Below are 57,671 nucleotides of genomic sequence, written 5' to 3'. Positions count from 1 at the left end.
TGGGTGACAACCGCGGCGATTTTGCCGGCGGGAATGTCGGAGTAGCCGTCGGGGAGGATCATGGGGCTGACTCGTTCAGTTTAGGCCAAAGCAGCGGCCATACATTCAGTGTCGTCCCGGCGAAAGCCGGGATCCATAACCACGAGTATAAATTGTTTTGCGGTGTTGGAACGACGAGTCCCGTTCACAACATCTTCTGCGGATTATGGGTCCCGGCCTCCGCCGGGACGACAGCGAGTTTGCGGACACGCCGCCGTTCACCTCAGAGTCAGCGTGATCCCTTCCGCCGCCTATTCCCCCTCGTCGCTCGCGAGCACGCCCTTCACCGCGCGTGCCCAGCCGGCGAGTTTCCGATCGCGCGTGGCCTGGCTCATGTTCGGCTTGAAGCGGTGCTCGAGCCGCCAATTGTCGGCGAATTTGGTCGGCTCGGGATAGACGCCGGCCGCAAGACCAGCGAGATAGGCGGCGCCGAGTGCGGTCGTTTCCTGGATGACGGGACGATCGACCGGCGCGTCGAGGAGATCAGCGAGGCGCTGCATGGTCCAGTCCGATGCGGTCATGCCGCCGTCGACGCGCAGCACGACGCTTGCGACCTCCGAGCTCGGCCAGTCGGCGCGCATTGCAGCCCAGAGATCGAACGTCTGGTAGCAGACACTTTCGAGTGCGGCATGCGCAAGCTCGGCAGGGCCGGTGTTGCGGGTGAGGCCGAACAGCGCGCCGCGCACGCGCGGATTCCAATAGGGCGCGCCCATGCCGACGAAGGCGGGGACGAGATAGACGCTCTGCATCGAATCTGACTGGTCAGCAAGAGGTCCGGTCTCTGCGGCGTGCTTGATGATGCCGAGGCCGTCGCGCAGCCATTGCACCGCTGAGCCTGCAACGAAGATCGAGCCTTCGAGCGCGTAGGTGCGTTTGCCATTGAGCTGATAGGCGATGGTGGTGAGCAGCTTGTTCTTGGAGACCACCGGCGTGGTGCCGGTGTTGAGCAGGGCAAAACAGCCGGTGCCGTAGGTCGACTTCATCATGCCCGGACGGAAGCAGGCTTGCCCGATGGTCGCGGCCTGCTGGTCGCCGGCGATGCCGGAGATTGCGATCGCGCCGCCGAACAGGTCGGGCGTGCTTTCGCCGAAATGCGCGGATGAATCTTTCACCTCGGGGAGCATCGAGCGCGGCACGCCGATGATCTCCAGGAGCTCGTCGTCCCACTGGCCGGTGTGGATGTTGAACAGCAGCGTGCGCGAGGCGTTGGTGGCGTCGGTGGCGTGCACCTTGCCGCCGGTGAGACGCCAGAGCAGATAGCAATCGACGGTGCCGAACATCAGCTCGCCGCGGGCGGCGCGTCCGCGCGCGCCGGGGACGTGGTCGAGAATCCAGCCGACCTTGGTGCCGGAAAAATAGGGATCGATGATCAGACCGGTCTTCTCGGAGATCACCGGCTCGCGGCCATCGGCCTTCAGCTTGGCGCAGATATCGGCGGTGCGGCGATCCTGCCAGACGATGGCGCGGTGCACGGCCTGGCCCGTGGCGCGGTCCCATACCACGGTGGTCTCGCGCTGGTTGGTGATGCCGATCGCGGCGATGTCCTTTGCGGTGATGCCGGCCTGCTCGATCGCGTCGCGACACACCATCACGGTCGAGGTCCAGATGTCCTCGGGCTCGTGCTCGACCCAGCCCGAAGCCGGAAAATGCTGCGGAAACTCGGCTTGCGCGCGCGCCGCAATCGAGATGTCGCTGCGAAACACGATGGCGCGCGAGGAGGTGGTGCCCTGGTCGATGGCGAGGACGAAAGACATGGAGGTTTTCCTGGAAGCTACCTTGGCGTTTTCTTGGCGTTGTCCCGTGAAGGATCATTGTGTCGCGCCAAAGGGAGCGGATTAGGGCGGGAAGGTCAAGGTGGCTTGCGGCGCATCGAGGCGGGTCGCAGTGCACATCCAACTCAACCCGGGAGACTAGGAGGGCGGGAGCGAAGATGGTACATGCCGGGTCGGTTCAATCGGGGCGGCATGACATTCACTTCCCTTCAGTTCGGCATCTTCGTCGCGGTCGTGTTCGGCGCCTATTATTTGCTGCCGTTGCGCCGTTTCCAGGTCCAGCTGCTCGTGCTCGCAAGCCTGGTATTCTATGGCTCCGGCCAACCCGCTCTGCTACCGTTGCTGCTCCTCGCCGTGCTCGGGACCTATCTCTGCATGGTGCTAGCCTTCGACAATCGCGCGGTCTGGATGCCGGCCGGCATCGTCTTCAATCTCGCGCTATTGGCGTTCTTCAAATACAAGCTCCTGTTCATCGACCCGGCCGCGGTTCACCCGACCGCCGTCGCGCTGCTGGATGTCCTGCTGCGGCTGCCATTGCCAATCGGCATCTCATTCTTTGTGTTCCACAACATCAGCCTGCTGGTCGACCTGACGCGGGAGAAGCGGCCGCCGCCTCTGCGCCACGTCTTCCTCTACATCATCTTCTTCCCGCAGCTCGTCTCGGGGCCGATCACGCGCGCGGGCCAGTTCATGCCGCAGATCGTGCCCAAGCGGCTCTCCGACGTCGATTTCGTGGAGGCGGCCAAGTGGATACTCACCGGCTTCTTCTTCAAGCTCTACGTCGCGAACAATCTCAACGAGATGACGTCCTATATGGACTATCCGCTCTATGAGACCGTGGCCACACCGGACCGCTGGCTGCTCGTGTTCCTGTACAGCTACCAGATCTATGCCGACTTTTTCGGCTATTCGGCGATCGCGCTCGGCCTGGGGCTGCTGTTCGGCTACCGCCTGCCCGTCAACTTCAATCTGCCCTACATCTCGGTCTCGTTTTCCGAGTTCTGGACACGATGGCACATCTCGTTGTCCACTTGGCTCAGAACCTATCTCTATATCCCGCTCGGCGGCAACAGAAAGGGGTCAGCCAGAACCTGCCTCAATTTGATGATCGTGATGACGCTCGGCGGGCTCTGGCACGGGGCGAGCTTGAGTTACGCGTTGTGGGGTATGCTGCACGGCCTGCTGCTCGTCGTTGAGCGGCCGTTTCTGAAGATGCTGGGCGAGACCGGGTCTTTCGTCCGGGTCGTCCGCATGGGCGTCGTCTTTTTCTGCGTGACGATGCTCTGGATCCTCTTCAAACTGCCTAACTTCGATCACGCGCTCGGTTACCTCGCAGGCATGTTCTCGCCGACGGACAATCCAAACCCGACAAAACTGTATCGCAACATGGCCCTGCTCTACGCCCTGCCCGTCCTCATCCAGCACCTCGGCATCGGTGCGCTCTTCGACGGCAGATTGCGGCGATGGGAGCCGTATCTCTATGGCGCGCTCGCGGCGCTGGCCTATCTCGAGGCCGGGCCCGACACCGCCTTCATCTATTTCCAGTTCTGACGATGCGGCAGGCATCCGGGCTTCCATGGCTGATCAAATGCACCGGCGTCACGGCGGCGCTGCTGCTGGCCTGCGGCCTTGCCACCGCCCGGTTCGGCTCCCCACTCCAGCAGCCGACCGTCACGACCCGCGACGGCACCATCGTCACTCTCAACCGCTATGTCAGAGAGCGCGTGCCTGACCTCGTGCTGGTCGGCAGCTCGGTCACCTGGCGTCTCAAGGAGGAATATTTCTCGCGTCCCGGCGTCCGCAATCTCGCACTGCCTGGCGGTTCGCCGATGACCAGCCTGGACATCGTCGCGAAGCAGAAAAACTTGCCGAAGGTCGTCCTGATCGAGACCAATGTTCTCACGCGTTTGCCCGACGACACTCTGATCGCCAAATTCTCGGGTGGCGCGCGCACCGAGGCGCTGTTCCTGCGCCCGGTGCGAACGGCGATTGCCGCCTACGAGACGTGGAATCATAAGCCGCCGAATCCTGCAGAAGCGCGCGCCGAGCGGGATCGCCTGCTCCGCGAGTTGCCGAGCACGTTCGACAACAAGGTCTATCTCGATCGTGCCGTCGAACAGATGAATGACGACGACCCCACCGCGCCCGCGCGGGTGAATGTGGCCCGCATCAAGGAGCTTATCGACGACATCGAGCGGCGGGGATCACGCGCCTTCCTGCTCGAGCTTCCGTTCGCAGCGGAGATCGAGGATTCGCGCATGGTCAGGATCAGCAAGGCAATCATCCACGCGGCCTTCCCGGATCGCGGGCGTTGGCTGCCGATCAATCCACCGGTGAGCGAACTGCGCTGGGCCGACGGCGTGCATCTCGACGAACGATCCGCCCTGCTCGTCGTGCGCGCCATCGAGAGCGCGCTGGCCGAGCGCGACAGCGAGCGCGGCCGGTAGCTGAGGAGCGACGACTACACCGCTGCCGTCGTCACACCGCCATCGATCACAATCGTCTGCCCCGTCATGAAACTCGACGCATCCGAGGCGAGGTAGGCTACCGCGCCGGCGATTTCGTCGGGCTCGCCGATGCGGCGGAGCGGCGTGGTGGCGGTGCGGCGCTTGAGGTTGGCTTCGTCTTCCCACAAGGCGCGGGCGAAATCGGTTTTGACGAGGCCGGGCGCGATGCAATTGACGCGGACGCCTTTCGGGCCCCATTCGCCGGCGAGCGAGCGGCACAGCGCGAAGTCGGCGGCTTTGGAGATGCCGTAGGCGCCGATCACGGTCGAGCCGCGCAAGCCTCCGATCGAGGAGATGATGACGACGGAGCCGCCTCCGCGCTCCGCCATCTGCGGGATCGCCAGCGCCGAGAGCCAGATGTTGCTCTTGACGTTCGAGCCCATGATCTTGTCGAAGGCCTCGTCGGTGATGTCGAGCAGCGGGCCGTAATACGGGTTCACCGCGGCGTTGCAGACGAGGATGTCGATCTTGCCGTAATGCTTGGTCGTGCCCGAGATCAGCGCCTCGACCTCGGCCTTGCGCGCGATGTTGCAGGGGATGACGATGGCATCGCCGCCGGCTGCATTGATGCCGTCGGCGACTTCCTTGCAGGCGTCAGCCTTGCGCGATGAGACCACGACCTTGGCGCCGAGCTTTGCCAGCAGTTCGGCGGAGGAGCGGCCGATGCCGCGGCTGGAGCCGGTGACCACGGCGACTTTTCCGGTGAGATCGAACGGGGTGTTTTTCATTGTTGTTGCCTCGCTGCGTCTGCTCGTTCGGTGTCATCGCCCGCCTTGTGCGCACTTGCGCACTGGGGCGGGCGATCCAGTATTCCAGAGGCGGCGCGGCTAGAACCGAGGAGCCGCGGCGTACTGGATCCCCCGCTTTCGCGGGGGATGACAGTCATTCGTGTGGCTAAATCAACCCACCACCATCCGCGACGCGGCGCTGGTGGTAGTCGGTGTCGCCAAAGCTGTTCTCGATCATGGTGAGGCGCTTGAAGTAGTGGCCGATCTTCGCCTCCATGGTCATGCCGATGCCGCCGTGGAGCTGGATCGCCTGCTGGCCGACGAACTTCAGCGACTTGCCGATCTGCACCTTGGCCGCGGCGATCGCATTCGAACGCTCCTTGGCGTCCTCAAAATCACCCGCCATAGTCGCGAACATCGACATCGAGCGAGCCTGCTCGGCGGCGACGAACATGTCGGAGGCGCGGTGCTGGAGCGACTGGAACGAACCGATCGCCACACCAAACTGCTTGCGCGTCTTGATGTACTCGACCGTGGTCTTGAGCGACTCGTCCATCAAGCCGACCGCCTCGGCGCAGAGCGCGACGCGGGCTTCGTCCACCACGCGCTCGATCAACGCGAGACCGTCCTCGGGATTGCCGAGCACCGCATCCGCGCCGACCTCGACACCGGTGAAGGTGATGTCGGCGGCGTGCAGGCCGTCCTGGGTCGGGTACGACTTCTTGGTGACGCCTTTGGCGCTCGCCGGCACCAGGAACACGCCGATGCCGCTGGTGTCGCGGCGGTCGCCCCTGGTACGGGCGGTGACGATGAGGGTGTCGGCATTCTCACCGTTGAGCACGACGAATTTTTCGCCGTCGATGATCCAGCCGTCGCCCTTCTTCTTTGCCGTCGTCGAGACGTCGAAGAGATCGTAGCGCGAATTCTTCTCGAGCTGGGCAAACGCCAGCGTCTTGCTGCCGTCGACGATGCCGGGCACGTGCGCCGCCTTCTGCGCATCGGAGCCCGCATGACGCAGGAAGCCGCCGCCGATCACCACCGTTGCCAGATAAGGCTCGAGCACCAGCGCCTTGCCGAGCGCTTCCATGACGATCATGGTCTCGACGCCGCCGCCGCCGAAGCCGCCATCGGCCTCGCTGAACGGAAGTCCGAGCAGGCCCTGCTCCGCGAGCTTGCCCCAGACGGCTTTGCTCCAGCCGCCCTTCTCCTTCATGTACTTCTTGCGGCTCTCGAAATCGTAGGAATCGGTCAGCAGGCCGTCGATGCTGTCCTTGAGAAGCCGCTGCTCCTCGGTCAAATCAAAATCCATGTTTCTCTCCAAATCGGCGGGAATTGCCCTGCCGTCGCCTTACCCCTCAGAAGTCATCCCCGCGAAGGCGGGGATCCAGTAAACGCAGCCGTCTGTGATCATCACGTCCGCCGCGGCGTACTGGGTCCCCCGCCCAGTGCGCAATTGCGCACAAGGCGGAGGACGACACCGTCATTGTTGCGTCACAGCCCCAGCACCGCCTTGGCGATGATGTTGCGCTGGATCTCGTTGGAGCCGCCGTAGATCGAGACCTTGCGGTTGTTGAAATAGCTCGGCGCGATCTGGGCAGTCCACTCCATGGCTTCGTTCGAGCCGTCGTCGCCGTGCACATCGTAGGGTGCTGCGAACGGGCCGATCACTTCCATCAAGAGCTCGGTGGTGGTCTGCTGGATCTCGGAGCCCTTGATCTTCAGCACCGATGACGCCGGATTGGGCTTGCCCTTGCCGTGCTTGCCTTCGTCGGCGACGACGCGGAGCTGCGTCAGCTCGAGCGCCTTCAGCTCGATCTCGCAGGCAGCCAACTTCTCGCGGAACGCCGCGTCCTGAATGATCGGCTTGCCGCCGGACTCGACCTTGGAGGCGAGATCGCGGATGCGACGCAGCCGCTCCTTGGAGACGCCGACGCGCGCAATACCGGTGCGCTCATTGCCGAGCAGGAATTTGGCGTAATCCCAGCCCTTGTTCTCCTCGCCGATCAGGTTCTCGACAGGAACCTCGACGTCGTCAAAGAACACTTCGTTGACCTCGACGCCGCCGTCGATGGTCTGGATCGGACGCACGGTGACGCCCTTCGACTTCATCGAGAACACGATGAAGGAAATGCCCATCTGCTTCTTCGCGCTCGCATCGGTACGGCACAGGCAGAAGATCATGTCGGCGTGCTGCGCCAGCGTCGTCCAGGTCTTCTGGCCATTGATGATCCACTTGTCGCCCTTGCGCTCGGCCTTGGTCTTGAGCGAAGCGAGATCGGAGCCGGAGCCGGGCTCAGAGAAGCCCTGGCACCACCAGTCGTCGACATTGGCGATGCGGGGCAGATACTGCTTCTTCTGCTCTTCGTTGCCGAAGGTGTAAATGACCGGGCCGACCATGCTGACGCCGAAGGCGAGCGGCTGCGGCGCCGGATAGGACTGCAGCTCCTCGTTGAAGATGTAGTGCTGCACGGACGTCCAGCCGGTACCGCCATACTGCGTCGGCCAGTGGCTGGTGCCCCAACCCTTCTTGTTGAGGATGCGCCACCACGTCACCATCTCGTCCTTCGAGAGGTGGCGGCCTTCGACCAGCTTGCGCCGCGTGTCCGGCGGCACATTACCGCGGAAGAATGTCCGCACTTCCTCGCGAAACGCCTGCTCTTCCTTCGTGAATGCGAGATCCATCGGATCCTCCTGTGAATGTGTCGTCCCGGCGAAGGCCGGGACCCATAACCACAAATCTTCATTTTCTTGCACGGGCCATTGTCGCCCGTGCCCCAAACTCCGGCTACGGAGTATGGGTCCCGGCTTTCGCCGGGACGACGGTTACTGCAACACCTCGAACAAACCTGCCGCGCCCATGCCGCCGCCGACGCACATGGTGACGACCGCGTACTTCGCCTTGCGGCGGCGGCCTTCGATCAAAGCGTGGCCGGTCAGGCGCGCGCCCGACATGCCGTAGGGATGGCCGACCGCGATCGCGCCGCCGTCGACGTTGATCTTCTCGGGGTCGATGCCGAGCTTGTCGCGGCAATACAGCACCTGGACCGCGAAGGCTTCGTTCAACTCCCAGAGATCGATGTCGTCGACCTTGAGGCCGTGACGCTTCAGAAGGCGCGGCACGGCGAACACCGGGCCGATGCCCATCTCGTCCGGCTCGCAGCCGGCGGAGACGAAGCCGCGGAAGATACCAAGCGGCTTGAGGCCGCGCTTGGAAGCTTCCTTGTCGCTCATGATGACAGATGCGCTGGCGCCGTCGGAGAGCTGGCTGGCATTGCCGGCGGTGATCGAAAAGCCTTCGCCGCGCACGGCCTTGAGGCCGGCGAGGCCTTCAGCGGTCGTCTCCGGGCGCGGGCCTTCGTCCTGCGACAGCGTCACATCCTTGAACGAGACTTCGCCGGTCGCCTTGTCGGTCACCGCCATCCTGGTGGTGATCGGCGCGAGCTCGTCCTTGAACTTGCCGCCCTGTTGGGCTGCCGCGGTGCGGCGCTGGCTTTCCAGCGAATATTCGTCCTGCTTCTCGCGCGAGATGTTGTAGCGCTTGGCCACGACCTCAGCGGTGTCGATCATGGGCATGTAGACCTCGCCCTTGATCTTGAGCAGCGCCGGATCCTGGGCGTGGAAACCGTTCATCTTGTCGTTCTGCACGAGGCTGATCGACTCGCCGCCGCCGCCGACCGCGATCTCGACACCGTCAAAGATCACCGAACGCGCGGCAAGCGCGATCGCCTGGAGGCCCGAAGCGCATTGCCGGTCGATGGTGGTGCCGGCGACGGTGACGGGCAAACCAGCACGGAGCAGCGCCTTGCGCGCGATGTTGCCGCCGGTCGAACCCTGCTGGAGCGCCGCGCCCATCACGACGTCCTCGACCTCCTTCGGATCGACCTTGGCGCGGGCAACGGCCTCGCCGATGGCGTGGCCGAGCAAGGTCGCGCCTTCGGTGGCGTTGAGCATGCCGCGATAGGCCTTGCCGATCGGGGTGCGGGCGGTGGAAACGATGACGGCGTCGGTCAAGAGCGACCTCCTGATGCGTGTGGAGTGGATTGTGCTGGTTTCTGCTGCTGACGCAATTCGTGACGCGACAGCTTTCCGACCGGCGTGCGCGGCAGATCATCGACGAACTCGACCTCGGCCGGCAATTCGTGCTTGCCGACCTTGCCGGTCAGCTGCGCGCGCAACTCGTCGAGCGAGAACGGCTTTGCGTCCGGCTTGAGCTTGATGAAGGCCTTGGCGGCCTCGCCGCGATACTGGTCGGGAATGCCGAGCACAATCACCTCGTGCACGCCGGGAACGGTGTAGATCGCCTGCTCGATCATCTGCGGATAGACGTTGAAGCCGCCGGAAATGATCATGTCCTTCTTGCGGTCGACCAGGAAGAAATAGCCGTCGGTGTCGACATAGCCGATGTCGCCGGTGAGAAAGCGGCCGTCGGCAAAGGACTCCGCGGATTCCTTCGGCTTGTTCCAATAACCCTTGGTGACGTTCGGTCCCTTGATCCGGATCTCGCCGACTTCGCCTGATGGCAGCACCTTGGTCGGGTCGTCCAGCAAGACCACGTCGAGCTCGATGCCGGGGAGCATCAGGCCGATCGAACCCGGCTTGTCGGGACCGACCGGCGGATGGCCGGTGCCGGGCGAGCAGGTCTCGGTCATGCCCCAACCGCTCTTGAGCTTCTTGCCGATCTTGCGCTCGAAGAATTTTGCCACTTCCACCGGCAACGGCGCGCCGCCGGAGCCGATGGTGACGAGAGACGAGAAGTCGCGCTTGTCGAGATCGGGCAATGCTGCGATCGCGATCCACATCGTCGGCACGCCCGGGAAGTAAGTGGCGCGCTTGACCTCGATGTCGCGCATCACGGCCTCGACGTCGAAGCGCTGATGGATCGAGATCAGATTGCCGCGGCTGAGCGAGGACAGCAGCACGACGGTCAGCGCGTAGATGTGGAACAGCGGCAGCACGCAGATCACGCGCTCGATGGCATCGCCGCGCGTCGCGCGCGACGGCTTGCCCCAGACGTCATAGATCGACACCGCCGAGGTGAGATTGCCGTGTGTCAGCATGGCGCCTTTGGGCAGGCCGGTGGTGCCGCCAGTATATTGCAGCAGCGCGACGTCATCGGCCGTCATCTGCGGCCATTGCGCAGGCAGCGCCGCGCCTTCGACGAAGGTCTTGAAGGTCACGATGCGGGGATCACTCGGGATCGCGGCCTGCGGCGTGCCGACCTTGCCCCAATTGTCGTCCTCGCAGACGACCAGCCGATCGATCAGGCCCTTTTCCAGAAACTTCAGCGCGGTCGGCAACAGCGCTGCGAGGTTCGAGGTGACCAGCACCCGCGAGCCGGAATCGGAAACCTTGTGCGTCAGCGCAATCTCGCCGTCCAGTGGGGACAGATGCGCGACCCGCGCGCCGGCCTTCAGCGCGCCGAAGAAATTGACGGGATGATCGGGCGAGTTGCCGAGGAACAGCGCGACGGAGGTGTTCTTGCCGTAGCCGGCGCGCAGGAAGGCTGCGGCCGCGCGCTCGGCCATCGCGGCGAGCTCGGTGTAGGTGATCGGGCGATCGCGAAACTCCAGCGCGATGCGCGGGCCGTACTCGGCGGCGGCCTTGGACAGCAGGTCAGGCAGCGTGCCCTGGACGATGGTGTCGTCCCAACGCACGCCCTCGGGATAAAACTGTTCGCCGGGATGGGTCATTAACGGTCGATACTCTGCAAAGAGGTCGTGACGGTGTCGTGTGAGGCGGGCACCGGCGGATAGGCTCCCCTCCCCCTTGCGGGGAGGGGTTGGGGAAGGGGGTAGCCACAAACTCGGACCTCGCCCGGGGCTACCNCCCCTCCCTGACCCTCCCCCGCAAGGGGGGAGGGAACGGGGAGAGTGTGCCTCGGAGGAAGAGGTCGCGGCCACTGCCAATCCCGATCAAGCCGCTTTCGACGCCGCAGCCAGCGACGCGAACGTCTTGCCTTCCGCCGCGAGCTTCTTCAGCAGCGGCGCGGGCTCGAGGCTCGGATCGTTGGTTTCCTTGGCATAGAACGACAGACGATCGGCGATGTGCTTGAGGCCGACGGTATCAGCCCAGAACATCGGGCCGCCGCGGTAGATCGGCCAGCCGTAGCCATAGAGCCAGACCACGTCGATGTCGGACGGGCGCGCCGCGATGCCTTCTTCCAAAATTTTCGCGCCCTCGTTGATCATTGGATACATCATGCGCTCGAGGATCTCGTCGTCGCTGACGACGCGCTTCTTGCGCCCCAAGCGCAGCAGCGTCTCGTCGATCAGCTTCTCGACCTCGGGGTCGGGCAGCGCCGAGCGGGAGCCGGCTTCGTACTTGTAGTAGCCCTTGCCGGTCTTCTGGCCGAAGCGGCCGGCTTCGCACAGTGCGTCCGCGATCTCCGACTTGATGCCGCGATCTTTCCGCGAGCGCCAGCCGATGTCGAGGCCGGCGAGATCGCCCATCGCGAACGGACCCATCGGCATGCCGAATTTTGTCACGACAGCGTCGACCTGCTGCGGCAGCGCACCTTCGAACAGCAGCTTTTCGGACTGCTTGCCGCGCTGGGCCAGCATGCGGTTGCCGACAAAGCCGTCGCAGACACCGACCACGGCCGGCACCTTCGCGATCTTGCGCGCGATTGTCACGGCAGTCACCAGCGCGTCCGGCGCGGTCTTGTCGGCGCGGACGATCTCGCACAGCTTCATGACGTTGGCCGGCGAGAAGAAGTGCATGCCGAGCACGTCCTGCGGACGCTTGGTCGCCTTCGCGATCTCGTCGATGTTGAGATAGGACGTGTTCGAGGCGAGCACCGCGCCCGGCTTGACGTATTGGTCGAGCTTGCCGAACACTTCTTTCTTCACCGCCATGGTTTCGAACACGGCTTCGATCACCAGGTCAGCATCACCGACGTTCTCGATGCCGACGACGCCGGTGATCAGCGCCATGCGCTTGGCCGGTGCGTCAGCGGGAATGCCACCGCGCGCGGCAGTTGCTTCCCAGTTCTTCTGCATGATGCCGAGGCCGCGCTTGAGCTGCTCCTCGCCGGTCTCGATCAGGGTGACGGGAACGCCGGCATTGGCAAAAGACATCGCGATGCCGCCGCCCATGGTGCCCGCGCCGAGGATGGCGACGCGGTTGACCGGACGCGACTTGGTGCCCTCAGGTACGCCTGCGATCTTGGCGGCTTCGCGCTCGGCGAAGAAGGCGTAGCGCTGCGCCTTGGACTGGTCGCTGGCGACGAGCTTGAGAAAACCCTCGCGCTCCTTCTTCAGGCCCTCGTCGAACGGAAAATCGATGGCGTAGCCGACCGCGTCGGCGGCCGCGAACGGCGCTTCCAGGCCGCGCGACTTCTTGGTCAGCGCGGCAACCGCATTGGTGAAGATCGAGCGATCGGCCTTCGCAGCTGCGAGCTTGGAATCGTCGTCGCGCAGGCGGCGCAGCGGGCGCTTCTCGGCGAGCAATTTGCGAACAAAGGCTTCCCCGCCGGAGGCCGGACCCTCGACGATCTCCTCGATCAGGCCGTTCTTGAGCGCTTCGGCTGCGCCGATCGGGTCACCACCGACGATCATCTTGACCGCGAGTTCCGGTCCGACCGCGCGCGGCAGGCGCTGGGTGCCGCCGGCGCCCGGCAACAGACCGAGCTTCACCTCGGGCAGACCGAGCTTTGCCTCTTTAACAGCCACGCGGAAATGACAGGCCAGCGTGACCTCGAGGCCGCCGCCGAGCGCGGTCCCGTGGATCGCGGCCACGACCGGCTTCGGCGAGTTCTCGATCTCGGCAAGCACCTCGTTGAGGCCTGGCGACTTCGGCGGCTTGCCGAATTCGGTGATATCGGCACCCGCGATGAAGGTGCGGCCGGCGCAGGTCAGCACGATGCCCTTGATGACGGGATCGGCGATCGCGGCCTTGATGCACTCCAGAATACCGCCGCGCACTGCGGCGCTCAGCGCATTGACCGGAGGGCTGTTGACCGTGACGATCCCGACTTCGTCATGACGCTCTAACTTGACCACTTCGCTCACGGTGTCCCTCCTTGGTGGGGATTGCTTTTATTCGATTTCGCGGTGCGGAATTTAATTCCGCATCTTGACGGCAGGGTTATTTTGAAGCACGTGGCTTGTCAACGACTCCGCGCAAGAGCAGATCAGGGATGAAGCGTACAGGAAAGAAGACTGCGACCGATCGGAATTTCGTCGTCGCGCTTTCCCGCGGACTTGATGTATTGCGCGCATTCCACCCCAACGACGGCCTTCTCGGCAATCAGGAAATCGCGGCCCGCACCAATCTGCCCAAGCCGACCGTGTCGCGGCTGACTTATACGTTGACGAGGCTCGGTTATCTGACGCCGGTTCCCCGCTTCGAGAAGTATCAGCTGGCGCCGGCCGCAATGGCGCTCGGTTACGCGGCGTTAGCCAATCTCGGCGTTCGGCATTTGTCCGAGCCGTTTCGCGAGGACATGATGCGCGCGACCGGTGGCGCCGTCGCGATCGGCGGCCGCGACCGTCACAGCATGATCTATTTCGGGCAGAGCCGCGGCAGCGAGACGGTCGGCGTTCAACTTGACGTCGGCTCTCGCGTGCCGATTGCAACCAGCGCGATGGGCCGCGCCTATTTCTGGGCGCTGGGCGAAGACGATCGCGCCGAATTGTCGCGTGTCCTGCGCGAACATTACGGCAGCCGCTGGCCCAAGATGCGCGATGGGCTGGAACGTTCCGGCGAGACCGTCGCCAAACACGGTTTTGCGATTTCGGTCGGCGACTGGCACGACGACATCGGCGCGGCCGGCGTCGCGCTCAAGCTCAATGACGGAACCGGGCCTTACGCATTCAATTGCGGCGCGCCCGCATTCCGCTTCACGGAAGAGCGATTGATCAACGACATTGGACCGCGTCTGCTTGCGATGGTAAGGAACATCGAAGCGGCACTGGGGGGTCTGATGCCGCTATCCAAAAAAGACGACAGCAAAAAGCTGAAATCAGGAGGAAAAGTTGCGCGTGTGGCCGAGGGGATCAGATAGCCTTAGTCATCATCAGGAGCGGTTCACATCGCCCCTTCGCCCACAAAACGGTGTGGGCGAGACGAGATGACGCAGGCACAGCTCGCGCAGGGGACATCGCCTCTGCTCGCGGTTCGCGACGTCAGCGTCGTGTTCGGCGGCATCGTCGCGCTCAACGGTGTGTCGTTTGACATGCACAAGGGCCAGATCCTCGGTTTGATCGGCCCCAACGGCGCCGGCAAGACCACGCTCTTCAACTGCCTCTCCCGGCTCTACCAGCCGTCCTCCGGCGATATCCTGATGGAGGGCGCGAGCATTTTGAAACGGTCTCCGCACCGGATCGCCGAGATCGGGATCGGCCGTACTTTCCAGAACGTGGCCCTGTTTCCGAACCTCTCGGTGATGGACAACGTGCGGGTCGGCGCCCATTCGAAGACCTCCAGCGACATCATCAGCGACTCCCTCAGGCTCGCCTGGGTCCGGCGCAGCGAGGCCAGCGTCAACAAGAAGGTGCATGAGATCCTCGGCTATCTCAAACTCGAGGAGGTCGCCCACAACGTCGTGTCCGGGCTGCCCTTCGGCACGCAGAAGCGCGTCGAATTGGCGCGTGCGCTCGCAGCCGACCCGAAGATCCTGTTGCTCGACGAGCCTGCCGGCGGCCTCAACCACGAGGAAGTCTATGTGCTCGGCGACCTCATCCGCCGCATCCGCGACGAGCGCAACATGACCGTGCTGCTGGTCGAGCACCACATGGGCCTCGTGATGTCGATTGCCGACCACGTCGTCGCGCTGAATTTCGGCAAGAAGCTCGCGGAAGGCACGCCGGCCCAGGTGCAGGTCGACCCCGACGTCATCAAGGCCTATCTCGGGAGCAAGGACCAATGACGACGCTGCTCAACGTCAAGGACCTGCGTGCCTATTACGGCCAGGTCCAGGCGCTCCATGGCCTGTCCTTCTCGCTCAGCGAGGGCTCGCTGACGACGCTGCTCGGGGCCAACGGCGCCGGCAAGACCACGACGCTGCGCGCGATCTGCAACATGGTGCGCTCCACCGGCGGCATCGAGTTCGACGGCAAGCCGCTCAACAACCGCTCCACCGAAAGCATCGTGCGGTTCGGCATCGCCCATGTGCCGCAGGGCCGCGGCACCTTCACCACGATGACGGTGGAGGAAAATCTCCAGCTCGGTGCCATCACCCGCAAGGACAATGCCGGCATCGTCTCCGACATCGAGCGCATGTACGCGCATTTTCCGGTTTTGAAGCAGCGGCACACCCAGCAGGCCGGCACGCTCTCCGGCGGCGAGCAGCAGATGCTCGCGGTCGCGCGTGCGCTGATGCTGCGGCCGCGCCTGATGCTGCTGGACGAGCCCTCCTTTGGCCTCGCGCCACTCGTCGTGCGCGACCTGTTCGGCATCCTCGGCAAGATCAATCGCGAGGACAAGGTGTCGATCCTGGTGGTCGAGCAGAACGCCCAGCTCGCGCTCGAGCTCGCCGACCAGGCCTATGTGATCGAGACCGGCCGTATCGTGATGTCGGGCAATGCCAAGGACATCGCGAACAACGAAGAAATCCGCAAATCCTATCTGGGTTACTGAGGAGCCGGCACGATGGAGCTTTTCACCAACCAAGTCCTGGCTGGGATTGCCACCGGCGCGATCTATGCCTGCATGGCGCTCGCCGTGGTCATGATCTATCAGGCGATCGACCATCTCAACTTCGCGCAGGGCGAGATGGCGATGTTCTCGACCTTCATCTCCTGGCAGTTGATGCAATGGGGCATCCCCTATTGGGGCGCGTTCATCATCGCGCTGGCGCTCTCCTTTGTCGGCGGCATCGCGATCGAGCGCATCCTGTTCAAGCCGCTCGCCAAGGCGCCGGTGCTGACCAATGTCGCCGGCTTCATCGCGCTCTATGCGATCATCAACTCCTCGGCCGGCCTGATCTGGGACTTCACCATCAAGCAGTATCCGACTCCGTTCGGCTCCTCGCCGTTCCTCGGCAGCCAGCTGATCTCGACCCACCAGGCCGGTATGATCGGCGTCACCGTGCTGCTGCTGATCGCACTCTATTTCTTCTTCCAGTACACGCGGATCGGTCTCGCCATGCGGGCGGCCGCCTCGGTGCCTGAATCGGCCCGCCTGGTCGGCATCAATACGAGCTGGATGATCGCGCTCGGCTGGGGCATGGCGTCCGCCATCGGCGCCATCGCCGGCATGCTGATTGCGCCTGTCGTGTTCCTCGAGCCCAACATGATGGGCGGTGTGCTGATCTACGGCTTTGCCGCCGCGGTGCTCGGCGGACTGACCAGCCCGTTCGGCGCCGTGGTCGGCGGCTTCCTGGTCGGCATCTTCGAGAACCTCGCCGGCACCTACATCCCCGGCGTCGGCAATGAGCTGAAACTCCCGATCGCGCTCGCGCTGATCATCTCCGTCCTGGTCGTCAAACCCGCTGGTCTGTTCGGCCGGCACATCGTCAAGCGAGTTTGATCATGAGCGCAGCAGAAGAAGTCGTCGCCGAAGGCCACGAGGCGGTCGAGGCGGTTCCGAAGCGGGCCATGACGCTGGGCACCGGCACCTCGCTGCTGGTGCTGCTGCTTCTCATCGCCGTGCCGCTGTTTGCGAAGAACTTCGTCATCTTCCAGTTGACCCAGTTGCTGTATCTGGGTCTCGCCGTGCTGGCGCTGAACATCCTGACCGGCGGCTCGGGCCAGTTCTCGCTCGGCCAGAGCGCGTTCTACGGCATCGGCGCCTACGTCACCGCGGTGATGATGGAGCAGTTCAACGTCCCCTATTTCCTCTGCCTGCCGGTCGCGGCCGTGGTCTGCTTCGGCGCGGGCTTCCTGTTCGGCCAGCCGGCGCTGCGATTGTCCGGCGTGTATCTGGCGCTCGCGACCTTCGCACTCGCCACCGCCATGCCGCAGCTGCTGAAGCTGAACTTCCTCGAGCACTGGACCGGCGGCGTGCAGGGCCTCGTCGTCACCAAGCCGGACGCGCCGTTCGGGTTGCCGATGTCGCAGGACATGTGGCTCTACTACTTCACGCTCGTCGTCGTGATCGCGATCTACATCTTCTCGGTCAACCTGCTGCGCTCCCGCTCGGGCCGCGCCTTCATGGCGATCCGCGACAACGAGATCGCGGCCTCCGCCATGGGCGTCAACGTCGCACTCTACAAGACGCTCGCCTTCGGCGTCTCCGCCGCCATCACCGGCATCGCCGGCGGCCTGAGCGCGATCGCGGTGCAGTTCGTCGCGCCCGACAGCTTCACCATCACGCTTGCGATCCAGCTGTTCCTCGGCATGGTCGTCGGCGGCGTGGGCTGGCTGCCCGGCTCGATCGTCGGCGCCGCCTTCATCATCTTCGTGCCGAACATCGCGGAGGGCATCTCGAAGGGCCTCTCCGGCGCCGTGTTCGGCGTGCTCCTGTTCGCCGTCATCTACCTCGTGCCGCATGGCGCAAGGCAAATCGCAATCCTGGGCCAGCAACTCGCCGGAAAGCTCAGAAAGAACTGAAACCTCTTATAAACAAGGAGACCAAATTGTTTCTTGGAAGAATACTGCGAACCACCGCACTTGTAACGGCGGTCGCGACCCTCACCTCCGGCGCAGCACTCGCTCAGAAGACATACGACACCGGCGCGTCCGATACCGAGATCAAGATCGGCAACATCATGCCGTACAGCGGTCCGGCGTCGGCCTATGGCATCATCGGCAAGACCGAAGAAGCCTATTTCAAGATGATCAACGACAAGGGCGGCATCAACGGACGCAAGATCACCTACGTCACCTATGACGACGGCTATTCGCCGCCGAAGGCGGTCGAGCAGGTCCGCAAGCTGGTCGAGAGCGACGAGGTGCTCGCCGTGTTCAACCCGCTCGGCACGCCCTCGAACAGCGCGATCCAGAAATACCTCAACTCCAAGAAGATCCCGCAGCTGTTCGTCGCCACCGGCGCCACCAAGTGGAACGACCCGAAGGCCTTCCCCTGGACCATGGGCTGGCAGCCCTCCTACCAGAGCGAAGCGCAGATCTACGCGAAATGGCTGATCAAGGAGAAGCCGGACGCCAAGGTCGCGATCCTCTACCAGAACGACGATTTCGGCAAAGACTACCTCAAGGGCACCAAGGATGGTTTTGGCGCCAAGGCCTCATCCATGATCATCATGGAGGAGAGCTATGAGGTGTCCGAGCCGTCGATCGACGGCCACATCGTCAAGATCAAGGCCGCCAATCCCGACGTGCTCCTGATCTACACGACGCCGAAGTTCGGCGCCCAGACCATCAAGAAGACCGCCGAGCTCGGCTGGAAGCCGCTCCAGATCATCACCAACGTGTCGGCCTCGGTCGGCAGCGTGATGAAGCCGGCAGGCTTCGAGGCCGCTCAGGGCGTGCTGTCGGCGGCCTATGCCAAGGACGGCGCCGATCCGCGCTGGACCGACGATCCCGCCATGAAGAAGTGGGTGGAGTTCCTCGACAAGTACATGCCTGGCGCTGACAAGACCGATTCCAGCGTCGTCTACGGCTACGGTGCCGCGCAGACGCTGGCCAAGGCGCTCGAGCAGTGCGGCGACGATCTCACCCGCGCCAATCTGATGAAGCAGGCGGCGAGCCTGAAGGACTTCACGCCGGACACGCTGCTGCCCGGCGTCAAGATCAATACCGGCCCAAGCGATTTCGCCCCGATCAGCCAGCTCCAGATGCAGCGCTTCAAGGGCGAGAAATGGGAACAGTTCGGCGAGATCCTGAACGGCGACGTCGCTCCGGAATAATGCGCTGACGTTATAGTCCAAGGTCGAAAAGCCCCCGCGCGCGATCGCGGGGGCTTTTTGTTGACGTCGTGCGTCAATCTTGTTCAATGCGGCGCCGATCCAGCTCGGGGCAGGAGAACAATGACTGGTGTTCGTTTTCAGGTTGCGACCCTTTTGGCCGCATTCGCTTTGTGCACTGCGACAAGCAACCCCGCGCTGGCGCAAAAGAAATACGACAGCGGCGCGACCGATACCGAGATCAGAATCGGCAACATCATGCCCTATAGCGGCCCGGCTTCCGCCTACGCCGTGATCGGCCAGACCGAGGACGCCTATTTCAACAAGGTCAACGCCGAGGGCGGCATCAACGGCCGCAAGGTCAAGTTCATCTCCTATGACGACGCCTATTCGCCGCCGAAGACGGTGGAGCAGGCCCGCAAGCTGGTCGAGAGCGACGGCGTGCTCTTGATCTTCGGATCGCTCGGCACCTCCACCAACGGCGCGATCCGCAAATACATGAACGAGAAGAAGGTGCCGCAACTGTTCGTGGCGAGCGGCGCCTCGAAGTGGAACGATCCGAAGCAATATCCGTGGACCATGGGCTGGCAGCCGAACTACGCGAGCGAGGCGAAAATCTACGCCAAGTACATCATGAAGGAGAAGCCGGACGCGAAGATCGGCGTGCTCTACCAGAACGACGATTTCGGCAAGGACTATCTGAAAGGCTTGCGGGACGGCCTCGGCGCCAAGGCCTCGATGATCGTGCTGGAAGAGAGCTACGACACGTCGGAGCCTGCGGTCGACGAGCACGTCGTGAAGCTGAAGGCCGCGGGCGCCGACGTCTTCATCAGCATCACCACGCCGAAATTCGCGGCGCAAGCGATCAAGAAGGCGGCCGAGATCAACTGGCATCCCATGCACATCATCTCCAACGTCTCGGCCTCGGTCGGCGGCGTGATCGAGCCGGCGGGCTACGAAATCTCGCAAGGCATCCTGTCGGCGAGCTACACCAAGGACGGCTCCGACCCGCAATGGAACGCCGATGATGGCATGAAGAAGTTCTATAACTTCCTCGCGCAATATGCCCCAAAGGCCAACAAGCTCGATGCCGGCGTGGTGTTCGGCTATGCCGCCGCGCAGACGATGGTGAAGGTGCTGCAAATGTGCGGCGACGACCTCACCCGCGACAACATCATGAAACAGGCGGCCAGCCTGAAGGATTTCGCGCCCGATACGCTGCTGCCCGGGATCAAGATCAACACCGCGCCGGACAATTTCGCTCCGATCGAGCAGCTCAAGATGATGCGGTTCAAGGGCCGGACCTGGGAGCTGTTTGGCGACATCATCTCGAGCGAACTGAGCCATTAGGGGCGCGCAACTCAAAATAGTTCGAATATCGAGAAGAAATCCAAGATAGTTCGACCTTCCAGCAGTCGCAGACGACGATCTCGGGCGGTCCTGACTACTAAAGAAGCAGCCCCTGCGACGCCGTCGCAGGGGCTTTCTGTTGAAGCGACCTGCCAAATCGTATTGAATTGCGGCCGCGTCGGCCAAAAACAATCGAGACAAAAAAGGAACGCACACACCAAAAATAGGGAGATAGGAATGCCCGCTGTCACCGGCAAACTTGCGGTCGCGTCACTGGCGCTCGCGCTCATTGCAGCCTCGACCTCCACTGCATCCGCCCAGAAGAAATACGATACCGGCGCGACCGACACCGAGATCAAGGTCGGCAACATCATGCCCTACAGCGGACCGGCCTCCGCCTACGGCATCATCGGGCGGACCGAAGCCGCCTATTTCAAGAAGATCAACGAGGAAGGCGGCATCAACGGCCGCAAGATCAACTTCGTCTCCTACGACGATGCCTATTCGCCGCCGAAGGCCGTGGAGCAGGCCCGCAAGCTGGTCGAGAGCGACGAGGTGTTGTTCATCTTCAACTCGCTCGGCACGCCGTCGAACTCCGCGATCCAGAAATACATGAACTCGAAGAAAGTGCCGCAGATCCTGGTCGCGACCGGCGCCACCAAATGGAACGATCCGCAGAACTTTCCCTGGACCATGGGCTGGCAGCCTTCCTACCAGAGCGAAACGCAGATCTATGCGAAATGGCTCCTCAAGAACAAGCCGGACGCCAAGATCGCCGTGCTGTTCCAGAACGACGATTACGGCAAGGACTATCTCAAGGGCCTGAAGGACGGCTTAGGGACCAAGGCCGCTTCGATGATCGTGATGGAGGAGAGCTACGAGACGTCGGAGCCGACCATCGACAGCCACATCGTCAGGCTGAAGTCGACCGGCGCCGATGTCTTCATGAACATCACGACGCCGAAATTCGCAGCCCAAGCGATCAAGAAGGTCGCGGAGGTCGGCTGGAAGCCGCTGCACTTCCTCAACAACGTCTCGGGCTCGGTCGGCAGCGTGCTCAAGCCCGCAGGCTTCGAGAATGCGCAGGACATCATCTCCGCCGACTATCTGAAGGACGTCTCGGATCCGCAGTGGGTCAACGATCCCGGCATGAAGGACTTCCTCATCTTCATGACCAAATACTTCCCTGAAGGCGACAAGCTCGACCATGGCACCATCGTCGGCTACGGCGTGGCGCAGACTCTGGTCCAGATCCTGAAGCAGTGCGGCGACGATCTCACGCACGAGAACGTCATGAGGCAGGCCGCCAGCCTGAAGAACTTCCGCACCGAGGTGCTGCTGCCGGGTATCCAGATCAACACCTCCCCGACCGACTTTGCGCCGATCAGCCAGCTCCAGCTCGAGCGGTTCAAGGGCGAGAAGTGGGATCTGTTCGGCGACGTGATCAGCGCCGACGTCGGCGGCTAGGCCTGCGAAAACGCGACGACAAAGCGCCCCCTGCGAGATCTTCGCAGGGGGTTTTGCTTGCACGCCGATTATGATCACGCGATTGCACAATCGAATGATGGTAAAGCCCGCTTACGCTTTGGCGCCTGATGCGGTAGGCAGGTGAGCGGCGCGCTTGCCGCCAGTCTCTTCTGTGTGTTGAAGGCCATCGTCATGACCGACCGACGTCCCCTGCTCCGCGCGCTCTACGACGCCGCCGTTGCCGCCGCCCATCCCAACACGATACTGGCGCCGCATCTGCGGCCCGCGCCGAAGGGGCGCGTGATCTGCCTCGCCGCCGGCAAGGGCGCAGGCGCGATGGCCGCGGCCGCCGAGCGATACTATCTCGACACGCCAAAACTCCCGCCGGAGCGTCTCGTCGGCATCGCCACCACCCGCCACGGCTACGGCGTGCCGACGCGCCGCATTCGCGTGGTCGAGGCCGGCCATCCCGTGCCGGATGAGGCTGGCCTCAAGGGCGCGGCCGACACGCTTGAGCTTGCAGCGCAGGCCGGGCCCGACGATCTGCTCCTGGTGCTGCTCACCGGCGGAGGTTCGGCGAACTGGATCGCGCCGGTGGACGGCATCAGTTTTGCGCAGAAGCAGGCAGTCAACAAGGCGCTGCTGCGCTCCGGTGCGCCGATCGGCGAGATGAACATCGTCAGGAAACATCTCTCGCGCATCAAGGGCGGCCGGCTGGCGCGCGCCGGCAAGAATGCCGCCGAGATCGTGACGCTCGCGATCTCCGACGTGCCGCATGACGATCCCTCCGCGATCGCGTCCGGCCCCACGGTGCCCGATCCGACCACGCTTGCGGACGCGCGCGCCATCGTGGCGAAGTACAAGCTCGACATCGACGATTCCGTGCGCCGCGCACTCGACAATCCCGCCAACGAAAGCTGCAAGCCGGGCGACGTCGCGTTTGCGCACGCGCATTTCGAACTGATCGCGCGGCCGAAGCAATCGCTCGACGCCGCGGTGAAGCTTGCAAAAGACGCGGGCTACGAAACCATCGATCTCGGCGCCGATCTCGAAGGCGAAGCGCGCGAGGTCGCCGCCGATCACGCCAAACGCGCGCTCCAGGCGCGCGCGCAAGGAAAGCGCATCGCGATCCTCTCCGGCGGCGAGCTCACGGTCACCGTGCGCGGCAACGGCCGCGGCGGCCCGAACCAGGAATACGCGCTGGCACTCGCTGACCTCTTGAAGGACACGGCCGGCATCTCGGCGCTTGCCGGCGACACCGACGGCGCCGATGGCGGCGCCGGCCATCCCACCGACCCCGCCGGCGCGCTGATCGACGCGGCGACGTTCGCGAAGATGAAGGCGCTTGCGCTTCAGCCGCAGGTCTATCTGGACAACAACGATGCGACGACGTTCTTCGAGGCCACCGGCGATCTGCTGATGCCCGGCCCGACGCTGACCAACGTCAACGATATCAGGGTGATCCTGGTCGACTGAGACAACCACCGCCGCGCGGCGCGTTGGGACTGGAGCGCGAAACGCGCCTCGCCTATCGAACCTGAGGCCCACGACCCTGTATGCTTAACGCAAGGTTTACGCTGGGCGGCTTCGGCCCGGATAGCGTTAGACTTCTTAACGTGAAATTCGTTGCAATTTTGGGAAGCTGCCTGCGCACGAGGCAGATCATGGAGACGATTCACCGGATTCTGTTCTAATGGTGCCGCGCTTGAGGGAGGGCAAGGATTTATGGACGATCGTGACAGGCAGGTCAGCGAGATCGACCCGCTCGTCCTTGGCGGGCTGCTCGAACAGGCCGTCAACAACCTCTGGCTCGGCATCATCCTTTTCAACCAGAGGCGCGAGGTCGTCTACTGCAACCAGCGCTACATGGACATGTACCGCCTTTCGCCGGAGCAGGTGCGGCCGGGCACGCCGGTCGGTGATCTGATCCAGCATCGTCTCGCGCTGGGCCTGGAGATCCGCGGCGAGGCCGATGCCTATATCCGCGCCCGGACCGAGGGCGCGTTCGTGAGCGAACGAACCATCCAGGAATTCGCGGACGGGCGGATCATCGCCTATGCCGCCCACCCGCTACCGGGTGGCGGCGGCATGGCTACACACGAGGACATCACCGAACGCGAGGAGCTCAGCGCGCGGTTGCAGCAACGCAACATGCAGTTCGACATCGCGATCAACAACATGTCGCACGGACTGTGCTTCTTCGATGCCAGTCACCGGCTGATCGTGTGCAACAAGGACTTCATCGACATGTACGGACTGCCGCCCGAGCGCGTCCGTCCCGGTACACCGCTGTCGGAAATCGTCGACATGCGCTTCGAAGCCGGCAGCGTGCCCGCGATGACGCGGGATGAATTCATGAAGTGGCGAACCGGCGTCGTCGGCTCGGCCGAGCCCATCGACAGCATCATGGAGATGCGCAACGGACGCACCTTCAAGGTCCGCCATCGACCGATGCCGGATCTTGGCTGGGTGGCGACCCACGAAGACATCACCGAGCAACGCCGGGCCGAGCTGAAGATCGCGCATATGGCGCATCACGATGCGCTGACCGACCTTGCCAATCGCACCTTGCTCAACCAGCGGCTCGCGCAGGCGTTCGCGTCAAACCAGACGTTCGCCGTGCATCATATCGATCTCGACAAGTTCAAATCGGTGAACGACACGTTGGGACATCACGCCGGCGATGCCCTTCTGAGGGGCGTCAGCGAGCGTCTGCGCCGCCTCGTCCGTCCGAGCGACACGATCGCCCGGATGGGCGGTGACGAATTCGTCGTCCTTCAGATCCCGGTCGGCGACGAAAGCGAAGCGGGCGCGCTTGCACAGCGCATCATCGAACAGATGGCCGCGCCGTTCGAAATCGACGAACAGCAGACGATCGCAGGGGCAAGCGTCGGCATCGCGATGGCGCCGGCCGACGGCACAACACCAGAGCAATTGCTACGCAATGCGGACCTTGCGCTCTACAGGGCGAAGAGCGACGGCAGGGGCACGTACCGCTTGTTCGAACCGGCCATGGACGAAGAGGTGCAAAGCCGCCGCGCATTGGAGCTCGACCTGCGCAAGGCCCTCGCTGGCGGCGAATTCGAGCTTCACTACCAGCCGCTGGTCAAGACAGAGAGCGGCGAGATCAGCGGCTTCGAGGCCCTGATCCGCTGGCAGCATCCGCAGCGCGGGCTGATCGCGCCCAACGACTTCATTCCGCTCGCGGAGGAAATCGGCCTCATCGTACCGATCGGCGAATGGGTCATTCGGCAAGCCTGCAGGACGGCGAGCCGGTGGCCAAAGCACCTCCATGTCGCCGTCAACATCTCTGCGGCGCAGTTCCGTTACGCCGGCCTCGCCGAGGTGATCGTCGGCGCGCTCGCATCTGCCGGGCTGGAAGCAAGCCGGTTGGAGATCGAGATTACGGAGAGCGTCCTGTTGCAGGACAAGGAGGGGACGCTCGCCATACTGCACCAGCTGCGTGCGCTCGGGGTGCGGATCGCCATGGACGATTTCGGCACCGGCTATTCGTCGCTGACCTACCTGCAATGCTTCCCGTTCGACAAGATCAAGATCGACCGTTCCTTCGTGCGCGACATCGCGACCGATGCCGGGTCGCTCAACATCGTGCGGGCGATTGCCGCACTCGCGAACGGGATGGGTATGACGGCGACAGCTGAGGGCGTCGAAACGCGTGAGCAGTTCGAGCGGATCGCCGCGGAGGGGTGCACCGAAATGCAGGGCTATCTGTTCAGCCGTCCTTTGCCCGCGGCCGAAATCGAGCGCCGCTTCCTCTCCCTCGGGGCACCCGCGCTGCGCGACCGGTTCGCCGCGGCCTGATTTCCTGCCGCGCAGAGCGGTTTAAAACTCGTTGGCGATCTTCGACAGCATCTCGAGCAGGGCTTCGCGGTTGGCCTGCCCGAGCAGCTCTTTCAGCCGCGCCTCGTGCTTGGTCGCCACAAGCTTCTTGGCGCGGGCCAGCACGGCCTTGCCCTTGTCGGTCAGCACCAGGATGTGCGAGCGGCGGTCGTTAGTGGAGCGGATCCGGGCGCAGAGGTCACGGCTTTCGAGATTGTCGAGCAAGGCCACGAAATTCGGGCGTAGGATGCCGAGCGTGGAAGCGACCTCGGTCTGGTTACGGCCGGGGTTCTTCTCGACCAGCAGCAGCACCGAGAACTGCGCCGGCGTAAGCTGGAGCGAGGCCATGCAGCGCAGGAAGTTCTCGAACACCTTGAGCTGTGCCCGTTTCAGCACATAGCCAAGCTGCTCAGAGAGCTCGCCGAGCTGGAGGGCTTCGGGCAGGCCCTCGGGCGCATCCTTGCGGCCCTTGGTCGCGTCCGCGGGTTTTTCAGCGGTTTTTGAAACGGTCATCGCCTCGTGCTCGTAATCCCGCTAAATTCGGGACGGGTCGCTCACCACCCTTGAAGTTATATTTGATAATTGTTATGGACTATATCAAATATCGCCAGCGTATTTCAATGGCTGTGAGCGGACCATCCACCACAATCTGGGGACCGGTCCTTAATCTTTGAGGGGGAGCGTCCGGTCTTGAACACCACCATCATGCTGTTCCTGCTGCAGGACGGCATTACCAATGGCGCGATCTATGCGCTGCTCGGCCTGGCGCTGGTGCTGGTGTTTGCCGTCACCCGCGTCATCCTGATCCCCCAGGGCGAGTTCGTCACCTATGGCGCGCTGACCTATGCCTCGCTGGCCTCGGGTCAGATGCCGGGCACGGCCAAGCTTGCACTGGCCATGGGCATCGTCGCCTTCGTGTTCGACCTGTTCGTGGCCCGCAAGGCGCTGCACGGCCGGCTGATCCTACGCAGTGTCCTCGCCAACATCGTGCTGCCGGCCATCGTGCTGGCGGTGACCCTCTATTTCGCTGGCCAGAAGCCGCCGGTCGCGGTCTGCATCGCGCTGTCGCTGCTGATCGTCGCGATGATCGGCCTGTTTCTGTATCGGATTGCGTTCCAGCCGCTGGCCCACACCTCGGTGCTGGTGCTGCTGATCGCCTCGGTCGGCGTCCATCTCGCGCTCCAGGGACTGGGCCTGCTGTTCTTCGGCGCCGAGGGCCAGCGCGGACCGGCGGTGCTGTCCGGCGCGTTCACCGCGGGCTCGCTGCGCTTCACCGGCCAGAGCCTCACCGTCTACGGCATCACCATCGCCTTCATCGTCGGTCTGTGGCTGTTCTTCGGGCTAACGCTCTATGGCAAGGCGCTGCGCGCCACCGCCGTCAACCGGCTTGGCGCGCGGCTTGCCGGCATCCGCACCACCCTGTCGGGACAGATCGCTTTCCTGCTGGCATCCGTCATCGGCGCGCTGTCCGGGATCATGATCGTACCGATCACGACGCTCTACTATGACTCGGGCTTCCTGATCGGCCTGAAGGGCTTTGTCGCCGCGATCATCGGCGGGCTCGTCAGCTACCCCTTGACCGCCGTCGCCGCGCTCGTCGTCGGCATCGTCGAGGCGTTCTCGTCCTTCTATGCCTCCAACTACAAGGAGGTGATCGTTTTCATGCTCTTGATCCCCGTGCTGCTGCTGCGCTCGCTCGCCGCGCCCGCGGTCGAGGAAGAGAAGGACTGAGGCCAAGATGCAGAGCCGGCTTCCCATCCTCATCTTCGCAGCTCTCATGGCGGCGATCCCGTTCGTTCCCGGCATGCCGCCGTTCTGGATCGTGCTGCTCGACAATATCGGCCTCACCGCGCTGGTCGCGATGGGCCTCGTGCTGCTCACCGGTGTCGGCGGCCTCACCTCGTTCGGCCAAGCGGCCTTCGTCGGCTTCGGCGCCTACACCACGGCGGTGCTGACGACGACCTATGGCCTGTCGCCCTGGTTGACCTTGCCGCTGTCGCTTGTGGTCAGTGGATTGCTGGCGGTGCTGCTCGGCCTGGTCACGGTCCGTCTCTCCGGCCACTATCTGCCGCTGGGCACGCTCGCCTGGGGCCTTGGCCTGTTCTACCTCTTCAGCAAGCTGGAATTTCTCGGCCGCAATGACGGCATCTCGGCGATCCCGCCGCTGTCGATCGGCGCGTACAAGATGCTCTCGCCCGGATCGATCTATTACGCGATCTGGGTCGCCGTGATCATCTCGGCCCTGCTCACGATGAACCTGCTGGATTCCCGCACCGGCCGCGCCATTCGCGCGCTGCGGCGCGGGCATGTCGCGGCCGAAGCCTTCGGCGTGCAGACGCCGCGCGCAAAAATGCTGGTGTTCATCCACGCCGCCGTGCTCGCCGGCCTCTCGGGCTGGCTCTATGCCCACCTCCAGCGCGCGGTGAACCCGACGCCGTTCGGCGCGCAGGCCGGCATCGAATATCTCTTCATCGCCGTGGTCGGCGGCGCCGGCTATGTCTGGGGCGGCGTGCTCGGTGCAGCCATCGTCGTGATCCTGAAAGAGGTGCTGCAAAGCTATCTGCCGCTGATCCTGCCCGGCTCCGGCCAGGTCGAGACCATCGTGTTCGGCATCATGCTGGTGGCGCTGCTGCAACTTGCGCCCGGCGGGGTCTGGCCGTGGCTGATGTCGTTCCTGCCCGAGGCTACCGGTGGCAAGAAGCCGGACACCTTGCTGAAACTTGAGCAGCGCCCCCGCGCGGCGGGCCAGTCCAGCGTGCTGCTTCAGGTCGAGAAGGCCCGCAAACAATTCGGCGGCGTGATTGCGGTCAACAACGTCTCCTTCGACGTCCAGGCCCGCGAGATCGTCGCGCTGATCGGGCCGAACGGCGCGGGAAAAAGCACAACGTTCAACCTGATCACCGGCGTGCTGTCGGCGACTTCGGGCTCGATCTCCGTGCTCGGCAAGAAGGTCGACCGGGCGCCGCCGCAGGAGATCGTCAAGCTCGGCATCTCCCGCACCTTCCAGCATGTGAAGCTGGTGCCCGACATGACCGTGCTGGAGAATGTCGCGATCGGCGCGCATCTGCGCGGCCATTCCGGCCCCCTCGCCTCGATGCTGCGGCTCGACCGCGCCGACGAGGCAAAACTGCTCGCGGAAGCCGCCCGCCAGATCGAGCGCGTCGGCTTGGCCGATCAGATGCACCAGCTCGCAGGTTCGCTGTCGCTCGGCCAGCAGCGCATCGTCGAGATCGCGCGCGCGCTGTGCGTCGATCCTATGCTGCTGCTGCTCGACGAACCGGCGGCCGGCCTTCGCCACATGGAGAAGCAGCAGCTCGCAAAACTGCTGCGCGAATTGCGCGACGGCGGCATGAGCGTGCTGCTGGTCGAGCACGACATGGGTTTTGTGATGAACCTGGCCGACCGCATCGTGGTGCTCGATTTCGGCACCAAGATCGCGGAAGGCACGCCCGCGACGATCAAGACAAATCCCGAAGTGATCAAGGCCTATCTCGGAGTGGCGGCATGAGCGCGCTGTTGTCCGTCACCGACGCGCATGTCGCCTATGGCAAGGTCGAGGCGGTCCGTTCCGTTTCGCTCGAAGTGGGGCAGAACGAGATCGTCACCATCGTCGGCGCCAACGGCGCCGGCAAGACCACGCTGCTCTCCGCCATCATGGGCATTCTGCCGCTGAAGGGCCGCGTTGCGTTTGCGGGGCAAGACCTGGCGCGGCTCGACATCGAGGACCGCGTCGCGATGGGCCTGGGCCTCGTGCCGGAGCACCGCGAATTGTTCGTGACCATGAATGTCGAGGACAATCTCGAGCTCGGCGCCTTCCGCATCGAGCGGAGCCGGGCGAAGGCCTCGATAGAGCGGATCTACACCCTGTTTCCACGCCTGAAGGAGCGGCGCAAGCAGCTTGCCGGCACACTCTCCGGCGGCGAGCAGCAGATGCTCGCGATGGGCCGTGCGCTGATGGGCGAGCCGAAACTGTTGATGCTGGACGAGCCAAGCCTCGGTCTTGCCCCGATCATCGTCGCCGACATTTTCCGCATCGTCACCGAGCTTCGCGCCAGCGGCGTCTCGGTGCTGCTGGTCGAGCAGAACGCGCAGGCCGCACTGAAGATCGCCGACCAGGCTTACGTGATGGAGCTCGGCGAGTTCGTGCTGAGCGGCAAGGCCAGCGACGTCGCCGCGAACGAGCAGGTCGCCGCGAGCTATCTCGGCTTCCAGCACGAAGCCGCAAGCGCGCTTTAGCTACCGCCCCTTCGCCGTCCGCACAAAGCCCCATGCGGCGATCGCGGCCATCAGCAGCGAGATCAGCACATTGTAGCCGGCGAGCGAGAGGCCGAGGAAGCGCCACTGCACCTCATCGCAGCGAACGACCTTCACGGTGTCGAGCCGCGACAGCAGATCGCCGGCGCTGCCGAGATTGACGACCGGACCGGTGCAATCGGTCGGCCCCTTCCAGAAGCCCCATTCGACACCAGAATGGTAAGTGCCGAGGCCGGCATTGGCGAGCGCCGCCAGCGCGAGGATCGCCAGGCCTCCGAGCAGCAGCGGCCGCGGCGCGCCGCTTCTCGCCGCCAGCACGGTGAGCGCGCCGAGCGGGATCGCGAGATAATAGGCGTAGCGCTGCTCCAGGCAGAGCGGACAGGGCAGGATCTCCAGCACGAGCTGGAAGAACCAGGCGCCCGCGATTGTCGCCGCCGCGATCAGGGTGACGGCCAGCGAGGCCGTCAGCGCAGGCGCGCTGGCAGCCGGTTTAAACGCAGGTATTGCGGCACTCTGGGTCGTCACGGCAGCCTCTTCGGATGGGTCGTGGCTTCAAGGCTCTAACCCCGCCCTGGGCCCCTGTCGAGAACGGCCGGGATCACTTTGGCGCGGGTTGACCCCGCCTTTTCCATGGCTATAGTCCGCCGGCTTCGCGACGCCCCTTGGGGGCCGACCGAGGGCCCCTGTGGCGGAACTGGTAGACGCGCTCGACTCAAAATCGAGTTCCGCAAGGAGTGCTGGTTCGATTCCGGCCAGGGGCACCAGCCTTCGCTGCTTCGCAGCTACGGCTGGGCGAGCCAAGCTCCGGCCCATCGAAGCGAAGCAGCGAAGGCTGTCCCGCCGAAGCCTTGGCGAAGGCAGACTGGATCAACGGGTCCGGAGCTTTCCCTCCCTAGCAATCGTCACAGACCGGCTGTATAAGCCGTTAGCTTCTTCACATCACCGAAGAGGCTCATATGAACGACCTGCACACGTGGCTTTCCGAACAGCACCACGGTTTGCGAACCTTCCAGATTTTTCAGCAGAAGCTCGACACGCTCGGCCGGGACGACCCCGCCCAGCGCGGCCTGTGCCGTGTCCTCAGCAACCTTGTCGGCAGCTATGTCGAGGCATTTGACGAGGCCCCGCTGCCGGTCGAAGTTGCCGATGGCGCCTATCACCGCCTGCTGACGCTGGTTGCGAGCCTCGATCTCCGTGGCGATGCCGACCGCCGGCTCGCCGACATCAATCGCGTGGCGACATGCGAGCTCTGGCAGTGACCCGCGAACCGTAGGTTCTATGGCGACATCCTCGGCTTCGCCGAACAGTCCTGGCCGGGTGGTCTGGCTTTTCGCCTGGGACATAGCCTCCTTCTTCTGGAGGAAGACCGCGCCTCGACCGTCAATCCGGTTCGTCAAGCACTGGGCTGGCGCTACATCACCCTGCAGATCTCCGACATCGACACTAAATCGGCGTGGCCGTTGCCCAACTCATCGAAGCCGGATCCACGCCTCGTCGCCCTGATCAGGATACTCGCTCGGCAAGCCGCGCGAAACATTATTCACGCCACCTGGGACAGCCAGAAAAGGCCTCGGGACTGACACGGGCAACCAACATTGCTGATGCCGAAATCCTGTCCATCGCCCAGGGACGGCAGGTTTTGGCGATGCTTCCCACTGTCTGCAGCCTAGTCTGTTCCGGACACAATTGCGGCCCTTCGGAAAGTATTCCGGCAGTCCCGCTGCTCGGGATACTGGACCGCTCAATGAAATTAGCCCTCGCCCCGGACCGAGAACGGCTACTCTTTGCTGACGTCTTGTTCCACGTTGTCTTTGCCGGCTACCAATTCTCTCCAAAAGGCCGCAGTTCGACATTGAACGACCACGCACTGCGATGCTGGTGTGCTACATGCCAGATCTCGTCGGCGATCGCCGCGGGCTTGATGAAGAAGTCGTCCGGTCGGTCGGGCCAGCGCTTCCTCGTCCATTCCAGGTCGATCACGGCGTCGACGACGACGTAGGCGACGTGGACGCCTTTCGGGCCCAGATCGCGCGCGATCGCCTCAGCAAGAATCCGTTGTGCTGCTTTGGTCGGCGCAAAACCGGCAAAACCTGGCTTGCCCCGCAATGCCGAGGTATTGCCCGTGGCAACGATCGCACCCTTGCCGGACTCGACCATCGCCGGAGCAAACCGCCGCGCGAGGTACAACAGCCCCATCGTGTTGACCTGAAAGTTGCGGTTGAGAATTTGCGGATCGATTTCGCGGAAGGTGCCGAACGCCCCGCCGACGGCGTTGTGGATGACGACGCCGGGATGGCCGAGCTCGCGCTCCACTGCGGACGCTGCCGCTTCGACCTGCGCGGGATCCGACACGTCGCAGCGATAGCCCTTCGCGCCCGGCAGCTCCTTCTCCAGCGCGGCAAGGCGCTCCTCGTTCCTGGTGAGCAGCGCGACGCGATGACCGCCCTCGGCAAACCGTCTGGCGAGCGCCGAACCCGTGCCAGGTCCAACACCGGTGATGAGGCAAACAGGCGCGGTCATGTAGTCAATCCTCCCCGTTGCGGCCGGCGGCTTTCTTGTTCAGGCGGCGGCCTTCGATAACAGCTTTTCAACGTACGGCCCGAGGTCCTGCCTGAAGTGCTCGTGCGCGACCAGGCGATCAAAGTGACCGAACACCCGCGGGTACTCGTCCCGAATTCCGGCGTGCAGGATCCTGTCCAGCCCGCGCGCGCTCAACTGCTCGGCCCGTGCGTGCTCGTTCATGGACAGCGCAAGCTCGGCGGCAAAGCAGATGTCGGCCAGCGTGATGCCGTCCCCCACCAGCGTATCGCGGCGTGGCGACAGCGCCTGTTCGAGCCCCGAGGCATAGATCGCGAAGGCCGCCTTCGCACGCGCGTGAATGGCTGCATCAACCGAGCCATCCAACAGTGCAAGGAGATAGATTTGCGAATCCCTGGCGAAGACCAGGCTGACATCCAGAAAGCTGTCGATCCTGGATGCTTCATAGGCGTCACACCCGTAGAGCGGAAACCTCGCCTCGCCCAGCCGCGCCACCGCGCGCATGATGCTGTTCGACTCGAATATTCCGGTCCTTCCGTCAGGCCCGAACGCGGCGGGCACGTTGCCGAACGGCTGTGCTTCCAAGAAAGCGTCAGTCTTGAAGAGTTGCGCGCCGGTCAACCCGACCCGCCCGGTTCGTGCAAAGGACGAAAGGGATTCCCGTTCGCCCTGCGCGAGGGGACGCGCGTCATAATCCCACAGCCAGTCCCGCAACTCCTTGCCTGACGCACCCCTGACCTCGACGTCGACGCCGCAGAATCGGGCGGCAATGGTCGCCTTCCAGACGCGCGGGTTGGGCAGGTACGAGAATATGCGCAAGTCAGCCATCATGGTTTGCTCCCGGCGACTCTTTGTACCCACAGGACGACGGGGCCCGCGCTCATCCGAGCCGGATGCCCTACTCCGAGCTCGCGTCGAGAATTTCACCGAACTGCTCCCAGCGTGTGCCGGTCCATCGTTGGAGCTGCAACTGCGTCCATATCATGTTGTTGCTTTCGCTGGTATTGATCCGGATGCCAGGCAGCGCGGTCGGCAGCGCAATGTCCTTCAGCGATTTCGCCTGCTTGATGACGTTGTCGCGCGAAAGATCGTCGCCGCATTGTTTGAGGATCTGCTCCAGTACCAAGCCCTGCTGGTACCCCGTCAGATAGCTGGTGTTGGTGATATCGGAGCCGGCCAGGTATCGATCGAAGAAGACGCGATAACCTTTGATCGCCTCGTCGTCTGTCCATTTCTGGTCATTCGGATCCTTGTTTGGGGTCCCGACGATGACACCGATGGAGTTTTCCAGGCCCGCCGGTCTCAGCGTGCCAGCCACCGAGGACGAAGGGAAGTTGATCAGGATCGTCGCCTTCCATCCGGTCTCCGCTGCGCGACGGATCGCCTGCGCTGCAAACTTCGGCGTGCCCGCGACAAACAGCGCTTGCGCGCCCGAGCTCTTCAGCGAGACCACTTGCGAGTCCACGGTCGGTTCCGTCACCTCGTAACTGGCGGTGACCACGCGCTTGTCGAAATCGGCGCCCAGCACTGCCTTGAAAGCGTTGACGTAGTCGCGGCCGAGATCATCATTCTGGTAGAGGATTGCGTATTTCGCCGCGGGCAGCGCACGCATCAGATACTTTGCGTAGATCTTGCCTTCGGTGTCATAGCTGACGAGGCCGGTGGTCGTCAGCGGATAGTCCTTGACGCTGGTGAACTTGCTCGCTCCCGTGACGATCGCGATCGTCGGCACACGTTTTGCAGTAAGATATTTTGCCACGGCGGAGTTACCCGCCGTGCCGAGCTGGCTGAACATGAAGGCGACCTCGTCGCTCTCCACCAGCCTTCGCGCATGCTCGAAGGCCTTGGGCGGGCTGTACGCATCGTCCATCATGACATAGTCGATCTTGCGCCCGTGGATGCCGCCGCGATCGTTGATCGATTGCACATAGGCCTGCACGCCCTGCCCGACCTGGCCGATCGAAGAAGCTGGGCCGCTCAGCGGGAAAATACCACCGATCTTGATCTTCGTCGGCGTGACACCCGGCGCGTCAGCCGCCCAGCAAGGCGTGGACATCGCAATCACGAGTGCGCAGGCCAGTCGTGTGCCCCAGGACATCGCGCGTTCCTCCATTGTTGTTTTGCGCGCGCCCGGCATGCAGCAAGGCGCGACGGAGATTGAGTGACCGCTTCAGGCGGCCAGTTTGAGTATCTTGACGATGTCGCCGGGCTCACGGATCGGCTGCGGGTTCGCCCGCGTGAAGATCGACAGCATGGCGTTCTTGCCGATCAGCTCAAAACGGTCCTCGGCCACGCCGACGTCGGCAAGCCTGCGCGGCAGGCCGAGCTCAGCGATAAACGCTGCAAAGGCCTCGCTGGCATCGCGCCCCGGCACACCGAGTGCGGCTGCGACCGATTTTTGGGCGACCTCTGTGGCCGGCAGGTTGTATCGCAGCACGCTCGGCATCATCACTGCCGTGCAGAAATAATGCGGTACATCACAGGTCCCGCCAAGAACATGGCCGATGGCATGGCTCGCGCCCATCGGCACCCGCGCCTGCAACCCGAAGGCCGACATCCAGGAACCCAACTGGCAGCTCAGCCGCGCCGCTTCGTCGTTCGGATTGTTCTTGGTGCGCAGGAGCCCATCGTGCAGATAACGCAGCCCCTGCTGACACACGGCATCGACGAGCACATTAGGGCGGCTCGAGCAGATCGCCTCGATGCCGTGATCCATCGCGCGTGTGCCGGATCCCAGCCAGAGCTTCTCGGGCGTGTATTTCGTGATCGCGGGGTCGAGGATGATGCTGCGCGGCATCATCATCGGATGATTGAAAATCTGCTTCAGCTTGCGACCGGTATCGGTGACCAGCGCGCCGGAATTGTACTCACCGCCCGAGAGCGTACTGGGGATCGCGATCATCCTCACCTTCGGCGCGCGAAATGCCCCGAAGCGGCGGTCCGGCGTGGTCTCGAACCCGTCGAGCCCCATCGGTTCGAAGATCTCGTGCTCCATGCACATCAGCACGATCTTGGCCGCATCGACCACCGAACCGCCGCCGATCGCGACGACCAGATCGGCTTGAGCATCCTTGGCCTGTCGCGCAATCTGCGTCACCACGTCCCGGGTGGTGTGCTGCGGCACGCCATCGAAGGTCGCGGCATGGCGGTCACCGAGCGCCGCCCTGATCTTCTCGATCTCGTCGGTGGTGGTGTTGAGCGTGCGGCTGGCGATCAAATAGACGCGCTTGGCGCCCAGCCGTTCGGCCTCCTCCCGTAGCGCCTCTGCCGCTGGCTTGCCGTAGATCACGGATTCCATGGTGGGGTATTGATGGCTACCGGCGACTGGCATGCTCTTCCTCTCTGGCGTTCTTTTTCTCCGGGTGCTGCGGCGTCAGCCTCGTGACGCCGTCAGCTATCCCGGTCTTGACGTGCTCGTATGTCGCGCCTCGTCAGGCGACCGCGCGGGTCCGTGCAGGCTCGATCGTCCCGTCAAGGAATCCAGTCAGCCGCTGGCGGATGATCGCCTCGGCCTCGGCCATGATGCGGTCGATTAGCTCCTTCACCGTCGGAATGTCGTTGATCAAGCCGACCACCATGCCGCAGCTCCAGGCTCCGGCATCCATCTCGCCGTCGATCATCACCTTCGGATAGACGCCCGCGACCCGCTCGTGGATGTCGTCGATCTTCAACGTGGCGCCCTTCTCGCGCTCGATCTCGAGCAGCTCATCGACGCCCTTGTTCTTCAGCACCCGCTCGGTGTTGCGCAACGCACGCATCACGAGGCGCGTATCGAGCTCGGTGGCGTCAAGCAGCGCCTGCTTCACATTGGGATGGACCGGTGCCTCCTTGGTGGCGATGAAGCGCGTACCCATGTTCATGCCGGCGGCGCCCATCGACAGCGCCGCGACCAGGCTGCGCGCATCGGCCATGCCGCCGGAGGCCACGAACGGAATCCTGAGCTCGTCGGCCGCGCGCGGCAGCAGAATCATGTTAGGGATGTCGTCCTCGCCGGGATGGCCGCCGCATTCGAAGCCGTCGACGCTGACGGCGTCGCAGCCGATCTTCTCAGCCTTGAGCGAATGCCGCACCGAAGTGCATTTGTGGATCACCTTGATGCCGGCAGCCTTCAGCGCCGGCATGTATTGCTCAGGGCTGCGACCGGCCGTCTCCACCACCTTGACGCCGCCTTCCCTGATCGCGGCGATATATTCCGGATAGGGCGGTGCGGTGAAGCTCGGCAGGAACGTGAGGTTGACGCCGATCGGCTTGTCGGTCATGTCGCGGCAGCGCGCGATTTCCTTTGCCAATAGCTCAGGCGTCCGCTGCGTCAGGCCGGTGATGATGCCGAGGCCTCCGGCGTTGGACACCGCGGCCGCCATCTCGGCAAAGCCGACATAGTGCATGCCGCCCTGGATGATCGGGTGCTGGATGCCGAACAGTTTAGTGATCGCTGTTTTCACGGATATCTCCTGCGTTTCCGATCAGTGGACGATTTCAAACAGACCCGCCGCGCCCATGCCGCCGCCGATGCACATGGTCACCACGCCGTATTTCGCCTTGCGCCGCCGCCCCTCGATCAGGAGGTGGCCGGTCAGCCGCGACCCGGTCATGCCATAGGGATGGCCGATCGCGATCGAGCCGCCATTGACGTTGAGCTTGTCCGGATCGATGCCGAGCTTGTCGCGGCAATAGATCACCTGCACCGCATAGGCCTCATTGAGCTCCCAGAGATCGATGTCGTCGATCTTCAGATTGTGCCGCTTTAGCAGCCGCGGGATCGCGGCGACCGGGCCGACGCCCATCTCGTCGGGCTCGACGCCGGCGGCGACAAAGCCGCGGAAGATGCCGAGCGGCTTGAGGCCCTTCTGCGCGGCGATCCTGTCGCTCATGATCACGCAGGCCGAGGCGCCATCCGAGAGCTGGCTGGCATTGCCGGCGCTGATGGTCTTGCCCTCGAACACCGGCTTGATCTTGGCGAGCCCATCGGCGGTGGTGTCGGGACGCGGACCCTCGTCCCCGGCCAGCGTCACCTGCTGATAGCTGACCTCCTTGGTGTCCTTGTCGACCACCGCCATCTTCGTCGTGATCGGCACGATCTCGTCGCTGAAGCGGCCGCCCTGCAACGCGGCGCCGACGCGGCGCTGGCATTCGAGGCTGTATTCGTCCTGCTTGTCGCGGCCGATCTTGTAGCGTTCGGCAACGACCTCGGCTGTCTCGAGCATCGACATATACATCTCAGGCTTCATCGCCATGAGATCCTGATCGACCGCGTGGAACATGTTCATATGATCGTTCTGCACCAGGCTGATCGACTCGATGCCGCCACCGATCGCGATCTCGACGCCGTCGAGCATTACCGAGCGCGCTGCCACCGCGATCGCCTGCAGGCCAGAGGCACATTGGCGGTCGATCGTCGTTCCGGCAACGGTCACCGGAAGCCCGGCGCGGATCGCGCCCTTGCGCGCAACGTTCATCACCATGGTGCCCTGCTGCATCGCGCAGCCCATGACCACATCCTCGACCTCACCGGGCGCGATGCCAGCGCGCTTCACCGCCTCGGCCATGACATGGCCGGCGAGCGTCGGTCCGTCGGTGTTGTTGAGCGCGCCGCGATAGGCCTTGCCGACGCCGGTGCGTGCGGTGGAGACGATGACTGCTTCGGGTGACGACATGCTTGCCTCGCTGTCTCAGGCGGCCGCGTCGAGCTGCGCGTAACGCAACACATGGTAGGCGGGATCGCCGAATTGGATATTGATGGAAGAGATCCGCTTGAAGTAATGACCGACATTGAGCTCGTCGGTCATGCCCATGCCGCCGTGCAACTGCACGGCCTGATCGGCCACGAATTTTGCGGCATAGCCGATCTTGGACTTGGCGCCCGAGGCGAGCCGCCAGACGCCGGCCTCATCCTCGCCAAGGCTGAGGCTGAGATGCTGCATCAGGGACAGCGCCTCCTGATGCGCGATGAACATGTCGACCATCCGGTGTTGCAGGACCTGAAAGCTGCCGATCGTGACGCCGAACTGCTTTCGTGTCTTGGAATACTCCAGCGTCGCCGCGTTCAGCTCACCGATCGCACCGACCGCCTCGGCACAGAGCGCGCCGATCGCGCGGTCGCGGCAGGCCTCCAGCGCGGCAACGCCCTCGCCCTCCTTGCCCAACAACTCCCCGCGCACGCCCCTAAGGCTAACCTCGGCTGCCTTGCGGCCATCGATGGTCTTAAAACTCTGCAGATCGAGGTTGGCGGCGCGGCGATCGACCACGAACAGGCTGACGCCGCCGCGATCATGATGATGGCCCGAGGTCCGGGCGGAGACGATGAGATAATCCGCCCAGGGTGCGGCCAGCACCGCGGTCTTCTCGCCAGTGAGAACATAGTCGTTGCCGTCCCGGCGCGCCGTCGTGGTCACGGTGGCGAGATCGAAGCGCGAGCCCTTCTCGGTCCAGGCCAGTGCCCAGAGCTTCGCTCCCGCAATAATGTCGGCGATGTAGGCCTGCTTCTGCGTGTCGGAACCCGCCTGCTCGATCAAGCCACCGGCCACCACGACCGTCTCGACAAAGGGCTCGACGACGAGATGGCGGCCGAACTCCTGCATGATGATCATGGTCGACAACGGCCCGCCCCCGAGCCCGCCGACATCTTCCGAGAACGGCGCGGCGAGCAGGCCGAGTTCGGCGAATTCGGCCCATTGCTTTCGGCTGAACCCTTCCTCGCTCGCGACGATCTTGCGGCGCGCATCGAAATCATACTTGTCGCGCAACAGGCGCTGGACGCTGGACCGCAACAATTCCTGCTCTTCCGTGAACTGGATATCCATCCGATCCTCTTGTGGCGCTATTGCTAGAGACCGAGCACTGCTTTGGCGATGATGTTGCGCTGGATCTCGTTTGATCCGCCGTAGATGGAGAGCTTGCGCGCGTTGAGATATTTCTCCGCCGCGGTGTGGCCGTAGTCCGGACCGGGCATGAAATGGTTGGCGCTGACCGGATGCTCGCGGATCGCCAGGCCGTAATTGCCGATCGCGCGATGAGTCAATTCGGTGATGTTCTGAAAGATCTCGGTGCCACGGATCTTGAACAGCGAAGCCGCCGGCCCCGGATCGATGCCGCGCGCCATCTGCGCCACGACGCGAAGCTCGGTCGCTTCCAGCGCCAACACGTCGAGCTCGACACGGGTGATGTCCCTGATGAATTCCAGATGCGCCGGATCGTCTGCGCGAATCTCCGCCTTCACGATCTTCTTCAGTTTCTCGATATAGCGCGTCGAGCGGCCGATCCCGGCCATGCTGGTGCGCTCATTGCCGAGCAGGAGTTTGGCGTAGGTCCAGCCCTTATTCTCCTCGCCGATCAGGTTTTCGACGGGGACGCGGACGTTTTCGAGGAAGACGTCATTGACCTCATGGGAGCCGTCGATGGTGATGATCGGACGCACGGTGACGCCCGGCGACTTCATGTCGATCAGCAGGAACGAGATGCCGGATTGCGGTCTGGCCGCCGGATCGGTCCGTACCAGGCAGAAGATCCAGTCGGCGTGCTGGGCCAGCGTGGTCCAGGTCTTGTGGCCGTTTACGATGTAGTGATCACCGTCGCGCACCGCCTTGGTGCGGACGGTGGCGAGATCCGAGCCCGAACCCGGCTCGGAATAGCCCTGGCACCACCAGTCCTCGCCCGACAAGATACGCGGCAGGAATTTCTGCTTCTGCGCCTCATTGCCGAAGGTGTAGATCACCGGGCCGACCATGGTGACGCTGAACGCCAGAGGCGGCAGCGTGCCGGCACGGCTGGTCTCCTGCTCGAACACGAAACGGCGGGTGATCGACCAGCCGGGTCCGCCATATTCCTTGGGCCAGAGCGGCGCGATCCAGCCCTTCTTGTGCAGGATGCGATGCCACAGCAGCATCTGCTCCTTGGAGAGGTCGGTCTCCGGGTTGGGAACGCGCATCTCGGCCGGGTAGTTGTCCTTGATGAAGGCGCGGACTTCGCCGCGAAACGCCGCGTCTTCCGGGGATAGCGCGAGCTCCATGGGATGCGCTCCCTACCACTTCTCGCCGAAGGGACGGATCTCGAGCTCGAACGTCCAGGCGCTCTTGGGCTGCTGGTAGAGCTGCCAATAGGACGCGGCCACCGACGCGGGCGGCATCAACAGGTCCGGATTGTCGAGCGCATCGGGGCCGAGCGCTTCGAGCCGGCGCTGCCGCACCCATTCGGTATCGACGCCGGAGTCGATGATGAGGTGCGCGACATGGATGTTCTTCGGTCCGAGTTCGCGCGCCATCGCCTGCGCTACGGCCCGCAGGCCGAACTTGGCGCTGGCGAAGGCGGCGTAGCCGGAACCGCCGCGCAAGGACGCGGTCGCGCCGGTGAAGAAGATGTTGCCGCCGCCGCGCGGCAGCATCAGCCGCGCTGCCTCGCGCCCCGCAAGGAAGCCGGAATAACAGGCCATTTCCCAGACCTTGCGAAACACCCGCTCGGTGGTCTCGAGGATCGGAAAATTGACGTTGGCGCCGATGTTGAAGATGCAGACCTCGAGCGGCGCGTGCTTGTCGGCGTCGTTCAGGAAGGCGGTGATCTCCTCCTCCTTGCGCGCATCGAGCGAGCGGGCGTGGACCTCGCCGCCGGCGGCCTCGATGTCCGCAACCAGGGGCGCGAGCTTGTCGCCATTGCGGCGACCGGCGAAGACCGTAAAGCCTTCCGAGGCAAATTTCTTGGCAATTTCGCCGCCGATGAAGTCACCGGCGCCGATCACCGCAACCGTCCTGTTTCTCTTCTGCATGGGACTTCTCCAGCCTTGTGAGACGTTGAAGCGATCTCGCCCGCTTTAGCTGCGTAGCGATTCCGCCAGCTTGTGCTTCAGGAGCTTGCCGGTCGACGTGGCTGGCAGCGCGTCCATGAGGATGACCTCCGACGGCCGCTTATAGGACGTGAGCTCCGGCGCGACATGCGCCATCACGTCCTGCGCGGTGGCCGAGGAGCCCTTCAGGAGCTGGACAAAGGCCACGATCTCTTCATTGCCCATGACCGGCCGCCCGACCACGGCGCATTGCACCACGTCGGGATGGGTGCTGAGCACCGCCTCGATCTCGGCCGGATAGACGTTGAAGCCCGAACGGATGATCATTTCCTTGGTGCGGCCAACGATGAACATCGCATCGCCCTCGAAGCGCGCGAGATCTCCCGTGTTGAACCACCCGTCCGGGTCGATCGCCTTCGCCGTGAGGTCGGGCGCGCGATAATAGCCGCGCATGACGTTCGGTCCGCGGACATGCAGTTCGCCGATCTCACCGTTCGTCACGACGATGCCATCACGCGCCACGATCCTGGCTTCGATACCCGGCACGAGGACGCCGACCGAATTGTCGCTGCGCGGCGCCTCAGGCCGCACACCGGAAATTCCGGGCGAGCATTCAGTAATACCAAAGGCGTTGCCGAGCGGAAGACCAAGCTCCTTCTCGACCCTTGCCTTTAGCTCGAGGTCGAGCGGGGCGCCGGCGACGCTCATCAGGCGCAGCGCACCACGCTCAAGTTTCGGCAAGCCTGCCATCTGCTTGTATTCCAGCAGCCGTTGATAGGTGGCGGGCACGCCGTTCAGAAGCGTGATGCCTTCCTCGGCCAGCGCCTTGGCCAGCGCAGCGGGATTATATTTGGTGACCAGCCGGGTGACACCACCGACCATCAGCGTCATCGTCAGCAACGAGATACCGACAATATGCGAGATCGGCAGCACACAATACTGCACGTCGTCCGCCGTCATGCTGCGCAAATTCGCCGTGGTCCTCGCCGAAAACAGCAGGTTGCGATGCGAGAGCATGACGCCTTTCGGCGTTCCGGTCGTGCCGGAGGTGTAGATAAGGACCGCTACCTGACGTGTGCCGTCGGCCTCGACCGGCTCCGCCTGCGTGTCCTGGTTCAGGGCAGACACGCCGATGTCGTGGAGCGGCCCAACATCCTGCACCCGAGCCTCGTAACGCATCACGTGCGCGGCCGCCTCCTCGGAGACCTTTGCCGTGAAAAACATGCGCCGGGCGCCGCTGTGATCCCTGATCTGATCGAGCTCACGCGGCGACAGCCGCGGATTGGCGACAATCGCCCAGGCATCGAGGCGGCTTGCTGCGAACAGGAGGCAGGCGAGCGCGATCGAGTTCTCGCTGACGATCATCATGCGATCGCCGGCGCGGATGTCTAGCGCGCGCAGCGCCTCCGCCGTAGCACCAACCGCCCGATCGAGTTCGCGATAGGTCAGGCTGGCATTGTCTTCGATCAGCGCCGTCCGGTCGGGAGTGGCGGCAACATAGGGGTCCATGACCTCATGGATGCGCTGCGGCAACGCGTTCGTGATTTCGGCTGCAGCCTGCTGCCAGTTCGCCAATGACACCTCCCGTTGAAAGGCCCTTTGCGGGCTCGGTTCGTTCCATGCCTCCGCGCGGTCAGGCGCTCTTGCGCTGCGCCGAGCTCAATTGCGCAAGGATTTCGTCCTCGACATCGCGCAGACTGTCCTTGCCAAAGTAGATCTCGTTGCCAACGAAGAACGTTGGAGAGCCGAACGTGCCGCGCGCTACCGCGCTGCCTGTGTTCTCGATCAGCCTCTTCTTGACGTCGTCCTGCTGGGCACGAGCGATGATGCGATCGATGTCCAGCCCGGATGACAGGAACGCCTCGCGGAACACCTGCGGATCGTCCATCTTCTTCGGCTCGACCCACATGTGGTGATAGGCGGCACGGAAGTAGGGCTCGAACATCTCTTCGGACTCGGCCGCGACAACGCCGCGCATCAGCATCAGCGTATTCACCGGAAAGAACGGATTCGTCTTGAATTTGGTGATGCTGTGGCGGCGCAGGAAACGCTCGGTCTCGAGCGCATTATATTCCGGCTTGTTCTTGATGCCGCGCAGCGACTCCGCGGGCGACATGTTGCCGGTCGCCTTGTAGACGCCGCCGAGCAGCACCGGCACGTAGTCGAACCTGACTCCCGTTCGCTGCTCGATGGCAGGCAGCGCAAGCTCGGCGAGGTAGGCGTTGGGACTGCCGAAATCGAAGTGAAATTCGACCTTGAGCGGAGCTGCCATGGAACGCCCTTCCCTTCGATGGCGGCAATCGTTCGCCACCTGATTGATCGTGGCGCGAGTCCTAAAGTTCTATTTTAGAACTGTCAATATGATCATCATCATTCAATGCGCCCGTTTTCCGCGTAGAATGAGGCATCCTATTGAAATGTAGTGAGTTCTGATTTAGAATTTATTTTCTTAGATGCCGCAGATCGACTGGAGACGTTGATGAAATGGGATGCTCTCGAGGAGGAGCCGTGCTCGCTGGCCCGCACCGTGGCGGTCATCGGCGACCGCTGGAGCCTGCTCATCCTACGTGAATGTTTTCTTCGGATCCGCAGATTCGACGAGTTCCAGTCGTCGCTCGGCGTGACCCGGCACCTCTTGGCCGACCGGCTGAAGAAGCTCGTCCGCTTTGGCGTCCTTCGCAAAACTCCCTATCAGGACGCGCCCAAGCGCTACGAGTATATCCTGACGCAGAAGGGTCTCGATCTCTATCCGATCATCATGTCGATCGTGCACTGGGGCAATATCCACATGGTCGATTCGCGCGGACGGCCGTTGCTGCACGAACACAAGAACTGCCACAAGATGTTCGACCCCGTCATGGTCTGCTCCGAATGCGGTGAGCCTCTGACCGCGAAGGAGGTCCATGTTCATCCTGGCCCCGGCGCGCGAAAATCCTCACCTGCGCGTGCGAAGGCCGTCGAGAACGAGGCGAAACGATAGCCGACCGAATAAATGCATAAGCGGCCTGATAGATTTCGATGTAGCGACTGCTCTTCAGCGTGAGCAGGGCAGTGCCACTATTTCCATCAAGAGCACAGTCCTTGACTGCTTTCGCACCTTGTGCCGCTTAGCGTCTTCGTCGCCCTGATCACTCTTGCGGCGAGCACCTGAGGGACACGGCAGTGCCATCGCAGGCCCTCGCGCGATCAGGTGGCGCCCGGCTGGCGGAGCGTGATCCGCGTCAATTCGGAGGGGCGACCGAGTCGCAGCGCGAAGCCGGGCCACAGCGCGGTGCCGTTGTTCACGTAAAGCGTCATCCCGTCGACGTCGTAACGACCCGACACGTAGCCGGCGTTGGCGCGTGCGGCCAGCCGGTCGATGCCCAGAATCAGTCCTCCATGCGTGTGTCCGGACAGTTGCAGAGCCGCGCCGAGCTTCGCGGCGTTCCGTGCGTCGCTCGGCTGATGGTCGAGCAGGATGACAGGGACGCCTTTGGGGGCGCCTTCGAGGACGGCGGCTAGGTCTCGGACGAGATGTCTAGTGCGGCGCGACGCCCGGTCGGTAATGCCGGCGAGGACCAGATTGCTTCCGTCGCGATCGAGAACGATGTGCCTGTTCTCGAGCGAGAGCAGTCCCAATTCGGCGAAGTGCGCCATCCACGTGCTGTAGCCGAAGATGTATTCGTGATTGCCCGAGATCACGTAGACGCCGTCGGTCGCCTTCAAGTCCCGCAACGGCTCGATGTCGGCGCGTCGCGCATCGAGAGTGCCGTCGATCAGATCTCCCGTGATCGCGATCAAGTCGACGCCGAGTTTGTTCGATCGCTCGACGACGGCGCGCGCCCATGAAGCGGGAAACAGCCGGCTGATGTGCAGATCGGTCAGTTGCAGAATGGTGTACCCGTCGAACTGTCGCGGAAGTCCGTGGATACCGACTTCGATGTCCTTCAGCGGCGGAATCCGCATCGCCTGATGGACACCGACAGCGGCCGCGACGGCAGCCAACGCAGCCAATCCATAGCGGACGCCGTCGGGTGCGCTCACGATGTCCCCATGGATCAGAAGTCCGACCAGGAGTCCGACATCGAGCGCCAGTTGCAGCAGCGCCAGCAAGACGATCGCGCCGAACGCCCAGTTGAAGAGGACGACCACCGGGCGCGGAAACTCCGGAGAGAATGCCGAGCCCGACGAGAGCTTGCTCCACCGGTGAAACTGCAATGCGACCAACGCGAGCGCCGCCACCAAGATCTTGATCGAAAGCGGCAACTGCAGCGGCCAGATGAAGCGGGTCAGGATCAGCAGATAGGCCAGGCCGAATATGAGTTGGGGAATTGGTTCGCTCCGGATTTGATCGGTGCGGCTTTCGTACACGAAGCCCAGCGCCATCTCTACTCGAATTAGCTTCGGTCAGACCGCTTCCTCGGCTCGCTCGGGCCCGCAACCTTCCCGCTTGAGGTTCATGAGGTGACCGGTCGCCCGCGCATCGCGCAGCGCACGACTACCGAAAAATCGGATTGCCGCGGACATCGTGCGCATCGCCGACGGTGTCCTCGCTGAGCATTGGGATGTGCTGGAGGACGAAGCGACCCGGGCCGAGTCGCAAAGCGGATTGCCGATGCTCGGCGAGAAATTCCCGGAATGAAGGCGCATCGCCTTGCAGGATGGCGGGCTCCTGATCGACCATAAGATCGGCATCACGGAGCGCGGGCAGTGTGCCCGACGGAGCGTCGTGTCCCAGTTGCGCATCCGTCCGAGCCTGTCGTCGCATTGCCTGAGGTGGCAGGCCGAACACACGCACGAATGCCCGCCGCATTCTTTCTCGATCCGCAAAGCCCGTCTGCCGCGCGATGATCTCGATCGGATGCCGACTGTCCTCCAACATCAATCGGGCGGCCTCGAGACGGAGCTTTTCGATGGCCTTTGCCGGCGACTCGCCGGTCTCCGCCGCGAACGCACGAGTGAATTGACGGGGGCTCAGATGGGCCGCCTCCGCGAGCTTTTCCACCGTAAGCTCGGTATGGAGATTTTTCCTCGCGAATGCGAGTGCGCTTTGAATTCGGTCGGACTTCGGCTCGAGTTGGAGGAGCGCCGAGAACTGCGACTGTCCGCCTGAACGGCGATGATGGATCACCATTTTCTTCGCGACCGCTCGAGCGACGTCCGGACCGATATCGTTCTCGACCATCGCCAGTGCGAGATCCATCGTCGCCGTCATGCCCGCCGACGTCCATACCGATCCGTCGATGACGAATATCCGGTCTTCCTGCACCTTGACCTTCGGATAACGTCGCTGAAGTTCCGCCGTGTAGTCCCAATGCGTCGTCGCCTGCTTGCCGTCCAGAAGTCCTGCTTCGGCCAGCGTGAATGCACCGACGCACGTCGCGGCCACCCTGCGGGAAATCTCGGGAGCCTTTCGTAGGTACGTCAGCACTCCCTCGGACGGACTTAGCGACCGGTCCGTGCCGCCGCCGACAATAAGTGTGTCGAAGAGGGAATTGTCGAACGGCTCGGTCTCTACTACAAGCCCGGCCGTCGTCCTTATTGGTCCTCCGTTCTCCGAGATAAAATGAACGTCGTAGCGGCGTTCGCCAAACTCCGAGTTGGCGACCTCGAAGACCGACATTGCCGCGAAGCTCATCACGTGAAAACCTGGAAAGGTCACTACTCCTATTCGCTGCAAGCAAACCTCCCACTATCCGTGATAAGCATTACGTTGTTCGGGGATCGAGCAACCCGGCCTCTATGTAGGTCCGATCTCGGAATTGGCCACTGGCCAATTCCGGCACCAGACGGCAGCCCAGACGAGTGCCTGTTCCGGGAGAATGGCGTTGATTGGTCGGGCGCGTCTATTGGGCTGCGATTGTCTCCTCGCCTCGCGATATTGCCGGGATTCCTTGCGGCTCACTCAAACGGACTTTCAATGCCGCCCCAGACTTTGGAAGTTTTTAGCTTTGTCGGTTTGCATTCATAGAAAATATCGCTCGGCAATATGGCGTGTTTCGAATTTTTTCTGTCGAAAAGACCCCCTTCCAGGTACTTGCGGTTGCGCCGTCGCCTTGTCGAAACATGGGATGTCCCGAAACGTGGGCAAAACGTCGTTTGGCGCTCAGCTTTGATCGCCTAGCCTTAGCGCTTCTGAACCGCACTCCATCAAGCGTTTTCGGAAACGACGAGAGCACCTGGCGAAATGTTGGAGGTGAATGGCGAAATCGAAAGGATGGTCGAGCTGCTGGGGGCTGCCCGCACTGACATGGTCACCCAACTGGCCGCCGCCATGGCCATCATCCGAGATGCACCGCTTCGGGAACGGCTCGGCAAAATTGCCGGGGTCGATCCGGGTCAGGATTTCCTGATCGGCCAACTCAAGAACCAAAGCTGGCTCAAGGTCGGACGGCATGGGTACACCATCGATCGCAAGCGACAGACCGGATGGTCCGTCGTCGATCTTGATGAAGTGCTTCGGACACTACCGGAATTCGAAAAATCGCTGCAGGATTCGATGCAGCGAACATACGCCACGAGGGATGCGTACGGCATTCTTGAAGCTCTCTTCGAACCGAAGCCCATACAATCGCGATCGAATTTCCACGAGATCTTCGCGTGGGCTCCCCTGTTGGAACAGATGGCCTACAATGCAGCGATGCGCATCCTTCCGGTCCTCGACACGCTTCGATCGGTGGTGAGATTTGAATTGAGCGGGACGTCGGGAATCGGCGCAACGAGCCTGCGCGCATACTGGCAGCTTCTGCATGCACTGGGCCAACTTACCCTGGTCGCGTCAAGTAACGAGGCTCGGCCATGGCTTGCGGATATGGCCAATAGCTTCGTATGGGAAAGCTGGACACCAAGCTTTGTGCTCCTGAGAGAACGTACGTTCTGGCTTGCCGCCATCGCAGCGAGGTCGGCGGCCGCGTTCGGCGAATCCGTCGTGGAGGGCTATTTACGGAGATTGTCGCACGCCAGACACCCCATGATGGTTTTCGACGCACTCTTTGGGCTGACGGCAATAGGTTTGGCAAATCCACCGTCAAAGGCTGGGATCCTGGCCGAACTTGACAGCATGCGGGATGCAAATCTTGCACTTAGCGGGGATCACAGCGTCTATCTCATCTCTTATGAAAGCGCGGTTCGCGTCTTGTCCGGACCGTCAGTCGGACAGCGGGAGTTCCGCGAATTGCACTGGCGTGCAGGCAGCGCCGCGGGGATGGCGACACGCCCTGCCCTTATCGGTGACCCAACCGCGCTTTCCGCGTCCGGAGAGTATCTTGGGTTCTCCATGCTGCCCTTCGTTGCCGACAGCTCCCATGACGAGCATTTCCCGAAATTCCCGGCCCAGTCCGACAGGGAGATATCTCGCGGAAAAATCGCGGCCGCTTTTCGTCGTGCATGGGTCGCGGAGCCGACGTCTCCCACCCGACACCTCCTGAACTGACAGCGCCTCGGTTCCGCTCCCTTCGCACGAAGGCGCTCATGTCCTGGAAGGTGGGATAAATGGCGTTTCCCGCTTCGGCCGAACGATCTACTTGGTTGCCCGGACCAAGAGAGCTCCCGGACAAGCGACGCTCGAAGGCGCGAGTTCTCCGACCAGTTTCACGGAAGCGAGGCACGCAGTGAAGATCGCAATCCTGGATGATTACCAGAACGTCGCACTGAGCAGCGCCGACTGGTCCGCGGTCGCCAAAAGGGCGGACATCACCGTCTTCAACGATCATATCGACCAAGTCGACGCATTGGTCGCGAGACTCTTGCCCTTCGACGTGATTTGCGTCATGCGCGAGCGCACGCCCCTGCGCCGCGACATTATCGAGCGTCTGCCGCGGCTGAGGTTCATTGCCTCGACGGGCCCTCGCAACATTTCCATCGACATGGCCGCCGCACATGAGCGCGGCATTTTAGTCGCCAACACGGGCTACAGATCCACGCCGACAATCGAATTGACCTGGGCGCTGATCCTCGCCAGCGTCCGTCATCTCGTCGGAGAAAGCAACTCGATCCGGGCCGGCGGCTGGCAAACCTCGGTCGGCCATGAACTCGACGGCAGGATCCTTGGAGTATTAGGTCTCGGCAACGTCGGCGGACAGGTCGCGAGGATTGGCCGCGCGTTGGGCATGAAGATCATCGCCTGGAGCCAGAACTTGACCGCAGAAACGGCGGCAGCCGCGGGTGCCGATCTCGTGACCAAAGACGAACTCTTTCGGCGGGCCGATATCGTGACCATCCACCTCATCCTGAGCGAGCGCACCCGCGGTCTCGTCGGCGCTGCCGAGCTGGCGCTCATGAAAGCGACGGCGCGGTTGGTCAACACGTCGCGCGGCCCGATCGTCGACGAGCAAGCGCTCATCGAGGTCTTGCGCGCACGAGCTATCGCGGGGGCGGCGGTCGACGTCTTCGATACCGAGCCCTTGCCGGCCAGGCATCCGTTCCGATCCCTAGAGAACGTGCTGGCGACGCCGCATATCGGATTCGTCGCCGAAGACCTCTACCGGACTTTCTATGGCGACGCGGCGGCGGCGATCGGAGCCTGGATCGAGACGCAGGCGCCAAGCCCGTGAACATCGGAAGGAACGCCAGCAAGGATGCCGCAGGATTCCGTCGGCCTCGCCGTTGAGTCCTGCGTGTGTCCTGGAAGGTGGCAAAAATGGCGTTTCTCGATGCTGAGGGACGATTTACTTGGTTATCGATCCTGGGAGCAACCGCATGTCACGCAGCGTTCGATTTCACGAGTTCGGCGGTCCGGAGGTCCTGAAGATCGAAGATGTGACCATACCAGATCCAGGCCCCAAGGAGGTCCGCTTACAGATAAAGGCCTTCGGCCTGAATCGAAGCGAGGTCCTGACCCGATCCGGTAAAGCCGCAACGAAGGCACCATTGCCCGCGCAACTTGGTTTGGAGGCTGCGGGTCTGATCGAAGCGCTAGGATCGGAAGTGGACGGTCTTGCGGTCGGCGACAGGGTGGCAGTCATTCCCGGCGAGACTGGCCGCGGCTACTATGGCGAGGTTGCCCTCGCGCCCGCCAGGACACTCGTGAAAATACCGGACGATCAGAGTTGGCAGGAGGCGACAGCAACCTGGATGGCGTTCGGCACCGCCTGGACCGGGTTGATCAGTATCGCCGGCATCTCGGCGGGGCGGACAGTATTGATAACGGCAGCATCGAGCAGCACGGGTCTTGCTGCGATCCAAATCGCGCGAAAGGTGGGTGCGATCCCGATTGCACTCACCCGGACCTCCGCGAAGGCGGCGGCACTGCGCGAGGCGGGAGCCGCTCACGTCATCGCAACCGAGGAACAGGACCTCGTTGCGGAGGTGGCTCGGTTGACCGACGGCAAGGGCGCCGAGGTGGTGTTCGATGCAGTGGGTGGGGCAACCTTCGAGAAACTTGTCGAGGCGACGGCGATCGGGGGCTTGCTGGTCGCGTACGGTCGACTCAGTCCCGACGCGACCCCGTTGCCCCTCGCGCAGGTCTTGTGGAAGGATTTGACGGTCCGAGGGTTCGTTCTCCCGACCGCGATTGCGCGCGACGACAAGCTTGCAGCGCTTAAACAGTTCATCGGCGAAGGGCTTACGTCTGGCGCGCTGCGGCCGATCATCGCCAGAACATTCCCCTTTGATGAGATCGTGGCCGCCCATCGCTACGTCGAGACCGGGGCGCAGTTCGGCAAGGTGGTCGTGACCGTCTGAAGGAGCGACGAGAATGGGCAAGTTGCAGGGAAAGGTGGCCGTGGTGACCGGCGGGACCACGGGAATAGGTTTCGCTACAGCGAAGCGGTTCGTTGAAGAGGGCGCCTACGTCTTCATAACGGGCCGCCGCCAAAAGGAGCTCGACGAGGCTGTCAAGGCGATCGGCAGCAACGTTGCAAGCGTTCGCGGCGACGTCTCCAAACTTCCGGACCTCGATCGTCTCTGCGAGACCGTAAAGGCGAAAGGAAAGATCGATGTCCTGGTCGCCAATGCCGGGATCGGCGAATTCGCTCCCTTGGCAACCCTCACCGAGGAGCATTTCGACAAGCTTTTCGATCTCAACGTCAAGGGCACGCTGTTCACGGTGCAAAAGGCCTTGCCCCTGATGAACGACGGAGGATCAATCATTCTCATCGGCTCCGTCGCGAGCATCAAAGGCACAGCTTCCTTCGGTACCTACGGCGCGACCAAGGCGGCGGTTCGCAATTTTGTGCGAACCTGGACCGTGGAGTTGAAGGACCGTCGCATTCGCTCGAACGTGCTAAGCCCCGGTCCGATCAAGACGCCGTTGGTGGATCTACAGCCGCCGGAGGCCATCGCGAGGATACTGACCACCATTCCGATGGGACGCATGGGAGAGCCGGACGAAGTCGCCAAGGCGGCGGTGTTTCTGGCCTCGGACGATTCCAGTTTTGTCACGGGCATCGAACTCTTCGTCGATGGCGGTCGAGGTCAAGTTTGATCAGCGGAAGGGCGCCCGGAGGGGTGGCAAGTCAACACCTCTCAGGAACCCCCATCGCGCACGACATGGCAGGTGGTCGTCCCGTGGGCGAGAAGCCTACCCTTCGCGTCGAGCAATCTGCCCTCGCCGATGGCCATCTGTCGACCGACATGTAGCGTCTTGCCCTCCCCGCGGACGACCCCCGTATCGGCGGACATAGGTCTTGCGAAGTTTATCTTGTATTCGAGCGTGACGGACGAGAGGCCCGGCTCGAGCGATGTAACGATGGCCGCTGCCATGCAGGTATCGAGCAGGACGGCTGCATAACCGCCATGGACAAATCCCAAGGGATTGTAGTGCTCTGCCGTCGGTATCGCGGTTAGCACGACGAACCCAGGCTCAGCCGCTTCGATGTTGATATCGAAAAGCGCGAGCATCGCCGAACGCGCAATGGAGCCGTCCATGAGCGCTCTGAAGTACCTAAGACCAGAGAAAGCGGAAACGCCTTCGTTTGCGGTAGGATTCATATACTTGACCTGCAATTAGTTCGTGCTCATCACTCGCACGGGACCAGCCTGATTAGGGTTTCTTCCGCGGTTTAGAGCGCTGACTCGCACGCTCATCGAGAGACGCGAGCACGTCTCGCCGAGCGTTCTCCAAAATCTCGTTCGAAAACGTTGGCGCAGCCTGTGCGACAGACCGTGACAGGATGAGCGCACCCAGCATTTCGCAGTGCAGATTAATTGCCTGCTCGCGCAACGTCCCGCGCTCGCCTTGCGCAGCCAGAGATCCACTCTCCGCGATCAACCCGGCCAGGATCGTTATCTGATCGTCCAATCCGCCGGCGAAATGAGACTGCGCTGCGGCGCCCAAGCGAGGCGCATCGCCAACAAATCCGGCGACAGGGCACCCGTGGTCGATGTTGTCGCGATGGGCTTGCGACAGATACCAGTCTACGTAGCACCGAAGTGCAGTAGTTGACTCATCGACCGGGCCCCTCACGAATTTGGTGAACTCGGTATTCCCCTCAGCGATTGCCGAAGCAAGCACTTCGGCAACCAGGTCGGCCTTCGACTTGAAGTGGTTGTAGAAGCCACCTTGGGTGAAGCCAGCGTGCTTCATCAGTTCGCTCAGTCCGACAGCCTCCACTCCGCGCTCTCTGAATAGCAGCGTGGCCGCCGCGACAATCGCGCGGCGGTTTTCCGCAGCCTGTTCTCTCGACACGCCCAAAAGCTTGCTCCTCGATTCCTTGCCGCCACGCCCATTGACCTAATACATCACGATTGTGTTTACAATCGATTCTTACGGTCAGGACTCTGCCAGGTTGACGTGCATGGTAGAGCCACCCGCTCCCTTTGACGCTTAAATTCTGGAGTCTTCTGGAAATAAGGCATCATGCCCGTCTCTGAAATGATCGAAGCCGACGATCTTTAGGTTGACAAAGACAATTGCGATCGACATTGTCTTTGCATCGCGCATCGTCGCTTCCGCGCTGACACGCAGCGCCTTCAATCTGGAGACAGACATGATCAATCCCCCGACGATCCTGACGCGTCGCAGTGTATTTCGTGCCGGCACCGGGCTGGCCATTGCCGCTATGGGAACGCCGTTGCTCACCCCCGCGACGGGGCAGGCTGAGGGCGTTCGTCCAGCCGGCGCGGAGCCGCTAAACGGCGGCGGCTTCTACCGCTTCAAGATCGGAGACTTCCAGGCAACCGTGATCTCGGATGGCTCTGGGCAGATACCGATCCGGCCGATCCTCGTCATGAATGTCTCTGAAGCTGAACTTGCTCCGGTGTTGAAGGCAAACTTCATGCAGCCGGTGATCCAAGTCACCAACAACATCCTGGTGGTCGACACGGGACACGAGCGCATCCTCGTCGATTCCGGCTTTGGTGAGAAACTCGGCCCGTCCTTCGGTAGCTTTCCCGGACTCGAGGCGAATCTGGGCCGGGCCGGAATTTCGCCGGAGAGCATCGATCTGGTCGTGACGTCGCACGGTCATCTCGACCATATCGGCGGCTTGGTGACGAAATCGGGCGCGTTGGCGTTTCCGAAGGCTCAGTTCATCTTTGTCGATACGGAGTGGAATTACTGGACCGGCAGCCGTTACGAAAGTGAGGTCAACAGTTCGCCGATGCCCGACCCGTTCAAGAAGGGCACGATTGGGGCGGCACGAGATAATCTGCCACCGGTCGCCAACCGTTCCCGGTTCATCAAGCATGGCGGCGAAATCACAAGCGGCGTGCACTATGTTGCGGCGCCCGGACATTCGCCGTCCCATGCCGCAATCCTGTTCACCTCAGGCAAGGACCAGTTCATGCACATGGGTGACATCGCCCATAACCCGGTGACCAGCCTACAGCATCCGGACTGGTCGCCCATCTTCGACTACGACCCCGCGCAGGCGATCAAGTCACGCAAAACCATTCTGGACCGCGTCGCGACCGACCGGATCATGGTGATGGGCTATCATTTTCCGTTCCCGGCCATTGGACATGTCGCCCGACGCGACGCGGCATACCACTGGGAAGCCGCCCAGTGGATCTGGTAGCGAGCCGATGACAACAATAAAGGCGATGCAGCTGGCTTCGCTCGTCACTGCAATCAATGTCCTGGTCGCGAGCGGCTTTTCCATCGCGGCAATCTTCCGTCCGGAAGCCGTGGTGCCTGCCGGCTCCATCCCAACAGAGGCGTCGTTACTACTAGCCATGTACGCGGCGGCGCGCACAATTCCACTGGCTTTGTTTGCATTGGCGGCAATCTACAAACGAGCGACGTCTGCGTTGCTGATCCTGGGCCCGCTCGCGGGCGCCATGCAATTGCTGGATGCCGGAATCGGTCTGTTTCAGCATGATCTGGGGAAATTCGCTGGGCCGCTCTTTATTGCCGTCCTCCAATTCCTCGTCGTCTATCTGCTTCACAGATCCGTACGGATTTCGTCACAAACCTAGCTTGGATGAATCGCGCTACGGCCCGGTACTTCCAAGTCAGCCCCAGTTGCGCGGTGATGCTAAACAAGGGACAAGAGAAATGCAGTCGAGCCACTCCCGTCTTCAGCGCTTGTCGCAAGCCGCTCTATCCCGTTCTCAGTTTCTCCAGCTCGCTGCGGGCGCGCTAGTCCCATTCGTCGGCTTGCCCTCGTCGGCTGCCGCCGTCAAAAGCCCTGAGCTGGCGCAGAACGGTGACGCGCGCGAGACCAAGGATACGGCGGCATCGGGCCGCATGGGGGCCATTCTCGTAAGCCAGTTCGGCCCCGTCAAAATTCATTCCTACCTTAGTCCCCCTGACGGCTTTCGCGTCAATACGCAGATGATCGAGGGGCCAACGGCAGTCGTCATCTTCGATGGTCAGCTTCTGCTGCCCTATGCCGACGAAGTCGCGTCATACGTGCAGACGCTGGGCAAGCCCGTCGACCGGATCATTCTCTCGCATGCACACACGGATCACTGGTCCGGTCTTCAGGTTCTGACCGAGCGTTTCCCCGACGCCCGTGTGTTCGCCCTGGACGGGATCGCCGACCAGCTCCGCGCAAGAGGTCAAGCCAGACTCGCTAGTTTCCAACCGGTATACGGTGACAGGATCGCGACCAAGGTCACCGTCCCGACGGAGACAATCGCTGAAGGCGTGCAACGGATCGACGGCATCACCTATGACTTCAAGCGGTTCGTCGACGCTGAATCGGATTTGCAGCTCGCCGCTCTGCTGCCCGAGCAAAAAGTGTTGATGGCGTTCGACCTGGTGTTCTCGCCGAACGAACACGCCTTCACCGTTGTGGATCATTTTGATCACTGGATGATCGTTCTCGAGCAGCTCAAGGCGATTCAAGGCTACGACACCCTCATCATCGGGCATGACACGCCAGTCAGCCACTCCGCAATCGACAGCACGATCACCTACGTCAAGCGCGCCAACGAGATCCATGCGGCCTCCGCCGACGCGAAAGCCTACAGCGAGAGCCTGAAAGCCGCTTTCCCCGACCGGCAGCAAGCCGACTGGGTCGATTTCTCCGCCAAGCTTCTTTACGCACCGCGCCCCGTCAAGAAGGCCCATCTCTGATCAAAGCGCAACTTGAAGGAAGCCTCACCGATGAAAGCCATTCAGTATCGCGCCTACGGCGATTATGCGGAGAACAAGGTCGTTGATCTTCCGGCACCAGCTGCGAACGACGGTCAGGTGCTCGTGCGGATGCGCACGGTCGGGATCAATCCGCTGGATAACACCTTTCGGTCCGGCCACCATTATGCTGCGACGCCGGAAAATTTGCCGCGTGTCGGTGGGCAGATGGGGGCCGGCGTGCAGATTCCCCGTGTGCCCTCCTCACCATAGGGCTCCATGACGGTTCGAGGCCGATCGACATCGATGGTGACCTTCGTATGCTGATGTTCCGGGAAACCCTTCACCTCGAGCAGTTGGCCGGAAATGATCAGCGATACATCGATCGACCTGATACGCTTCCACCTGTCGAGCCCTCCATGAGCGGACACGGCGAGCTCAAGTAGTTCGTTCATTTGATGGTCCCCTGTGCGTAGCCCGTACCAATCGCTCGTTCATCAGATCGCCGGACCACGCGCTGCGCGGCGGCTCTAGCGGCCAGTGACCGCAAGAGATCCATCCAGGAAGATCCGCCCATGGGTTACAAAGAGTTCCGGAAACTGAAACAACGAACCGTGCCCGGAGTCCGGATAGACGATCAATTGAGCGTTTGGGATAGTCTGGGAGAGCGTGAACGAATTGACGGTCGGAACCATGATGTCGCTATGGCCGTTCACGACAAGTGTCGGTTGCGTGATGGCCTTGAGCTCCGCGAACCTCTCGCCGCGGGTCTGACGCCATTCGGTGATTGCTGCCCGCTGCGCCGCCATCGTTTGTGCCGATGTCGGTACGTCGACATCTTCCTTCCGCGCGTGCCGGCGCGCCCAGAACGCCTTGCCGGCGAACTGGCTCGTCTGCGAAGGCCGGAAGAATAGATAAAGGAACGTCTCTATTGGGCTTTGCCCGGTTTTCGGATCAGTCAGACCGCCGTACTCGGCGTATTTCGGGTCTTGCGGCGGTTCGCCCGCTCGCGGCCCGGTGCCGGCGAGAATAAGACGGCGGATCAGTTCGGGATGACGTAACGTAAGTGTCTGCGCCACATATCCTCCGATCGAGAAGCCCAGCAAATCAATCTGCGAGAGTCCGAGCGCCCCGACGAAATCGGCGGCGTGCTCCGCCATCGTATCGATCGTGTCCGGCGTCTCGCCACTCGACGAGGCGACCCCCGCATTGTCGAACAGAATGACCGGACGATTTTCCGCAAAGCCGTCGGTGACCGCGGGATCCCAATGATCCATTCCGCCCCGAAAATGTTGCATGAAAAGAAGCGGCGTGCCGCGTTCCTGTCCGAACCGGCGGTAGGCGAAGCGAATTCCGTGGGCTTCAACGAACTGGGTGGGGGCCGTGACATGTCGGTATGTCATGCTTGGTTCGTCCCGTTCTGCGCTCACACGCTCCAACTCGGCGGTCCGCCGGAAGCCACACTCGGAGAGGCGCTACGCACCTGTTACGGTCCAGTTGTTTTAGCTAGAGATGCTGCGTGTCGTGAGGACGAAAACCCATCAAAAACGGACGCGCTGAAGTGGGTATCCTCCTGCCCGACAGGACCTCAATTCGGTAACCCTCAATGCTCTACGGCTTCGACCAAACCGGCCGCGACGTCGCGTGCGCATTCTTCGAGGTCCTGTATCACACGCCGACGGTCAGCTCGGCGCCTCACGAGAGCGGTACTGACGGGAGCAACGCCGATCTCGACAAACCTGATGCGGGGGTTGGAATAATAGAGCTCCGCTCGCGCTCCCACGATGACGACGGCCTCGCCGGATTCGACGGCCGCAAGAGATTCGCGGATCGTCGTGACGACCGGCCCTCGCGCGATCGGCCGTCCCGAAGGCGTGTGATCCGGGAAATGGATCGCCGCCCAAGCGCCCAAATGATGATTGTCGGGCAATGTCGGCAAGGTCTCGAGCGCGAGCTCCTCAGGATCGATCCAGTCTCGGTTCGAGAGCCTGTGATCGGCCGGCACCACCAGCTTCTTCTTCTCCACGAGCAGCACCGTGCATTGCACCAAACCGTCATGCGAGAGCGGAAGCCGACAGAACGCAGCATCGACTTTGCCTGCTGCGATCGCCTCAAACTGGTCTAGCAGCGAAAGCTCCACCCACTCAACATCGATATGAAACTTGCTCCTGAGATGCCTGACGAACGGCAGGGTCAGCTCATAGAGTCCGCCACCGAGGAAA

At 62.8% G+C, this 57,671-nt stretch carries 52 protein-coding genes, 1 tRNA gene and 1 pseudogene (2 of these 54 cut by a window edge); 26 read left to right on the top strand and 28 right to left on the bottom strand.

The window, feature by feature from the left end:
• Both UP06_RS10565 and glpK read right to left on the bottom strand, forming a co-directional pair.
• Positions 1–62, bottom strand: the start of a protein-coding gene (locus UP06_RS10565; RefSeq protein WP_045002478.1) for a GNAT family N-acetyltransferase. Its footprint begins 532 nt before the window's first position; 62 of the gene's 594 nt are visible here — the first part of the coding sequence; its start codon is at positions 60–62; its stop codon lies beyond the left edge, outside the window.
• Between the two features lie 228 nt (positions 63–290).
• Positions 291–1,793, bottom strand: coding sequence for a glycerol kinase GlpK (gene glpK, locus UP06_RS10560; RefSeq protein WP_045002477.1), 1,503 nt, complete (start codon positions 1,791–1,793; stop codon positions 291–293).
• 210 nt (positions 1,794–2,003) lie between these two features.
• Between glpK and UP06_RS10555 the strand changes: the two genes are divergently transcribed.
• Together UP06_RS10555 and UP06_RS10550 are read left to right on the top strand one after the other, a co-directional pair.
• On the top strand, positions 2,004–3,362 hold the full coding sequence (locus UP06_RS10555) for an MBOAT family O-acyltransferase (protein WP_045002618.1): 1,359 nt from the start codon (positions 2,004–2,006) through the stop codon (positions 3,360–3,362).
• Between the two features lie 2 nt (positions 3,363–3,364).
• Complete coding sequence (locus UP06_RS10550; protein WP_045002476.1) at positions 3,365–4,258, top strand: hypothetical protein; 894 nt, start codon at positions 3,365–3,367, stop codon at positions 4,256–4,258.
• A 14-nt stretch (positions 4,259–4,272) separates the two neighbouring features.
• Here UP06_RS10550 and UP06_RS10545 read toward each other — a convergent pair whose 3' ends face one another.
• From UP06_RS10545 to UP06_RS10520, 6 genes are all read right to left on the bottom strand, one after another.
• Positions 4,273–5,046: an SDR family NAD(P)-dependent oxidoreductase gene (locus tag UP06_RS10545; protein ID WP_045002475.1), complete on the bottom strand. Its 774-nt coding sequence runs from the start codon at positions 5,044–5,046 to the stop codon at positions 4,273–4,275.
• A gap of 166 nt (positions 5,047–5,212) precedes the next feature.
• The gene (gene pimD, locus UP06_RS10540) at positions 5,213–6,355 is read right to left on the bottom strand and encodes a pimeloyl-CoA dehydrogenase small subunit (protein ID WP_045002474.1); all 1,143 of its coding nucleotides are present in this window, start codon (positions 6,353–6,355) and stop codon (positions 5,213–5,215) included.
• 182 nt (positions 6,356–6,537) lie between these two features.
• Complete coding sequence (pimC, locus tag UP06_RS10535) at positions 6,538–7,728, bottom strand: pimeloyl-CoA dehydrogenase large subunit (protein WP_045002473.1); 1,191 nt, start codon at positions 7,726–7,728, stop codon at positions 6,538–6,540.
• Positions 7,729–7,869: 141 nt separating this feature from the next.
• On the bottom strand, positions 7,870–9,057 hold the full coding sequence (locus tag UP06_RS10530) for an acetyl-CoA C-acyltransferase (protein ID WP_045002472.1): 1,188 nt from the start codon (positions 9,055–9,057) through the stop codon (positions 7,870–7,872).
• The gene (gene pimA, locus UP06_RS10525) at positions 9,054–10,736 is read right to left on the bottom strand and encodes a dicarboxylate--CoA ligase PimA (RefSeq protein ID WP_045002471.1); all 1,683 of its coding nucleotides are present in this window, start codon (positions 10,734–10,736) and stop codon (positions 9,054–9,056) included. Before pimA ends, UP06_RS10530 begins: the two co-directional genes overlap by 4 nt.
• Positions 10,737–10,958: 222 nt before the next feature.
• Positions 10,959–13,055 carry a 3-hydroxyacyl-CoA dehydrogenase NAD-binding domain-containing protein gene (locus UP06_RS10520; RefSeq protein WP_045002470.1) on the bottom strand — a complete coding sequence of 699 codons (2,097 nt, stop codon included), beginning with the start codon at positions 13,053–13,055 and terminating at the stop codon, positions 10,959–10,961.
• A 128-nt stretch (positions 13,056–13,183) separates the two neighbouring features.
• On the opposite strand from UP06_RS10520, the gene UP06_RS10515 reads away from it, so the two are divergent.
• The 10 genes from UP06_RS10515 to UP06_RS10470 all read left to right on the top strand — a co-directional run bounded on the left by UP06_RS10515 (position 13,184) and on the right by UP06_RS10470 (position 25,429).
• Positions 13,184–14,050: an IclR family transcriptional regulator gene (locus UP06_RS10515; protein WP_045002469.1), complete on the top strand. Its 867-nt coding sequence runs from the start codon at positions 13,184–13,186 to the stop codon at positions 14,048–14,050.
• A 66-nt stretch (positions 14,051–14,116) separates the two neighbouring features.
• Positions 14,117–14,914, top strand: a complete 798-nt coding sequence (locus tag UP06_RS10510; RefSeq protein ID WP_045002468.1) for an ABC transporter ATP-binding protein — start codon at positions 14,117–14,119, stop codon at positions 14,912–14,914.
• Positions 14,911–15,624 carry an ABC transporter ATP-binding protein gene (locus UP06_RS10505; RefSeq protein ID WP_045002467.1) on the top strand — a complete coding sequence of 238 codons (714 nt, stop codon included), beginning with the start codon at positions 14,911–14,913 and terminating at the stop codon, positions 15,622–15,624. The genes UP06_RS10510 and UP06_RS10505 overlap by 4 nt, the downstream gene beginning before the upstream one ends.
• Positions 15,625–15,636: 12 nt before the next feature.
• Positions 15,637–16,515 (top strand): branched-chain amino acid ABC transporter permease, encoded by an 879-nt coding sequence (locus UP06_RS10500; RefSeq protein WP_045002466.1) that lies wholly within the window; start codon positions 15,637–15,639, stop codon positions 16,513–16,515.
• Between the two features lie 2 nt (positions 16,516–16,517).
• A complete protein-coding gene (locus UP06_RS10495; protein WP_045002465.1) occupies positions 16,518–17,537 on the top strand; it encodes a branched-chain amino acid ABC transporter permease in 1,020 nt (339 codons plus the stop codon).
• A 26-nt stretch (positions 17,538–17,563) separates the two neighbouring features.
• Complete coding sequence (locus UP06_RS10490; protein WP_045002464.1) at positions 17,564–18,793, top strand: ABC transporter substrate-binding protein; 1,230 nt, start codon at positions 17,564–17,566, stop codon at positions 18,791–18,793.
• A 120-nt stretch (positions 18,794–18,913) separates the two neighbouring features.
• On the top strand, positions 18,914–20,140 hold the full coding sequence (locus tag UP06_RS10485) for an ABC transporter substrate-binding protein (RefSeq protein ID WP_045002463.1): 1,227 nt from the start codon (positions 18,914–18,916) through the stop codon (positions 20,138–20,140).
• A 237-nt stretch (positions 20,141–20,377) separates the two neighbouring features.
• The gene (locus tag UP06_RS10480) at positions 20,378–21,607 is read left to right on the top strand and encodes an ABC transporter substrate-binding protein (protein ID WP_045002462.1); all 1,230 of its coding nucleotides are present in this window, start codon (positions 20,378–20,380) and stop codon (positions 21,605–21,607) included.
• Between the two features lie 192 nt (positions 21,608–21,799).
• A complete protein-coding gene (locus UP06_RS10475; RefSeq protein ID WP_045002617.1) occupies positions 21,800–23,083 on the top strand; it encodes a glycerate kinase type-2 family protein in 1,284 nt (427 codons plus the stop codon).
• 249 nt (positions 23,084–23,332) lie between these two features.
• Positions 23,333–25,429, top strand: a complete 2,097-nt coding sequence (locus UP06_RS10470; RefSeq protein ID WP_045002461.1) for a putative bifunctional diguanylate cyclase/phosphodiesterase — start codon at positions 23,333–23,335, stop codon at positions 25,427–25,429.
• Between the two features lie 21 nt (positions 25,430–25,450).
• Here the strand turns inward: UP06_RS10470 and UP06_RS10465 are convergent, their stop codons facing one another.
• Positions 25,451–25,960 carry a MarR family winged helix-turn-helix transcriptional regulator gene (locus UP06_RS10465; protein WP_045002460.1) on the bottom strand — a complete coding sequence of 170 codons (510 nt, stop codon included), beginning with the start codon at positions 25,958–25,960 and terminating at the stop codon, positions 25,451–25,453.
• A 177-nt stretch (positions 25,961–26,137) separates the two neighbouring features.
• Here UP06_RS10465 and UP06_RS10460 point away from each other — a divergent pair, with 177 nt between their 5' ends.
• The 3 genes from UP06_RS10460 to UP06_RS10450 are packed head-to-tail and all read left to right on the top strand — an operon-like array spanning position 26,138 to position 29,683.
• Positions 26,138–27,178, top strand: a complete 1,041-nt coding sequence (locus UP06_RS10460) for a branched-chain amino acid ABC transporter permease (protein ID WP_045002459.1) — start codon at positions 26,138–26,140, stop codon at positions 27,176–27,178.
• Between the two features lie 7 nt (positions 27,179–27,185).
• Complete coding sequence (locus UP06_RS10455) at positions 27,186–28,955, top strand: branched-chain amino acid ABC transporter ATP-binding protein/permease (RefSeq protein ID WP_045002458.1); 1,770 nt, start codon at positions 27,186–27,188, stop codon at positions 28,953–28,955.
• Complete coding sequence (locus UP06_RS10450) at positions 28,952–29,683, top strand: ABC transporter ATP-binding protein (protein ID WP_045002457.1); 732 nt, start codon at positions 28,952–28,954, stop codon at positions 29,681–29,683. Before UP06_RS10455 ends, UP06_RS10450 begins: the two co-directional genes overlap by 4 nt.
• On the opposite strand, the gene UP06_RS10445 is transcribed toward UP06_RS10450, so the two are convergent.
• Positions 29,684–30,226 carry a disulfide bond formation protein B gene (locus UP06_RS10445; RefSeq protein ID WP_045002456.1) on the bottom strand — a complete coding sequence of 181 codons (543 nt, stop codon included), beginning with the start codon at positions 30,224–30,226 and terminating at the stop codon, positions 29,684–29,686.
• Between the two features lie 154 nt (positions 30,227–30,380).
• Here UP06_RS10445 and UP06_RS10440 point away from each other — a divergent pair.
• Together UP06_RS10440 and UP06_RS41990 are read left to right on the top strand one after the other, a co-directional pair.
• Positions 30,381–30,465: transfer RNA gene (locus UP06_RS10440), tRNA-Leu, on the top strand.
• A 192-nt stretch (positions 30,466–30,657) separates the two neighbouring features.
• Entirely contained in the window at positions 30,658–30,960 is a 303-nt protein-coding gene (locus UP06_RS41990; RefSeq protein WP_045002455.1) for a hypothetical protein, read from the top strand.
• A gap of 559 nt (positions 30,961–31,519) precedes the next feature.
• Here the strand turns inward: UP06_RS41990 and UP06_RS10430 are convergent.
• The 11 genes from UP06_RS10430 to UP06_RS10380 form a co-directional block, all read right to left on the bottom strand.
• Positions 31,520–32,221 (bottom strand): SDR family NAD(P)-dependent oxidoreductase, encoded by a 702-nt coding sequence (locus UP06_RS10430; protein ID WP_045002454.1) that lies wholly within the window; start codon positions 32,219–32,221, stop codon positions 31,520–31,522.
• Between the two features lie 39 nt (positions 32,222–32,260).
• A complete protein-coding gene (locus UP06_RS10425) occupies positions 32,261–33,070 on the bottom strand; it encodes a glutathione S-transferase family protein (protein ID WP_245305450.1) in 810 nt (269 codons plus the stop codon).
• 67 nt (positions 33,071–33,137) lie between these two features.
• Complete coding sequence (locus UP06_RS10420) at positions 33,138–34,337, bottom strand: ABC transporter substrate-binding protein (protein WP_045002615.1); 1,200 nt, start codon at positions 34,335–34,337, stop codon at positions 33,138–33,140.
• A 72-nt stretch (positions 34,338–34,409) separates the two neighbouring features.
• Complete coding sequence (locus UP06_RS10415) at positions 34,410–35,570, bottom strand: iron-containing alcohol dehydrogenase (RefSeq protein WP_045002453.1); 1,161 nt, start codon at positions 35,568–35,570, stop codon at positions 34,410–34,412.
• 100 nt (positions 35,571–35,670) lie between these two features.
• Positions 35,671–36,681 (bottom strand): NAD(P)H-dependent flavin oxidoreductase, encoded by a 1,011-nt coding sequence (locus tag UP06_RS10410; RefSeq protein ID WP_045002452.1) that lies wholly within the window; start codon positions 36,679–36,681, stop codon positions 35,671–35,673.
• A 21-nt stretch (positions 36,682–36,702) separates the two neighbouring features.
• Positions 36,703–37,893 (bottom strand): acetyl-CoA C-acyltransferase, encoded by a 1,191-nt coding sequence (locus UP06_RS10405; RefSeq protein ID WP_045002451.1) that lies wholly within the window; start codon positions 37,891–37,893, stop codon positions 36,703–36,705.
• Between the two features lie 15 nt (positions 37,894–37,908).
• Positions 37,909–39,039, bottom strand: coding sequence for an acyl-CoA dehydrogenase family protein (locus UP06_RS10400; protein ID WP_045002450.1), 1,131 nt, complete (start codon positions 39,037–39,039; stop codon positions 37,909–37,911).
• Positions 39,040–39,062: 23 nt separating this feature from the next.
• Positions 39,063–40,244 carry an acyl-CoA dehydrogenase family protein gene (locus UP06_RS10395; protein WP_045002449.1) on the bottom strand — a complete coding sequence of 394 codons (1,182 nt, stop codon included), beginning with the start codon at positions 40,242–40,244 and terminating at the stop codon, positions 39,063–39,065.
• Between the two features lie 12 nt (positions 40,245–40,256).
• Positions 40,257–40,994 (bottom strand): SDR family oxidoreductase, encoded by a 738-nt coding sequence (locus UP06_RS10390; RefSeq protein WP_045002448.1) that lies wholly within the window; start codon positions 40,992–40,994, stop codon positions 40,257–40,259.
• A 45-nt stretch (positions 40,995–41,039) separates the two neighbouring features.
• Positions 41,040–42,593: a class I adenylate-forming enzyme family protein gene (locus UP06_RS10385; RefSeq protein ID WP_045002447.1), complete on the bottom strand. Its 1,554-nt coding sequence runs from the start codon at positions 42,591–42,593 to the stop codon at positions 41,040–41,042.
• A gap of 52 nt (positions 42,594–42,645) precedes the next feature.
• The gene (locus tag UP06_RS10380) at positions 42,646–43,284 is read right to left on the bottom strand and encodes a 2-hydroxychromene-2-carboxylate isomerase (RefSeq protein ID WP_045002446.1); all 639 of its coding nucleotides are present in this window, start codon (positions 43,282–43,284) and stop codon (positions 42,646–42,648) included.
• 207 nt (positions 43,285–43,491) lie between these two features.
• Between UP06_RS10380 and UP06_RS10375 the strand changes: the two genes are divergently transcribed.
• Positions 43,492–43,992: a winged helix-turn-helix transcriptional regulator gene (locus UP06_RS10375; RefSeq protein ID WP_045002445.1), complete on the top strand. Its 501-nt coding sequence runs from the start codon at positions 43,492–43,494 to the stop codon at positions 43,990–43,992.
• 206 nt (positions 43,993–44,198) lie between these two features.
• On the opposite strand, the gene UP06_RS10370 is transcribed toward UP06_RS10375, so the two are convergent.
• Positions 44,199–45,323 (bottom strand): metallophosphoesterase, encoded by a 1,125-nt coding sequence (locus UP06_RS10370; protein WP_045002614.1) that lies wholly within the window; start codon positions 45,321–45,323, stop codon positions 44,199–44,201.
• 406 nt (positions 45,324–45,729) lie between these two features.
• Positions 45,730–46,671, bottom strand: a pseudogene (locus tag UP06_RS10365) (GlxA family transcriptional regulator); the annotation flags it as partial.
• Positions 46,672–47,178: 507 nt separating this feature from the next.
• Between UP06_RS10365 and UP06_RS10360 the strand changes: the two are divergent.
• The 4 genes from UP06_RS10360 to UP06_RS10345 all read left to right on the top strand — a co-directional run bounded on the left by UP06_RS10360 (position 47,179) and on the right by UP06_RS10345 (position 51,414).
• Complete coding sequence (locus UP06_RS10360; RefSeq protein ID WP_045002444.1) at positions 47,179–48,423, top strand: hypothetical protein; 1,245 nt, start codon at positions 47,179–47,181, stop codon at positions 48,421–48,423.
• A gap of 178 nt (positions 48,424–48,601) precedes the next feature.
• On the top strand, positions 48,602–49,543 hold the full coding sequence (locus UP06_RS10355) for a D-2-hydroxyacid dehydrogenase family protein (RefSeq protein ID WP_045002443.1): 942 nt from the start codon (positions 48,602–48,604) through the stop codon (positions 49,541–49,543).
• A gap of 145 nt (positions 49,544–49,688) precedes the next feature.
• Entirely contained in the window at positions 49,689–50,672 is a 984-nt protein-coding gene (locus tag UP06_RS10350) for a zinc-dependent alcohol dehydrogenase family protein (RefSeq protein ID WP_045002442.1), read from the top strand.
• Positions 50,673–50,685: 13 nt separating this feature from the next.
• Positions 50,686–51,414 carry an SDR family NAD(P)-dependent oxidoreductase gene (locus UP06_RS10345; protein WP_045002441.1) on the top strand — a complete coding sequence of 243 codons (729 nt, stop codon included), beginning with the start codon at positions 50,686–50,688 and terminating at the stop codon, positions 51,412–51,414.
• A 41-nt stretch (positions 51,415–51,455) separates the two neighbouring features.
• Here the strand turns inward: UP06_RS10345 and UP06_RS10340 are convergent, their stop codons facing one another.
• The 3 genes from UP06_RS10340 to UP06_RS40690 all read right to left on the bottom strand — a co-directional run bounded on the left by UP06_RS10340 (position 51,456) and on the right by UP06_RS40690 (position 52,920).
• Positions 51,456–51,857 (bottom strand): PaaI family thioesterase, encoded by a 402-nt coding sequence (locus UP06_RS10340; RefSeq protein WP_245305449.1) that lies wholly within the window; start codon positions 51,855–51,857, stop codon positions 51,456–51,458.
• A 115-nt stretch (positions 51,858–51,972) separates the two neighbouring features.
• A complete protein-coding gene (locus UP06_RS10335) occupies positions 51,973–52,617 on the bottom strand; it encodes a TetR/AcrR family transcriptional regulator (RefSeq protein ID WP_245305451.1) in 645 nt (214 codons plus the stop codon).
• Positions 52,618–52,755: 138 nt separating this feature from the next.
• Complete coding sequence (locus UP06_RS40690) at positions 52,756–52,920, bottom strand: hypothetical protein (RefSeq protein WP_156162887.1); 165 nt, start codon at positions 52,918–52,920, stop codon at positions 52,756–52,758.
• Between UP06_RS40690 and UP06_RS10330 the strand changes: the two genes are divergently transcribed.
• The 4 genes from UP06_RS10330 to UP06_RS10315 all read left to right on the top strand — a co-directional run bounded on the left by UP06_RS10330 (position 52,919) and on the right by UP06_RS10315 (position 55,722).
• Positions 52,919–53,947, top strand: coding sequence for an MBL fold metallo-hydrolase (locus UP06_RS10330; protein ID WP_156162886.1), 1,029 nt, complete (start codon positions 52,919–52,921; stop codon positions 53,945–53,947). The two genes, UP06_RS40690 and UP06_RS10330, sit on opposite strands and share 2 nt — an antisense overlap.
• A 25-nt stretch (positions 53,948–53,972) precedes the next feature.
• Positions 53,973–54,347, top strand: coding sequence for a hypothetical protein (locus tag UP06_RS41445; RefSeq protein ID WP_210166316.1), 375 nt, complete (start codon positions 53,973–53,975; stop codon positions 54,345–54,347).
• A 79-nt stretch (positions 54,348–54,426) separates the two neighbouring features.
• The gene (locus UP06_RS39220) at positions 54,427–55,452 is read left to right on the top strand and encodes an MBL fold metallo-hydrolase (protein WP_197087167.1); all 1,026 of its coding nucleotides are present in this window, start codon (positions 54,427–54,429) and stop codon (positions 55,450–55,452) included.
• A gap of 30 nt (positions 55,453–55,482) precedes the next feature.
• Positions 55,483–55,722: an MDR/zinc-dependent alcohol dehydrogenase-like family protein gene (locus tag UP06_RS10315; RefSeq protein ID WP_045002437.1), complete on the top strand. Its 240-nt coding sequence runs from the start codon at positions 55,483–55,485 to the stop codon at positions 55,720–55,722.
• Positions 55,723–55,979: 257 nt separating this feature from the next.
• Here UP06_RS10315 and UP06_RS10310 read toward each other — a convergent pair whose 3' ends face one another.
• Together UP06_RS10310 and UP06_RS10305 are read right to left on the bottom strand one after the other, a co-directional pair.
• A complete protein-coding gene (locus UP06_RS10310) occupies positions 55,980–56,852 on the bottom strand; it encodes an alpha/beta fold hydrolase (RefSeq protein ID WP_045002435.1) in 873 nt (290 codons plus the stop codon).
• 200 nt (positions 56,853–57,052) lie between these two features.
• On the bottom strand, positions 57,053–57,671 hold the 3' portion of the coding sequence (locus UP06_RS10305; RefSeq protein ID WP_045002434.1) for a LysR family transcriptional regulator. Its footprint extends 287 nt past the window's final position; only the last 619 of its 906 coding nucleotides appear in the window; its start codon lies beyond the right edge, outside the window; the stop codon is at positions 57,053–57,055.

This window comes from Bradyrhizobium sp. LTSP857, assembly GCF_000938285.1.
In the GTDB taxonomy this organism is placed as follows: Bacteria; Pseudomonadota; Alphaproteobacteria; order Rhizobiales; family Xanthobacteraceae; genus Bradyrhizobium.
This window is presented reverse-complemented; position numbering and strand designations above follow the sequence as displayed.

Coding starts and splice junctions, on each gene's coding strand:
- glpK (WP_045002477.1), bottom strand. CDS start 1,793: ATGTCTTTCGTCCTCGCCATCGACCAGGGCACCACCTCCTCGCGCGCC.
- UP06_RS10555 (WP_045002618.1), top strand. CDS start 2,004: ATGACATTCACTTCCCTTCAGTTCGGCATCTTCGTCGCGGTCGTGTTC.
- UP06_RS10550 (WP_045002476.1), top strand. CDS start 3,365: ATGCGGCAGGCATCCGGGCTTCCATGGCTGATCAAATGCACCGGCGTC.
- UP06_RS10545 (WP_045002475.1), bottom strand. CDS start 5,046: ATGAAAAACACCCCGTTCGATCTCACCGGAAAAGTCGCCGTGGTCACC.
- pimD (WP_045002474.1), bottom strand. CDS start 6,355: ATGGATTTTGATTTGACCGAGGAGCAGCGGCTTCTCAAGGACAGCATC.
- pimC (WP_045002473.1), bottom strand. CDS start 7,728: ATGGATCTCGCATTCACGAAGGAAGAGCAGGCGTTTCGCGAGGAAGTG.
- pimA (WP_045002471.1), bottom strand. CDS start 10,736: ATGACCCATCCCGGCGAACAGTTTTATCCCGAGGGCGTGCGTTGGGAC.
- UP06_RS10515 (WP_045002469.1), top strand. CDS start 13,184: ATGAAGCGTACAGGAAAGAAGACTGCGACCGATCGGAATTTCGTCGTC.
- UP06_RS10510 (WP_045002468.1), top strand. CDS start 14,117: ATGACGCAGGCACAGCTCGCGCAGGGGACATCGCCTCTGCTCGCGGTT.
- UP06_RS10505 (WP_045002467.1), top strand. CDS start 14,911: ATGACGACGCTGCTCAACGTCAAGGACCTGCGTGCCTATTACGGCCAG.
- UP06_RS10500 (WP_045002466.1), top strand. CDS start 15,637: ATGGAGCTTTTCACCAACCAAGTCCTGGCTGGGATTGCCACCGGCGCG.
- UP06_RS10495 (WP_045002465.1), top strand. CDS start 16,518: ATGAGCGCAGCAGAAGAAGTCGTCGCCGAAGGCCACGAGGCGGTCGAG.
- UP06_RS10485 (WP_045002463.1), top strand. CDS start 18,914: ATGACTGGTGTTCGTTTTCAGGTTGCGACCCTTTTGGCCGCATTCGCT.
- UP06_RS10480 (WP_045002462.1), top strand. CDS start 20,378: ATGCCCGCTGTCACCGGCAAACTTGCGGTCGCGTCACTGGCGCTCGCG.
- UP06_RS10475 (WP_045002617.1), top strand. CDS start 21,800: ATGACCGACCGACGTCCCCTGCTCCGCGCGCTCTACGACGCCGCCGTT.
- UP06_RS10470 (WP_045002461.1), top strand. CDS start 23,333: ATGGACGATCGTGACAGGCAGGTCAGCGAGATCGACCCGCTCGTCCTT.
- UP06_RS10465 (WP_045002460.1), bottom strand. CDS start 25,960: ATGACCGTTTCAAAAACCGCTGAAAAACCCGCGGACGCGACCAAGGGC.
- UP06_RS10455 (WP_045002458.1), top strand. CDS start 27,186: ATGCAGAGCCGGCTTCCCATCCTCATCTTCGCAGCTCTCATGGCGGCG.
- UP06_RS10450 (WP_045002457.1), top strand. CDS start 28,952: ATGAGCGCGCTGTTGTCCGTCACCGACGCGCATGTCGCCTATGGCAAG.
- UP06_RS41990 (WP_045002455.1), top strand. CDS start 30,658: ATGAACGACCTGCACACGTGGCTTTCCGAACAGCACCACGGTTTGCGA.
- UP06_RS10430 (WP_045002454.1), bottom strand. CDS start 32,221: ATGACCGCGCCTGTTTGCCTCATCACCGGTGTTGGACCTGGCACGGGT.
- UP06_RS10425 (WP_245305450.1), bottom strand. CDS start 33,070: ATGATGGCTGACTTGCGCATATTCTCGTACCTGCCCAACCCGCGCGTC.
- UP06_RS10420 (WP_045002615.1), bottom strand. CDS start 34,337: ATGTCCTGGGGCACACGACTGGCCTGCGCACTCGTGATTGCGATGTCC.
- UP06_RS10415 (WP_045002453.1), bottom strand. CDS start 35,570: ATGCCAGTCGCCGGTAGCCATCAATACCCCACCATGGAATCCGTGATC.
- UP06_RS10405 (WP_045002451.1), bottom strand. CDS start 37,893: ATGTCGTCACCCGAAGCAGTCATCGTCTCCACCGCACGCACCGGCGTC.
- UP06_RS10400 (WP_045002450.1), bottom strand. CDS start 39,039: ATGGATATCCAGTTCACGGAAGAGCAGGAATTGTTGCGGTCCAGCGTC.
- UP06_RS10395 (WP_045002449.1), bottom strand. CDS start 40,244: ATGGAGCTCGCGCTATCCCCGGAAGACGCGGCGTTTCGCGGCGAAGTC.
- UP06_RS10390 (WP_045002448.1), bottom strand. CDS start 40,994: ATGCAGAAGAGAAACAGGACGGTTGCGGTGATCGGCGCCGGTGACTTC.
- UP06_RS10380 (WP_045002446.1), bottom strand. CDS start 43,284: ATGGCAGCTCCGCTCAAGGTCGAATTTCACTTCGATTTCGGCAGTCCC.
- UP06_RS10375 (WP_045002445.1), top strand. CDS start 43,492: ATGAAATGGGATGCTCTCGAGGAGGAGCCGTGCTCGCTGGCCCGCACC.
- UP06_RS10360 (WP_045002444.1), top strand. CDS start 47,179: ATGTTGGAGGTGAATGGCGAAATCGAAAGGATGGTCGAGCTGCTGGGG.
- UP06_RS10350 (WP_045002442.1), top strand. CDS start 49,689: ATGTCACGCAGCGTTCGATTTCACGAGTTCGGCGGTCCGGAGGTCCTG.
- UP06_RS10345 (WP_045002441.1), top strand. CDS start 50,686: ATGGGCAAGTTGCAGGGAAAGGTGGCCGTGGTGACCGGCGGGACCACG.
- UP06_RS10340 (WP_245305449.1), bottom strand. CDS start 51,857: ATGGACGGCTCCATTGCGCGTTCGGCGATGCTCGCGCTTTTCGATATC.
- UP06_RS10330 (WP_156162886.1), top strand. CDS start 52,919: ATGATCAATCCCCCGACGATCCTGACGCGTCGCAGTGTATTTCGTGCC.
- UP06_RS40690 (WP_156162887.1), bottom strand. CDS start 52,920: ATGTCTGTCTCCAGATTGAAGGCGCTGCGTGTCAGCGCGGAAGCGACG.
- UP06_RS41445 (WP_210166316.1), top strand. CDS start 53,973: ATGCAGCTGGCTTCGCTCGTCACTGCAATCAATGTCCTGGTCGCGAGC.
- UP06_RS39220 (WP_197087167.1), top strand. CDS start 54,427: ATGCAGTCGAGCCACTCCCGTCTTCAGCGCTTGTCGCAAGCCGCTCTA.
- UP06_RS10315 (WP_045002437.1), top strand. CDS start 55,483: ATGAAAGCCATTCAGTATCGCGCCTACGGCGATTATGCGGAGAACAAG.
- UP06_RS10310 (WP_045002435.1), bottom strand. CDS start 56,852: ATGACATACCGACATGTCACGGCCCCCACCCAGTTCGTTGAAGCCCAC.